The organism is Ammoniphilus sp. YIM 78166, assembly GCF_004522215.1.
In the GTDB taxonomy this organism is placed as follows: Bacteria; Bacillota; Bacilli; order Aneurinibacillales; family RAOX-1; genus YIM-78166.
Genome location: NZ_SDLR01000014.1, coordinates 1 through 53,976 on the forward strand (window position 1 = coordinate 1; position 53,976 = coordinate 53,976).

Below are 53,976 nucleotides of genomic sequence, written 5' to 3' on the forward strand. Positions count from 1 at the left end.
CATTAGCCCCTACTTATTTCCAACGCTTGCGATATTGGATCCGTCTCTCACTTTGGGGTTGCCTCAAGGACTTACAGCAGCGACAGGCATGGATGCCTTAACTCATGCCATTGAATCCTATACTTCCAAGATGGCTAGTCCTGTTAGTCAGGGATTTGCCCTACACGCGATTAAAATGATAGGGGAAAACCTAACGAAATCTTATTTTGTCGGAACGAACTTAGAAAATCGAGAAAATATGCTTGTAGCTTCCATGATGGCCGGGGTAGCCTTTGCCCAATCCCGCTTGGGCAATGTGCATGCGATTTCCCACACGTTCGGAGGGGTGTTTAATATTCCTCATGGCATTGCCAATGCCGCTCTGCTACCTTTTGTCATGAAATTCAATCTGCCGGCATGTCCGGAGAAGTACAGAGATATCGCTGTCGCATTAGGAAAAGATGTCAGCGGATTATCAGTGACGGAGGCGGCTGAAAAAGCCATTGACGCCGTTATCGAGATGAATCGGGCGATGCAAATTCCGCTTAATATCAAAGAATTGGGTGTTTCCCTAGAAGCCTTGCCGAAATTAGTAGAGGACTCGATGCGAAGCGGAAACGTGCTAGCCAACCCTAGACTGACTAGGGCTGCCGACATTCAGAGGATCATTGAGAAGGCTTATGAGGGGAGTTTAACAGAGTATTAAAGAATTGAATACCATTGCAGGTGCAAAGGATGGATCATCTCACATTCAGTTTTACATGGCTTTATATCTAAATCAAAATAAGACAATCTTTGAAATAGCATGTGAGTTCGAGTGTGATTTATAAAACGGGGGGATCGCATAGAGGGCATCGAGATGGGTTGTAATTATTAGTGGTAAAAGTCCATTTATCCGAAAAAAATAGAGGAAAAAAAGCAAAATAAGTGGAGAATCGACAACTAAAGCTTCAATATAGCTTGTAAATTTGTTTTTCAGAGCTAATAGCTGGATTTTTTCCACCTACAAGATGAAATCCTACTCTATGTTAATCAGTAGGTGGAGAATGTCCGTTTATTTATTCTTGCTTCCATTTTAGATGTTTACTATTAGTGGACTTTTGCTCATTTTGTCTTTAAAAATACCCTAGAGGGGGTATTATTAGCTTAGTCATGTTCACTAATGCAGATAAAATTAAAACTGGACTTTTTCCAATATAACAGTTGGAGAAAGTCCAGTTTTTATGATGTTAACTGCGAATTTTCATGTGCTTTGTAAACGGACTTGCGCCTTTAAACGAAAGCCGTCCTAATTGGACGGCTGCTTTCCTTCTATGTATGGTGGAGCATAGCGTAATCGAACCGCTCTACCAATTGAAATTGAGCTAAGCCGGCGTATGGTGCCCCCTACGGGGACTACAATCGAATTCCAACGAGATGCTAATCGGAGTAGTGGGAATTCAGTATATGGTGGACGATGACGGATTCGAACCGCCGACCTCTACGATGTCAACGTAGCGCTCTAGCCAACTGAGCTAATCGTCCGAAAATGGCGGAGGAAGTAGGATTCGAACCCACGTGAGCTTGCACTCTAACGGTTTTCAAGACCGCCCCGTTATGACCACTTCGGTATTCCTCCATATTGGCTCCTCAGGACGGACTCGAACCGCCAGCCTACCGGTTAACAGCCGGTTGCTCCACCATTGAGCTACTGAGGAATGTCTTATCAACAAGAATGATTATATTACAGTCTTAACATATGATCAAAGGTAATTTTCTGGCATGAAAACCAAAGAAAAGATTCTTCACAAGAAACGGTGTAATGATCGACAAAAGTAAAGTGCTCCGCACTTTACTTTGTGACGAGGGACAGTCCCCTACCTGAGGGGGTATCCCTGAAGTAAACATTTCTTTTGGTATAGGGCTCCGGCTTTACCGATAGAAAAGTGAACAGGCTCCTACCTAAGGGGTATCACCGGAGTGACAAAGGCTGTTATTATGATTCTCACAAAAAGATGCCTTATTGTTTATCATCACTACCAAAATGATCATTTTGGAACTGAATAAAGCAAATCATTCGGTATTACCATTATATGAATACAAAAACTCCTCATCCTTCTTTCGGAAATGAGGACTTTTTGTATTCTTCCATTAAATTTTAAATTAATGCTAGTAATCCATCTTCTGTATTAACCATATCTAAAAATTCCTTAAGGGTGTTTGGTAGTAAGGAATTCAATGGATGCCCCCTCCTTACAAATGCTGTCTTGATTATATTTTCCTTAACGCTTCTCTTCCTTTGGGTGTAATTTCATATTCATTCTTTCCAACTTCATTTATGTATCCACTTGATGTTAAAAATGTTAATCGCTCATCGATCCGTGTATCTTCGAGTGCATCGGCTAAGGTAATGGTATCCAAGATTTCATGCTGATTTAAAAGATGTAAGATCATTTTGGCTAAAATCATTCAATATTACTCCTATAAACATACTTGGAATTAGGTTTGAAATTGATTATACATTAAGGATTCATATATGAAAAGAGTAAAAAGATACAATCGAATTACAGTAAGTAAGTTTTGATCGCCACCAGTAAAGTGCTCCGCACTTTACATTGAGACGAGGGACAGTCCCCTACCTGAGGGGGTATTCCCCGAAGTGAGCATCGAATATTGTCGGGCAGGACAGTGAGCATTTAGAACAGTAGTCATCCGTTGGACGCCTAGGCTAGACGCCTGTCGTATCGTTGATCTCTTTCCTTGAAATTAGCTCGATAAAGCTATTGATTGTCTGGTTTTGATTCTTCCGTGTCAATAAATAGGTGTGTGCAGACGGGAGAGAGAAGTATGGAAAAGGAATTAAATCAATATTTCCCTTCTCGATCTGGTCTTTCACTGTTGTGAGCGGAAGAAAGGATATGCCCATCCCTTCCTTAATCCATTCAATGGAAACGTGTACCTTGTTTACCTTCATGGTTCTCACATTAGATACGTGTCGACGAAGCTGAAATAATAGGTCATCCCAGTATATCGGATGGTTATTGGTGAACAGTAAATTTTCTCTGAAGATGTCGTTCGTACTTACCTCTCTTTCATTTCGTACACCCACGCCGTGTGGACCAACGAGAACAATGGGGTCGTTATATAGCTCAATGCTTTCCAATTGTTCCTGTACGGCGGGAATTCGGCCAATGCCGATGTCACACTCCTGATTGATCACGCTCGCTACGACTGACCTCGAATCCGTCACTTCAATTGTAAACTCTGTTTCTGGACTCACTTTGCGAAACTCTCTAATCCACCTGGGAAGATAGGTTGTTGCAACGAGTGTAGAAACAGAGATTTTGATCGTTTCCTGGTAACCTTGAAGACGCCTTGCGACATATTCTACGCTCCCGTTGTAGGTCTCCATAATGGTTTTGGCGTACTCTAAGAATCCAAGTCCTGTTGGATTTAACTGAACTGACCTACCGACGCGGTCGAACAGCTGAGTTTCGAGCTCGTCTTCAAGATTTTGAATATGAAGCGTGACCGTTGACTGGGCAAGATGGAGTCTCTCCGCGGTTTTCCTGAAATTTCCCTCCTCTGCAGCCGTTATAAATGTATTTAGCCAACTAAGTTCCAAAGTGATTCCCCTCCTGATGACTACGATATTAACACTTTTGATCAGTAAAGTCGATCAATCTGTTCATATATAATCATTATACATGAATGATTGTTTATTCTATACTTAATTCAAGGGACGAACAAGGGATCTTATCGTAAACAAAAAAATAAAAGGATGGTTGAGAATGAGGAACATTTCTGTAGAACAAATTCGTGATGCTGTTGCTGTACTTTGCTGGGAGGCTTGTTACTACCTGCCAGAAGACATTGTGGAAGGATTCCATAAGGCTCTGGAAACCGAACAATCTCCACTGGGGAAGTCGATCCTTGAGCAGCTAATTGAAAACGCTCAATTAGCAGCCAAAGAAGACAGACCTTACTGCCACGATACAGGGCTTACCGTTGTTTATGCGGAGGTGGGCCAGGATGTACACATCATGGGAGGAGATTTTGAAGCCGCGATTCATGATGGTATTCGAAAAGGCTACAAAGAGGGATACCTTCGTAATTCAATCGTAGGGGACCCATTACTCCGAGTAAATACAAACGATAATACCCCAGGTGTGATACACACCAGAATCGTTCCTGGTGACAGCATTAAACTAACAGTGCTGCCTAAGGGAGGCGGAAGTGAGAATATGAGTGCCATGAAATTCTTGCTCCCTGGAGAAGGGGCGGCAGGCGTGAAGAAATTTGTATTGGACACGATTGAAGCGGCTGGAGGAAGAGCGTGTCCCCCTATCGTGGTGGGAGTGGGTATCGGCGGGAGCTTCGATAAAGTAACGGAGATTGCAAAAGAAGCCGTACTGCGTGAAGTAGGTGTTTATCATCATGAACCGCATATTGCTCAGCTAGAGAAAGAATTATTGGAAGAGATCAACAAGCTGGGTATTGGTCCGCAGGGACTGGGTGGTACGAATACGGCATTATGGGTAGCTGCTGAAACCTATGGATGCCATATAACAGCTCTTCCAGTTGCCGTAAATATCCAGTGCCATGCTGCACGTAAAAAATCATACGTACTTTAAATTTGCAAAAGGAAGGTGCTAAAAATGGCCAAGGTCTATTTACAAACGCCGCTTACGATGGAGGATGTTTTAAATTTACAGGCAGGAGATGAAGTTTTCCTCAATGGAATCATATATGTAGCGAGAGACGCAGCCCATAAGCGGTTTCTCGAGCTGTTGGACAAGGGTCACCCCCTTCCTTTGGACCTGAAAAACCATATCATCTTTTACGCTGGACCTACACCACCGAAACCCGGACAGGTGATTGGATCCATCGCTCCGACAACGGCTTCCCGGATGGACCCCTATACACCGGCCATGTTTGAATATGGGGTCAAGGGTGTGATCGGAAAAGGGCCACGGGGTCAAAAGGTAAAAGATGCGTGCATAGATCACCAAGCCCTTTGTTTTTCTGCCGTTGGCGGACTATCCGCCCTCCTAAGTGATAAAATCCAATCCGCAGAAGTAGTTGCATATGAAGATCTGGGCCCAGAAGCCATTCGTCAACTTATTGTTAAGGATTTCCCGGTTATGGTTGTCTATGATGTACACGGTAATGATCTTTATGAACTGGAGATCGCAAAGTATCGGACCATAGAAAGATAATAGAACCCCTTTCAAAAGAATTCAATTGGTGGTTTATCGCAATGTAAAAAGTGGGACTACAACTTTGGTATCCTCATTAGGGGTAGTTCCCATTATTTTTTATAACAAAATTTGGAGGGGACTTTTAGTGGAAAAATCAATGATAAAACAAGCGTGGGATAGGAGTTGGGGAGCTCACTGCAAGGTTAAACAGGTATTATCTTTTTCATCTGTTCCTAGAAAAACTGAACCCATTGTAGATATGATTAAAAATAAAAATGAGCACTTGCCAGAGAAGCAACCAGCCTATCAGCGTTCTCAGTTGATAGGGTTAGTACTCGGTCCACTTCTTTTTGCCTTGATCCAAATGTTCTTCTCTCCTGAGGGGCTGGAGAAAAGTGCCGTATCTGTCTTGGCCACTACTGCCTGGGTAGCCGTATGGTGGATAACAGAGGCCATTCCTATTCCGGTTACCTCTCTATTGCCTCTCATCCTGTTACCGATTACTCAAGCCGTTGGCGGAGCAGCAGTAGCTTCTGCCTATGGAGATCCGATTATCTTTCTTTTTTTGGGTGGATTCATGATAGCGCTCGCAATGGAAAAGTGGAATTTGCATAAACGCATTGCGATTTTCATAGTTTCTAAAGTCGGTGCTAATCCAAAAAGAATTGTGTTAGGCTTTATGATCGCAACCGGCTTCTTATCTATGTGGGTATCCAACACAGCAGCGGTCATGATGATGCTTCCTATTGGAACAGCGATTACATTCCAAGCGTTGTCGAATATAAGGGAGAGCAAGGATGATAGCCGTTTATTGAGAACGTTCGAGAAAGCGCTTATATTTGGGATTGGCTTCGCAGGAACGATCGGAGGTTTTGGGACGCTCATCGGAACTCCTCCGAACATCATCTTAGCAGCGACCATTCAAAAATTATATAATGTGGAAATTACTTTTGCAACTTGGCTATTTTTTGCAGCACCAATCGCTCTTGTCTTAATCGTTTTTACATGGTTCTACCTCGTGAATGTTGCCTTTCGCGTTAAACTTCAAGAACTTCCAGGCGGAAAGAGATTGATCGAGGAAGAACGAAGCAAGCTTGGCAAAATGAGTTATGAAGAGAAATGCGTATTTTCCCTGTTTCTGTTTGCTGCATTCATGTGGATTTCAAGAACCTATTTATGGACAGACTTGATTCCTGGCATCAGTGATACCATGATTGCTATCTTTGTCGGGATTCTATTGTTCTTGATTCCTTCAAAGACGAAAGGCGGTAAACTGTTGGATTGGGATGTTTCACGTGAACTGCCCTGGGGAGTGCTCTTGCTCTTTGGAGGGGGTTTAGCGATTGCAGGAGGATTTAAAGAAACAGGATTGGCTGACTGGATTGGACAGCAATTGACTGTGCTTGAGGGTATGAATCTCATACTTACTATACTCCTGACAACGGCTTTAATCCTATTTTTGACTGAAATTACGTCTAACATGGCTACTGCTACCATGATTCTGCCCATTTTGGCATCTCTTTCACTTGCTATTAATGTTCATCCATTTGCCTTGATGATACCTGCAGCAATGGCTTCCAATTGTGCCTTTATGTTACCCGTCGGGACCCCTCCAAATGCCATTATTTATGCCACTGAAAAAATAACCATTTCTGAAATGGTGAGGTCTGGATTCTGGATTAATATTTTGGCCATTATTCTTATTGTCGGTGCTGTATATCTGATTCTACCAGCCATCATGAACATCGACTTAACGGTTTTCCCTAGCGATTTCAGATAGATTGCATCAGTAGGTGAGAGGTGTATGTACATAAAAGCGCGATACACAGGATAAAGCTTAAGTCATACAAGGGTGATACTGTTTGGTCAAGCTAGAGGGGTCGCTGCATAAATTTGCGACCCTTATTTTGTGAATATTCTTAATTTGGAGATGATTTCTAATGCAGGTGCTACAAAAAACAACAACACAAAAAATAGTTCGCTATATGAACCAAAATGGCAACGTATATTTCGGTATGGTTGAGGGTGAGGACATCTTTCAACTTTCGAGCAATTTTGCAGAATTGGTCAACAAGGAAATTAAGTATGACGGTGTAAAGGTTAAATATAAGGATGTAAAGATTCTGGAGCCTGTCGAACCGTCTAAAGTGATTAATTTCGGTTGGACTTATGCAGGACACGCGAAGGAAACTGGCGGCAAGGCCAATCTAAAGGAACCCTTTTTGTTTTTAAAACCGCTATCTTCGCTCATTCCAGACCAGGGAAAAATCATTCTTCCTTCAAACGACTTAACCAATCAAGTGGAGCTGGAGGGTGAATTGGCACTCGTAATTGGGAAACGCTGTAAAAATATAAGAGAAGCAGATGCAATGGATTATGTATTTGGCTGCACTATATTTAATGATGTAACAGCAAGGGATCTTACAAAAAACGATCCTCAGTTTACAAGGGGCAAAGGGTTTGATACTTTTGGGCCAATCGGTCCGTGGATTGTTACCGGTATAGATCCTTCAAATCTAAGAATTGTTACAACCTTAAACGGGGAAGTCGTTCAGGATAGTAATACGAATCAAATGTCCCTTACCATTCCGTATCTTATCAGTTGGATCTCGCAGGTTATGACATTAGAGCCGGGTGATGTTTTGGCAACGGGTTCACCTTCAGGGAGTTGTTCCATGAAGTCGGGAGACCTTGTGGTTGTTGAAGTTGAACAAATCGGTAAGCTTTCTAACTATGTACAATAGAAGCTGACAACGAAGTGAATTGTTCTGGGACATTCGAAGGAGTGAAGGAGGCGTTCAGAAATTTCTAAAGGTTTGTCTTTCCACCGAGACATGGATGCAGGAAAGGTGCGGAACCAGGAGATGTTCTAGAGGTGAAAATCTTAGATGTTGCCTTGCGCCCAAGCGGTAATCCAAAATTTGCAGGAAAAACTTATGGAGTAAATGCAGCAGCTAATTGGGGCTTTCTCTACAACGACTTACTTGAGGACCCGAAAAAGCGAGAAGTAATCACCGTTTATGAACTTGATGCAACAGGTCAGCAAAACTGGGCTAAGCTACTTTATAACTATCGCTGGACGCCGCAAACCACTCCAGATGGAGTTGTTCATGAAACCATTGACTATCCCGGGATTGTAGTCAATCATGAGACCGTTTCGAAAAACCATGACATCCTGAACAACGTGCGAGTGCCTGCCCGCCTTCATTTCGGTACCATGGGTCTAGCACCAAAAGAAGCAGAGGTCGTCGATTCCGTTCCTCCTTCCTATACTGGAGGAAATGTTGATGACTGGCGTGTAGGTAAAGGATCCACGATGTATTATCCTGTTTCAGTCTCTGGAGGTTACTTTACTGTAGGGGATCCCCATGCTGGACAAGGAGATTCTGAGCTAAACGGAACAGCAATTGAAACTTCATTAAACGGTACCTTTCAATTCATCCTACACAAGAAAAATACATTAGATACTAAGCTAAAAGGCCTTAACTTCCCTCTATTAGAAACATCTGACCAGTGGGTAATCCACGGCTTCAGCTATCCGAACTACTTGGAATCCCTTGGTGAGAATGCCCAAAAACTCATTTATGAAAAGTCTTCCATTGATAAAGCCTACAAAGATGCAGCCATTAAGGTTCGTTGGTTCCTAATGAACCATATTGGCCTCACAGAAGATGAAGCCCATACCCTTATGTCAACAGCCGTAGATTTCGGCATTACACAGGTGGTCGATGGAAACTGGGGAGTACATGGCTCGATCAATAAAAGCATGTTTAAGTTTGAATAAATACACCAAAAGTAAAGTGCTCCACTTTACTTTGTGACGAGGGACAGTGTCCTGCCTGAGGGGGTATCCTCGAAATGAACAAGTTCTGGATGGCAATCGTTGGTGCTGGCCTTGTCATTGCTAACAAAGGACTCGGATTGAATCTGTCGGAAGAAGCTATCTATACGTTTGGCCGGTGTACTGATTACATTTATTCTCGGTCAGGCGTATGTAGTTGGGAAGAAAGTGAAATAATATGGATACACCTTCGACATTTACTCGAAAGCCCTTCGTTCATCATTGAGCGGAGGGTCTCGTATTTTATTTATATTTTATGTGTAATTAGTGTAAGATTAGATTAAATATTGGAGAATAATAATGTCGGAAACATTCAAACTTTATCATGGAACAACAGATCACTATGCGATATATATATTAAAGTAACGGCTTTACTTTTTCAGCCGAGAAAAACATTATCTAGGGACGGGCATTTATTTATATGAAGACCCGTATCATACACTAGTTTGGTCCAGAATGAAAGTGCGAGAGGTAGGTGGAAGACCGTTCGTACTTGAGGCTAATTTGTCTGTAATTTATTGATTTAGACTTGCGAAACGCCAAGATTTCTTCTTTAATGAGTTAAGAAGATTTAGAGAAAGTATTCGAAAAAGGGCATTATAGATTTAAATTTTATAACGATAGTTTATTTTGCAATTTTACTTGTGACCGAATCGGAGTTAAGTTGTTGTCAAAAACATTTGTTTATGTGCACCCTAAGGACAGAACTTTGCCTGTTCTGTATTCGAATGATAAGACAACGCATAGAAATATAACAAGGCACCACAGAACTGAAAGAAAATTTTGTTTAAAAACTGAGAATTGTATACAGACTGTTACTGAATGGAAAGAAGGTGAGGAAGATGAGTAAAGTTAACAAATGGACGAAAAAGATGGACGAATACTACGAAGGCGCATCCCGTGATCAACTTTTTCGAGATTCACGTAAAGCAGGCATTGTTCTTAGGCCAGTAGATCAAGGTGTTAAATATGTATTAGGCACCCATTCAAAGGTTGCTGTTGGAAAAGGACGCCGTATTGCAGGAAACGCAATAAGACAACCGAATCATGTAAGATAAAAGCCCTCTTGACGATTAATTTTGTTGAGAGGGATATTTTTTGATCCCAACAGTAAAGTGTAAAAGTTAAATTGAAACTGCAATAATTCATTCATTTTGACAACAGAAGGTGGGAATACTCTTTTTCATTGATTGAAGTGCTCACTCCGTTCGCGTAAACAGCGGAAGAAAAAGACGTTCGTCCTACTCAGTTTACTCGAAGATGTCTTCACGGACGATTGAACCCACTAGGGGTGGGTTAGGGGCGATTCCCAATTCGAAGAATCCAAGAAAATAAAAAAGCTGACCTATTGGTCAGCTTTTGTTTATGTATTTTGGCGGGAGAAGGTGGGAATCGAACCCACCTGAGACATCACGTGCCTCACACTCGGTTTTGAAGACCGGGAGGGCCACCAGGACCCCATCAACTCCCACAAGCTTGTTCTAAAGTTACTTTAATAAAGTATCAAATCTTGAGAGGGAAATCAAGGACAAAATATGGATAATGCTTTTTCCTCATTATAAGGGCATATTTAAGGATATCTATGGGTGACACGGGGCGATGATTTCATCGTCCTATTTGAATGCTTTGTTTTTTGCTTTTGGAGCCAATCCGGAGGATCTGGCGGGATATGGGACGATCCGGGATGACTTTTAAGGAGGTTTGAGGTGAGTGGGGCTGAGCCAAATTAATTTATATATGGTTGAAGTATCGTTCTTAATCGGAGAAGAAAGCTCATCTAGACAGCTTATCTTTATTTGTTACCGAGCGCTCGGGGATTATGCAGCCGAGAGCGATCCAGTTTGTGGTGGAAGGGTATAGTGACAAGCTGTTTGCGGTGACGTGTCAGATCCTGCGTCATACGTATTGTCGGAGACTGGTGGAGCAAGGGATTCCTTTGCAGCAAATTAAGCAGTGGGCGGGTCATAAATCCATTCAGAGCACATTTCGTTATAAGGGGTCTATAGATCAGAAGAGATATTGACTATGTGATCCAGCAGATTCGGTTGTTTCCTCATATGATTATCCGCGATGGCCCTGGTGCCGAAGCGAAAGAAGATGGATAAAAACTTGTACATGAAAAAGCCGACGAGTTGCTTGACCTAGTAGGGTTGGATCCGAATAAGTTTGGGGATCGCTATCCTGCGGAGTTGAGAAGACGATTGTCTTTGTATCGCATGATATGGATGAGGCGTTGAGAATTGCCGATCGGATTGTATTGATGAACTAAAGATCTCCATTACTTTAATAACGAGTAATTAAAACTTCTTTTCAAAGAAGGTTAAGGATAACTCTTCCCTTATTAAGACTTCTTTAGTTTTTTGAAAACCATTCTTTTTATAAAAGCGAATTGCTGGGGTATTTTTAGACCCTGTTCCTACTTTTATTGTTCCAACCTCGAACTCACTTTCAATGTAATTTAAAAGCATTTGTGCTATTCCTTTTTTAAAATGATTGGGGTGTACGATTAGCCTATGGATATCTATTTCATCATGATCTACTTTTATTGATATTGCCCCGCACAGTTCTTCCTCTAAATAATATCCAAAGAAAATTTCTCCGCATTGTTGCAAAGTATCAATTGTATCTTTTAATGGTGGTATTTCATAAGAACCAATGATTTCAGCCTCGACCATGTATGATGGTATTTGAATGTTAAATACTTTTATAGCATTTTCTCTCCTGCTTAGATCAATTTTTTTAATCAAGATAATCCCCTCATTCAATTGTTATTAAAAGGGATCGATAATATTTCTATGAAGCTCTCGATCCTCGATCGCCGAGCAAAACATGATGTTTATGGTCGTAACCGATTTTCTAAATCCGTTACTTCTTTAAGCCAGGAATGATATTCATCCGTTTCCTCCCACAAAAACTTTAACTCAGAGTTTTTTCTCACTGAACCAATGACACTTAATGCATCGTTTACTAAGCCTATAGTTAAATTCAGTCGATTCTTGCTTGCCCAATCAATCAACTCATCAGGTAATTCGGTGGCAGGCTTTCCAAGGAGTAAGGAAATGACTTCTCCTGCTGCAAGCACTGCGGCAGCTTCGGGTTCTTCAAGTTCAGGGCTTCTCCTAAATAACTTTCCGAAGAACCCATTTCCTCTTGTAGCCATTTTAAATGTCTTCTTTAGTATTGTCATCTTATCTTCAGATTCAAGGAAGTCGTGCATCCAATCCAAGGCTGAATCATTTTCAAAATTACCTACACCCCAGGCCCCCATAACATGCCTCCGTGTTTTTTAGTTCAATGTTGAGTAGTTTTCCAGGATTATTGGATAATTAGCCCCGAAGAGAATGGAATTCCACGTAATCAAGATGGTTTGGTCACGAAACCCATCAACTTGGTTTCAAACCGGGAATGATTTCAAATCTCGCTAAGTCCTTTTCGAGGGTATGCGTGATTTTTGGTCTACTTTTTCTAAAGGCAATCTAAAACTTCGGTTTAGGTCCTCAGATATTAAGCTGATTTTTTAAGTAATGACGCTTTTTTTAGCAACCTTGCCCGTTACGGACCCCGGTGCTGGCGCCCAGGTGCCGGATACTCACAAAATTTCAGATATGCTCACGGAAGAGTGGTCGATGCTCACACATAGGTAACGTTTGCTCACGTACCTGGCACAATTCTAAATAACAAAGCTATTTTGGTCACGAACTCCATCAACTTGGCTCCAAACCAGGAATGATTCCAATGTTCACATCTCCAGCTGTAGCTTAATAGCCCCAGCCCTCACCTCACCACCCCCCAACCCATCCCCTAAGTGAAAATTCATCCCATTTCGTCTATAATGAATACATGCGCTTACATATCCATTTATCTTTATATAGAAGGAAAGGAATCAATCATTCATGGAGAACCATTTTACCATAGGGATTGCCGGTCATATTGACCATGGGAAGACGACACTCACAAAAAAACTCACCAACGTAGATACAGACCGTCTAAAAGAAGAAAAGGAACGGGGCGTTTCCATCGAGCTCGGCTTTGCTCCACTGCAATTACCATCCGGGATGCAAGTCGGGGTGGTGGATGTACCTGGACATGAGCGCTTTATCCGTCAAATGATTGCAGGGGCTGCTGGGATCGATCTCGTAATTCTCGTTATCGCTGCAGATGAAGGAGTCATGCCTCAGACGAGAGAGCACTTTGATATCATCCGCTTTTTAGGAATCGAGCGAGGGATCGTAGCGTTAACCAAAAAGGATCTGGTGGAGACCGAGTGGTTGGAGATGGTCACAGAAGAAGTGCGCGAGTGGGTAGAGGGAAGCTTCCTGGAAGGTGCCCCCATCCTACCAGTCAGCTCCCATACAGGAGAGGGCATACCAGAACTCCTCCAGACGATAGAAGCCAACCTCTCCACCATCCCCGAGCGAGAGACAGCTGAACCTTTCCGCATGCCCATTGATCGGGTGTTCACGATTAAAGGAGCGGGAGCGGTGGTGACCGGTACGATTTATGAGGGACAAGTGTCGGAAGGGGATATCGTTGAAGTGTATCCGCTGGGTGAACGGGTCAAGATACGCCAGCTCAACGTTCACCATCACACAGTAACTACCGCCTATGCTGGCCAGCGTGCTGCCCTCAACCTAGGTGGGATTGACTTTAAGGTGATGGAGCGCGGATTCGCATTAACAGCACCGGATTACTTCCGTAAGACGGATCGTCTGGATATTCGTTTTCAGATGCTTGCTCACCATGACTTTAAGCTTAAGCAGAGAACCAGAGTAAGACTACATATTGGAACAAGCGAGCTCATGGCCAAAATCATCTTCTTTGACCGCAATGAATTAGACCCAGGGGATGAGGTGCTTTGCCAACTTCAATTAGAAGAAGAAATCATTGCGAAGCCAGGGGACCCCTTTATCGTCAGACGTCTGTCTCCCACAACCACCATCGGTGGCGGACAAGTTCTTTCCCCTTACGGAGTAAAGCGCAAATTCGGCGAAAAGACTGTCGAACTCCTGAACCTTCTCAAGGGCGGCGACGAATGGGAGATGCTCCAGTACGTGCTCTCCGAAAACGGATTTGCCACGATCGAAGAGATTGACTTCCAGTTGGCCTTTGGGATGGATCGACTAAAGGAGCTTCTCCAACGATACCAGGAAGCGAACCAACTCGAGCAATTCAATGAATATGTAATCCTGGCCGATACTTTAAAAGAGTGGACGGATAAGCTCAAAGTAACCTTAATGAAATATCACAAGGATCAACCGATGCGGGTAGGGATGAAGAAGTCCGAGATGAGAAGCAAGCTGTTCCCTCATCTGACAGATAAGCTGTGGCGCGAATACATCGGTTGGCTGAAAAGTAAGAATATAATAGAAGAAACAGATGAAACGATGAAGATGAGAAGCCACAAGCCAGAACTTCCAGCACCGCTCAAAGCCACCGTTGAGAAAATCATCGCTACCCTGAGAAAAGAAGGACTGGCCGTCAGCACCTATGCTGACCTCGCACAGAAAGCTGGCATCAAGCCCAACCAAACGAATGATGTGAAAGCCTACTTAATAGAACAGGAGAGCTTCGTATCCATGGGCCCGGACTTTATCGTAGATGCTCCGACCTACTGGGAGATGGTAAACAACTTGCAGCAAGAGCTGCCGCAAGGGACGCCATTCAGTACGCCGCAGGTCAAGGATATCCTGAACGTATCCCGTAAATATCTCATTCCGTTCCTAGAGTCTCTAGACGATCAGGGGCTGACGAAACGAGTAGAAAACGAACGGATTTGGATCAAAACGATTGCGCCCAAATAAAGCCTCCAAACGTGAAAACCTTCCAAGTGAAGGTTTTTTCTTGTTTAGGGGTTGCAATATCGCTCAGAATTAGTTACTATGTTAGAGGTTTTGTAAGAAGTTATTTCTGAACAAAACAACTGAAAACTCACCGACAAAAATACATTAAAAAAAAGCTTGCAATGAGCTGGGCTTTTTAATATAATGTTGAATGTTGGTCAATGGACGCGATGATGTGGGAGGTTGCTGACACACCCGGCGGCATTGTCATGGTAACAAGCCACCAAGCCACTCGCCATAGGGTTTGACGGGTGAGATCAGGTTAAATTTCCACGGAGAATTGTTCATTTATTAAAATGGGCGAAAAGGAGGGACTTCAATGGCAAAGCAAAAGATTCGTATTCGTTTAAAGGCTTATGATCACAGAGTGCTTGATCAGTCCGCAGAAAAGATTGTTGATACTGCTAAACGTTCCGGTGCAGAGGTGTCTGGACCGATTCCTCTTCCTACAGAGAAGCAAATCTACACAATCCTTCGTGCAGTACACAAGTACAAAGATTCTCGTGAGCAATTCGAGATGCGTACTCACAAGCGTTTGATCGATATCGTTAACCCAACTCCACAAACTGTGGATGCGTTAATGCGTTTGGATCTTCCATCTGGCGTAGATATCGAAATCAAACTTTAAGATGAACTTAAAGCAATTGTTAATATAACAAATAAGAAATGAATTCTTAGAATCAGGAGGTGGCAAACATGTCTAAAGGAATCTTAGGTAAGAAAGTTGGTATGACTCAAATTTTCGCTCCTACTGGGGAAGTTATTCCGGTAACTGTAGTAGAAGCTGGTCCTAACGTTGTTCTTCAAAAGAAGACAAACGACGTGGACGGATACGAGTCCATCCAGTTAGGTTTTGATGATAAGAAAGAAACACGTGCGAACAAACCTGAGCAAGGTCACGCGAAGAAGGCTAACACTACTCCTAAGCGTATCGTTCGTGAATTCCGTGGCATGGAAGGTTTTGAAGTCGGTCAAGAAGTTAAAGCTGACGTCTTTGCCGAAGGAGAAAAGGTTGATGTAACAGGAACTTCCAAAGGTAAAGGGTTTGCCGGTGCAATCAAGCGCCACGGACATTCTCGCGGACCTATGGCTCACGGTTCCAGATATCACCGCGGACCAGGTTCCCTAGGTTCCATCGCGGCGAACCGCGTATTTAAGGGAATGAAATTACCTGGACGTATGGGTACGGATAAAGTAACAGTTCAAAACCTTGAAGTTGTTAAGGTTGATACAGAACGCAACTTGCTTTTGATCAAGGGTGCGATTCCTGGACCAAACAACGGATATGTTGTAGTGAAGTCTACAGTAAAAAGCGGTAAGTAATTAGGAAAGGAGGATTCGCTATGCCTAAAGTAGCTCTATATAACCAAACAGGAGCGCAAGTTGGGGAAATTGAATTGGCAGATTCCGTATTCGGAATTGAACCAAACCGATCTGTGCTTCATGATGCAGTAGTTATGCAACAAGCTTCTCAACGCCAAGGTACTCACGACACAAAAGGTCGCTCTGAAGTACGTGGTGGCGGACGTAAGCCTTGGAAACAAAAAGGAACTGGACGCGCTCGTCAAGGTAGCATCCGTTCTCCGCAATGGGTAGGTGGAGGAATCGTTTTCGGACCAACTCCTCGCAGCTATGCATACAAGCTTCCTAAGAAAGTTCGCCGTCTTGCGATCAAGTCTGCTCTTTCTTCTAAGGTTCAAGCTAACGAGATCCTAGTTCTTGAAGGATTGGGATTCGATGCACCAAAGACAAAAGATATGATTCAAGTTCTTAAAGGCTTGAATGTAGACCGTAAGGCTCTAGTAGTAACAGGAGAATTTACCGATGCAGTAGCGAAATCTGCTCGTAACATCCCTGGAGTAAAATTCGTAACAGCTGATGGCATCAATGTTCTTGATGTACTAGGCTATGACAAACTAGTTATCACTAAAGATGCGGTAGCTAAAGTAGAGGAGGTGCTCGGATAATGAAAGACGTACGCGATGTTATCCTGCGCCCAATCATCACTGAACGCACAACTGATATGATGGCATTCAACACTTACGTGTTTGAAGTTGCTCCTAAAACAAACAAAACAGAAATCAAACTAGCGATCGAAAAGATTTTCGATGTGAAAGTTGAATCTGTGAATACAATAAATGTTAAAGGTAAGCCGAAACGCATGGGACGTTATGTCGGTAAGCGCAAGGACTGGAAGAAAGCGATCGTGAAGCTTTCCGAAGACAGCAAGGCTTTAGAATTCTTCGAAGGCGTATAAGCCTCACATTTTTAAAAGAAGGAGGGAAACGAAATGGGTATCAAAAAGTACAAACCGACCTCACCTGGTCGTCGTCAAATGACAGTTTCTACTTTTGAAGAGATCACAACCAATCAACCGGAAAAATCTCTTCTTGCTCCTCTTCATAAGAAAGCAGGACGCAATAACCAAGGTAAGTTGACTGTACGTCATCAAGGTGGCGGACACAAGCGTCAATACCGTATCATCGATTTCAAACGTACTAAGGATGGAATTCCTGGTAAAGTTGCTACAATCGAGTATGATCCGAACCGCACATCCAACATCGCGTTAATTAACTATGCGGACGGAGAAAAGCGTTATATCATCGCTCCTCAAGGGTTGAAGGTTGGAGATGTTATCGAATCTGGGTCTGAAGCAGACATCAAAGTAGGTAACGCACTTCCACTTGCAAACATCCCTGTGGGTACAACGATTCACAACATCGAGTTAAAGCCAGGAAAAGGCGGACAAATGGTTCGTTCTGCTGGAGCTTCTGCTCAGTTGCTTGGTCGTGATGGAGAATATGCGATCATCCGTTTAACATCGGGTGAAATCCGTAAGGTTCGTCAAGAGTGCCGCGCGACTGTAGGTCAAGTAGGTAACCAAGATCACGAATTGATCAATGTTGGTAAAGCAGGTCGCTCTCGTTGGTTAGGTAAGAGACCAACGGTTCGTGGATCTGTAATGAACCCAGTAGATCACCCACACGGTGGTGGTGAGGGTCGTGCGCCAATCGGACGCAAGTCTCCTATGTCTCCTTGGGGCAAGCCGACACTTGGAGCGAAGACTCGCAACAATAAGAAAGAATCTACAAAGTATATCGTTCGTAGACGTAAAAAATAATGTGATATGGGTACGGTTCGTGAGGGCCGTACGTATGTCGCGAAGGGAGGTTCTCTCATGGGACGCAGCTTAAAAAAAGGGCCTTTTGTTGACGATCATTTGATGAAGAAGGTTGAAGAGCAGAACGCTAAGGGAGATAAGAAAGTTATTAAGACTTGGTCTCGCCGTTCTACTATCTTCCCAGATTTCGTAGGTCACACTTTTGCAGTATACGATGGACGTAAACATGTGCCTGTATATGTATCTGAAGATATGGTAGGTCACAAGTTAGGTGAATTCGCACCAACTCGCACTTACAAGGGTCACGATTACGACGAGAAGAAAACGAAAAGACGCTAATATATTTTTGATTAGTTAGAGAGGAGGTTCAGTCATGGAAGCGAAAGCTATTGCAAGACAAGTGCGCATCGCTCCTCGTAAGGTCCGCCTAGTGGTAGATTTGATCAGAGGAAAACAAGTTGGAGAAGCTTTGGCGATTTTAGCTCACACTCCTAAGGCAGCTTCACCTGTAGTTGAGAAGGTTTTGAAGTCTGCTATCGCAAACGCTGAACACAATTATGAAATGGAACCAAACAACCTAGTGATTTCTAAGGTGTTCGTAGATGAAGGTGCTACCTTGAAGCGTTTCCGCCCTCGTGCAATGGGACGTGCAAGCCGCATCAACAAGCGTACCAGCCATATCACTGTGGTAGTATCTGAGAAATAAGGAGGGATAAAGGATGGGTCAAAAAGTCAGCCCAACGGGACTCCGTATTGGAGTAATTAAGGACTGGGAGTCCAAGTGGTATGCGAATGATAAAGAATACGCAACCCTTTTACATGAAGACATTAAAGTTCGTGACTACTTGAAGACCCGCTTGAAGGATGCTTCAGTTGCAAGCATCGAAATCGAGCGTGCAGCAAACCGTTTGAACGTGAACATCCACACTGCCAAGCCTGGTATGGTAATTGGTAAAGGTGGTTCCGAAGTAGAATCTCTACGCAAGAAGTTAGCCGAAATGACCGGAAAACGTGTCCACATCAACATCACTGAAATCAAGAGTGCAGATATGAACGCAACGCTTGTTGCTGAAAATATCGCTCGTCAATTAGAAAACCGTATCTCTTTCCGTCGTGCACAGAAGCAAGCTCTTCAAAGAACTATGCGTGCAGGTGCAAAGGGTATCAAGACTATGGTAAGCGGACGTCTTGGCGGAGCAGACATCGCGCGTTCTGAAGGCTATAGCGAAGGAACTGTTCCTCTTCACACGCTTCGTGCGGATATCGATTACGGAACTGCAGAAGCGCACACTACGTATGGTCGTATCGGAGTGAAGGTTTGGATCTACCGCGGTGAAGTTCTTCCTACTAAGGCGAAGAAAAACGCTGAGGAAGGAGCGCAATAATTATGTTAGTCCCTAAGCGAGTAAAACATCGTAAACAATTTAAAGGGAATTTTTCCGGGAAAGCTAAAGGTGGTACAACCGTAGTGTTCGGAGAATACGGCTTGCAAGCTCTTGAAACTTCCCGTATCACCAATCGTCAAATCGAAGCAGCGCGTATTGCGATGACTCGTTATATCAAGCGTGGTGGTAAGGTTTGGATCAAAATCTTCCCTGATAAGCCTGTGACGAAGAAGCCTTTAGAGGTTCGTATGGGTAGCGGTAAGGGTTCTCCAGAGCAATGGGTATCCATCGTGAAGCCAGGAAAAGTTCTTTTCGAATTGGCTGGAGTACCAGAAGAAACAGCACGTGAAGCTATGCGTTTGGCTATGCACAAACTTCCAGTTAAATGTAAGTTTGTAAAACGCGAAGAAGTGGGTGGTGAAGCAAATGAAAGCTAAAGAATATCGTAATCTTACCACTGCTGAAATCGAACAAAAGGTCGCTTCTTTAAAAGAAGAGCTTTTCAACCTCCGCTTCCAATTGGCTACTGGCCAATTAGAAAACCCATCTAGCATCCAAAAAGTACGCAAAGATATCGCGAAAGCGAAAACTATCCTGCGTGAACGCGAATTGGGAATCGGATAATCGATTAAAGAGAGGAGGTTTGCACAGTGGAACGTAATAACAGAAAGTCACTCGTAGGCAGAGTCGTTAGCGATAAGATGGATAAAACCATCGTAGTGTTGGTAGAAACCTACAAGAAGCATCCTCTATACGGGAAGCGTGTTAAGTACTCTAAGAAGTACAAGGCACATGATGAAACCAATTCTGCACAAATCGGCGATAAGGTCTTGATCATGGAAACTCGCCCGCTATCTAAGGATAAGCGATTCCGTTTGGTTGAGGTTGTTGAGAAAGCCGTTATTATTTAATCTTGTTCGGATGAACGAAAGATCCGAAAGGAGGGAATTCAAAGATGATTCAAACTCAAACTCGTTTGAAAGCTGCTGACAATTCTGGTGCTAAGGAATTAATGTGTATCAAGGTTCTTGGCGGAACTGGTCGCAAGACTGCAAACATTGGTGATATTATCGTATGCTCTGTAAAATCCGCAACACCCGGTGGCGTTGTCAAGAAGGGTGATGTTGTAAAGGCGGTTATCGTACGCTCTAAGACCGGTGCTCGTCGTGTAGATGGTTCTTACATCAAGTTCGATGAGAACGCAGTGGTTATCGTAAAAGATGACAAATCCCCACGTGGAACTCGTATCTTCGGACCAGTTGCTCGTGAACTTCGTGAAAAAGACTTCATGAAGATCGTTTCTTTGGCTCCAGAGGTTCTATAGATTTGAAATACCACATCTCGTATGACAAGGAGGTGCCCTATGTCTCAAAAAAAGCTACACGTTAAAAAAGGTGACACAGTTGTTGTGATCACAGGTAAAGATAAAGGTAAAAAAGGAACGGTATTAGCTGCGTTCCCTAAGGAAAATCGTGTATTGGTTGAAGGGATCAACATGGTGAAGAAACATACCAAGCCAAACCCTAACAATCCTCAAGGCGGAATCGTAACACAAGAAGCTTCTATCCACGCTTCCAACGTAATGGTAGCTGATCCTAAGACAGGAGAACCTACACGTATTGGTTCTAAGGTTTTAGAAAATGGTAATAAAGTACGTTACGCGAAAAAATCTGGCGAAGTTCTTGATAAGTAGTCAGGTGAGAAAGGAGGGCCAAGTATATGGCAGCTAGATTAAATGATTTGTACAGAGACAAAATCACTCCTGCGTTAGTATCTAAATTCGGATACTCTTCCATTATGCAGGTTCCTAAAGTAGAAAAAATCGTCATCAACATGGGTGTTGGTGAAGCTGTAGCAAACGCGAAAGCGTTGGACGGAGCTGTAGCTGACCTAACGGCGATCACTGGTCAAAAGCCGGTTATCACTCGTGCGAAGAAGTCTATCGCTGGTTTCCGACTTCGTGAAGGAATGCCAATCGGTACAAAAGTAACTCTTCGTGGTGAGCGTATGTACCACTTCATGGATAAGCTTTTCAACGTATCCCTTCCACGTGTTCGTGACTTCCGTGGGATCTCTGATAAAGCTTTCGATGGTCGTGGAAACTACACTCTTGGTCTTAAGGAACAGTTGATCTTCCCTGAGATCGAGTACGATAAAGTAGATAAAATCCGTGGTATGGACATCGTGTTTGTAACAACTGCAAACTCCGATGAAGAAGCACGTGAACTATTGACTCAATTAGGCATGCCTTTCAGAAAATAAAATCCCATTATCTCAAATGAGGAGGGAAAACAGTGGCAAAAAAAGCTATGGTAATCAAGCAACAGCGGGAACCGAAGTTCAAAGTGCGTGCATATACACGCTGCGAACGTTGCGGTCGTCCTCACTCTGTATTGCGTAAATTTCAACTTTGCCGTATCTGCTTCCGCGAATTGGCTTACAAAGGCCAACTTCCTGGAGTGAAAAAAGCTAGTTGGTAAACCCCGGGTATGGGAAGGAGGTTTTAAAACATGACGATGACAGATCCAATTGCAGATATGCTTACTCGCATTCGTAATGCGAATATGGCCCGTCACGAAAAAGTAGAGGTTCCTGCTTCAAACTTGAAGAAGGAAATCGCAAGAATCCTTAAAGAGGAAGGGTTCGTGCGTGATGTAGAATTTATCGATGATAGCAAACAAGGTATCATCCGAATTTTCCTAAAGTATGGTGCGGACAACGAGTTCGTAATCAGCGGATTAAAGAGAATCAGCAAACCAGGACTACGTGTTTATGCGAAGAAGGATGAAGTTCCTCGCGTATTAGGCGGACTTGGTATCGCGATCCTATCTACGTCCAGCGGAATTCTTACAGATAAGCAAGCTCGCGCTGCTCAAGCTGGCGGAGAAGTTCTAGCTTACGTTTGGTAGTACATCGAGAACAAGAATGGAGGTGTAACGATGTCTCGTGTTGGTAAGAAACCAGTAACGATCCCTGAAGGGGTGCAAGTTACTGTTGACAATAACTTTGTAACTGTAAAAGGTCCTAAAGGGCAGCTAGCACGCCAGTTCAATCAAGACCTTGCGATCACTATCGAAGGAAATGAATTGAACGTAACAAGACCTTCTGATAATAAAGTACACCGCGCATTACACGGAACGACTCGCAGTGTAATTGCTAACATGGTGGAAGGTGTAACAAACGGCTTTACGAAAAACCTTGAAATGGTTGGGGTTGGATACCGTGCTGCTAAAGCGGGTAACAAGCTTACACTAAGCGTAGGTAAGTCCCATCCAGTTGAAATCACTCCTGAAGAAGGAATTGAATTCGATCTAACGGCTCCAACGAAAATCGTTGTTAAAGGGATCGACAAGGAGCGCGTAGGTCAAGTAGCTGCGGAAATTCGTTCTGTACGTGAACCTGAGCCTTATAAAGGTAAAGGAATTCGTTATGAAGGCGAACGTGTACGCCGTAAAGAAGGTAAAACTGGTAAGAAGAAATAAGGCTAGTTAGCCGAAGAAAGGAGCGACCAAGATGATTGCGAAACCTGACAAGAACAAGGTCAGAAAGAAAAGACACTATCGTGTTCGCAATAAGCTTCAGGGTACAGCTGTCCGTCCTCGTTTGAACGTATTCCGTTCTGCGAAGCACATCTATGCACAAGTAATTGATGATGCAAGCGGGGCAACCTTGGCTGCTGCGTCTACTATGGATCCTGAATTGAAGGATGCTGTGAACCACGGCGGAAACGTAGATGCTGCACAGAAAGTTGGAGAGCTAGTTGCAAAGAGAGCAGCTGACAAAGGAGTTACTGAAGTGGTATTTGACCGCGGAGGATACCTTTATCATGGACGTGTAAAAGCTCTTGCTGAAGCAGCTCGCGAAGCAGGATTGAAGTTCTAATACACCTAGTCACGCTTGTGACTAGATCTCTTATAAAGAGGAGGGAAATATATGCGTATTGACGCTAGCGGTCTTGAGCTAGAAGAGAAAGTTGTAGCCATTAACCGCGTTGCTAAAGTAGTTAAAGGTGGACGTCGTTTCAGCTTTAGCGCACTTGTAGTTGTTGGCGATAAGAACGGACATGTAGGCGCTGGTATGGGTAAAGCCTCTGAGGTTCCGGACGCGATTCGCAAGGCTATTGATGATGCTAAGAAAAACTTAATTAAGGTTCCTTTAAGAGGAACAACACTTCCACACCAAATTTCTGGACGCTTCGGAGCGGGTAACGTATTAATGAAGCCTGCTGCACCTGGTACAGGAATTATCGCTGGAGGACCGGTTCGTGCGGTTCTTGAGTTGGCTGGTGTAGGTGACGTATTAAGTAAGTCTTTGGGAACAAACAATCCAATCAACATGGTTAACGCTACACTAGAAGGACTTAGCCGTCTGAAGACTGCAGAGCAAGTGGCTAAGCTTCGTGGAAAAACTGTAGCTGAATTGTTGAAATAGGAGGGATATCAGACATGGCTACATTGAAGATCACCCTCAAGAGAAGCTTGATCGGCCGTCCGCAAGATCAAAAAGCGACCGTTGAAGCATTGGGTCTTCGCAAGCTTCACCAAACTGTGGAGAAAGAAGATAATGCTTCGATCCGCGGAATGGTTGAAAAAGTGAAGCATTTAGTAGAAGTTCAAGAAGCGTAAAATATAGTTTAATGTAAGTAAGAGGAGGTGCGATCATGAAGCTACACGAATTGAAACCAGCTGAAGGATCTCGTAAAGAGCGTAAACGCGTGGGACGTGGAACTAGCTCCGGTTGGGGTAAGACAGCAGGACGCGGTCACAAAGGTCAAAAGGCTCGCTCCGGTGGTGGAGTACGTCCAGGATTTGAAGGTGGACAAAACCCACTATATCGTCGTTTGCCTAAGCGTGGATTTACGAATCCTAACCGCGTAGAATATGCGGAAGTGAACCTTGACAGATTAAATCGTTTCGAGGCTAACACAGAAGTTACTCCTGAGTTGCTATTAGAAACTGGTGTTGTAAGCAGCCTGAAAGATGGAGTAAAGATTCTTGGCAACGGAGAACTAACAGTCGCTTTAACAGTGAAGGCCAACAAATTCTCTCAATCTGCCGTTGAAAAGATCGAAGCTGCTGGCGGTAAAACTGAGGTGATCTAATGTTTGGCACCCTCTCCAACATATTCAAGATTGGCGACTTGCGTCGGAAGGTGATTTTCACCCTCTTGATGCTCGTCGTCTTTAGAATTGGAGCACACGTGCCGGTACCGAACATTAATGTGACATTGTTGGAAGCCTTTGGAGAGCAAAATAACATCTTCGGCTTCCTCAACACATTCTCCGGTGGTGCGTTACAGAATTTCTCTATCTTTGCGATGGGGATTATGCCTTACATTACGGCCTCAATTATCATGCAGTTACTATCAATGGATGTTGTGCCCAAGTTTACAGAATGGGCAAAAGAAGGAGAAGCAGGGCGCCGAAAAATCGCGCAACTGACTAGATATGGGACGATTATTCTAGGGTTTATCCAAGCGATTGGCTTATCTTTCGGATTTAATAATCTCTATCCGGGGCTAGTCGTTGATCCTAGTGTGACGACCTATCTACTCATCGCGATTACATTAACGGCAGGAACTGCTTTTCTCATGTGGGTAGGGGAACAAATTACGGAGTATGGAATCGGTAATGGGATTTCCATTATCATCACAGCCGGTATCATTGCCGGTATCCCGGATGGAGTTCGAGCCATCTATGCGGCTGAATTCTTTAATGCGGGAGATGCCATATTCCTTCACATTCTAAAACTGCTCGTTATTTTACTGGTTCTTATCGCGATCATTGTGGGAGTTATCTTCGTTCAGCAAGGGATCCGTAAGATTCCTGTTCAATACGCGAAGCGTGTTGTCGGACGCCAAATGTACGGTGGTCAATCCACCCACATTCCGTTAAAAGTTAATGCAGCAGGAGTAATGCCTGTCATCTTTGCGATTTCACTCATTGTGTTTCCACCTACCATTGCTAACTTCTGGGCTGGTAATGAGATTGCTCAATGGATCATCACGAATTTTGACTACCGAGCTCCCCTTGGAATGGTTCTCTATGTGTTGTTGATCATCGGCTTTACGTTCTTCTATACCTTCGTGCAGATTAACCCGATGCAGATGGCCGACAACATGAAGAAAAACGGAGGCTATATCCCAGGTATCCGTCCAGGTAAAACAACCGTTCAATTTATTACTCGTACGCTGAATCGCCTTACATTGGCGGGAGCCATTTTCTTAGCTGCGATATCGGTTCTTCCGGTATTCTTTACAGCGATGAGCAACCTTCCGCAGCAAGTTCAAATCGGGGGAACTTCCCTGTTGATCGTAATTGGTGTAGTATTAGATACGATGAAGCAAATTGAAAGTCAACTGATAAAGCGTCATTACCAAGGCTTTATTAAGTAGAGAGAGGTTTACCAAACGGAGCGGAGGAGAAGGAAGTCATGAACATTATCTTGATGGGACTACCAGGAGCAGGAAAAGGGACACAAGCGGAATATATTGTGAAGGAATTTAACGTTCCTCACATCTCCACAGGAGATATGTTTCGAGCGGCAGTGAAAGAGCAAACACCTATGGGTCTGGAAGCCAAGTCTTATATGGATCAGGGACTATTGGTTCCAGATCACGTGGTGATCGGTATTGTTAAGGAACGTTTGGGTAAAGATGATTGTAACGCGGGTTTTCTTTTGGATGGATTCCCAAGAACGGTGGCTCAAGCGGTAGCGCTTGATGAGACGCTTGGTGATTTGACAAAGAAAATTGACCATGTAATCAACATCGAAGTGGATCGCAGCGAATTGATGGCCCGTTTAACGGGACGCCGTATCTGCCGTGATTGCGGAGCTTCGTATCACGTCATATTCAACCCAACTCAAAAAGAAGGCGAATGTGATAAGTGTGGCGGAGAGCTTTACCAGCGTGAAGATGATAATGAGAAGACAGTGGCTACTCGTCTAGATGTTAACATTGAACAGTCTGCTCCATTACTTTCTTATTACAGCGAAAAAGGCTTATTAAGAAATATCGATGGCCAGCAGGATATCGGTAAGGTGTTCGAAGATATTGCAAACCTATTGCGAGGTCAAGCATAATGATCATTTGCAAGTCAAAGTCGGAGCTTGAGATTATGCGTGAAGCGGGACGAATCGTTGCGCTTACGCATCAAGAGCTCTCCAAATCGATTCGACCAGGGATTTCAACGCTAGAGTTGGATGAATTGGCTGATCAATTTATTCGGAGTTTAGGTGCCACTCCTTCTTTTAAAGGCTATGGCGGATTCTCAGGCAGCATATGTGCTTCCGTGAATCAAGAACTCGTTCATGGAATTCCGGGTCCTCGTGTCCTGCAAGATGGAGATATTATCTCGATCGATATTGGGGCGGAGTATAAAGGATTTCATGGAGACTCTGCATGGACTTATGCGATCGGTTCGATTACGGACGAAGCAAAGAAGCTAATGGATGTAACCGAACAATCGTTGTATAAGGGTCTAGAACAAGCTGTTCCAGGTGCCAGATTGTCAGATATCTCTCATGCCATTCAAGCGTATGTGGAAGCTCAAGGCTTATCCATCGTAAGAGAGTACGTGGGGCATGGTATTGGACGTAACCTTCATGAAGATCCCCAGATCCCGAACTATGGCCCCCCAGGTAGAGGTCCTAGATTAAAGCCGGGTATGGTGCTTGCCATAGAGCCTATGGTAAATGCAGGTGAACGATATGTTCGCACATTAGAAGATAATTGGACAGTCGTAACTGTTGATAACTCCTTGTGCGCTCACTATGAACATACCATTGCTATTACGGACGATGGCTATGAGATTTTGACAAAGCCCTAAGGGTGATCCATGGTGAAAGATGCCGAGACGCCGTCGTGTATCGGTCAAGTGGTGCAAATCTTAAAGGGGCGTGATGAGCAGAAATTTGCGTTCATCATTAAACAATTAGATGATCGGTTTGTCCTTGTTGCGGATGGGGACAAACGAAAGTTTGATCGACCCAAAAAGAAAAATGTCCTTCACTTGACATTCATGGATTACGTATCACAGGAAGTGCGTCAAAGCCTTCTCGATACAGGGAGAGTAACTAACAGCAAGTTGAGATATGCATTGAATAAGTTTCTTGATCAACATTTGGAAGTACAAAGCAAAGGAGAGTGACTGCTCTATGGCTAAAGAAGACGTAATCGAAGTGGAAGGTACGGTTATTGAACCGTTGCCTAACGCGATGTTTAGAGTGGAACTAGAAAACGGACATAAGATCCTAGCCCACGTATCCGGAAAGATCCGTATGCACTTCATCCGTATTCTACCAGGAGATAAGGTGACCGTAGAACTTTCTCCTTATGATTTAACCAGAGGTCGAATCACGTATCGTTACAAATAGGAGCGCCGTTTGCGGCACAACAATTGCTCCCGAACGAATAGCAGGGGCGATATAGGAGGTATTCAACGTGAAGGTAAGACCATCCGTTAAGCCTATTTGCGAAAAGTGCAAGATCATTCGTCGCAAAGGCAAAGTAATGGTTATTTGTGAAAACCCAAAGCATAAGCAAAGACAAGGATAATACTGAAGGAGGTGTCAACGTATGGCCCGTATCGCGGGAGTTGACTTACCACGTGAAAAGCGCGTGGAAATCGCATTAACATATATTTTCGGTATCGGACGCCCAACTGCAAAGCAAATCCGTGAAGCAGCTGGAATTAGCGAGAACACTCGTGTTCGTGACTTGACAGAAGATGAAGTGGCGAAGCTTCGTGAATTCATCGACAAGAACGTAAAAGTAGAAGGGGATCTTCGTCGTGAAATCTCTCTTAACATCAAGCGTTTGATCGAAATCGGTTCTTACCGTGGAATCCGCCACCGTCGTGGATTGCCTGTACGCGGACAACGTTCCAAAACAAATGCTAGAACTCGTAAAGGTCCTCGTCGTACCGTTGCGAATAAGAAGAAGTAAAGGAGGTACTCAATAGATGGCGAAAAGAAAAAATGTTGTTACTCGCACCAAGCGTCGTGACAGAAAGAATATTGAATCTGGCGTAGCTCATATCCGTTCTACGTTTAACAATACGATCGTGACTATTACTGATCCTCATGGTAACACGATTTCTTGGGCAAGCGCGGGTGGACTAGGTTTCAAAGGTTCCCGTAAGAGCACTCCTTTCGCTGCGCAAATGGCTGCTGAGCAAGCTGCAAGAGTAGCTATGGAGCATGGTATGAAGGCAGTTGAAGTTACGGTTAAAGGACCTGGCGCTGGTCGTGAAGCTGCTATCCGTTCTTTACAAGCGGCTGGATTAGAAGTTAACATGATCAAAGACGTTACTCCGATCCCACACAATGGTTGCCGCCCACCAAAACGTCGTCGTGTCTAATCTGGCGGATTTTTTCGCAAGTTAGAAGTTTAAAAGATACGTTCTCGGTTTATACTGGATTCAAGTAGTGCATTTTACCAAAATAAAATGCATGAGAACGGGTAACAAACTTAAGGTTGCGATACACTTTTGGTAACCGCCAAAGGGGAATTCCGGTTGTGAGGCAGTCTCTGGATCATGCCTTGTTGAGGTCCCCGGACTTCGCTTCCGGAATTTTCGACGTTTGAAGGAGGGTTTGGATATGATCGAAATAGAAAAGCCTAAGATAGAAGTTGTAGAAGTAAATGACAATGCGACCTATGGGAAGTTTGTCGTAGAACCGCTAGAGCGTGGTTATGGAACAACGTTAGGTAACTCCTTACGTCGGATTCTTCTTTCTTCTCTGCCAGGCGCCGCTGTTACAAGCGTGCAAATTGATGGAGTGTTGCATGAGTTCTCTACGATTGAGGGTGTAGTTGAAGATACCACTCAAATCATCCTTAATATCAAACAGCTTTCCTTGAAGATTCACTCTGATGAAATCAAGTACCTCGAGATCGATGCCGAAGGCATTGGCGAGGTGAAAGCTGGGGATATTCGTGCAGATAGTGACGTGGAAATCTTGAATCCAGATCTACACATCGCTACGTTAGAAGATGATGCTCGTTTGCACATTCGCTTGAAGGCCAATCGCGGCCGCGGCTATGTGTCCGCTGACCTGAATAAAGATTCAGATCAGCCAATCGGGGTCATCGCTATCGACTCGATCTATACGCCTATTTCTCGTGTAAACTATCAAGTGGAAAATACTCGTGTGGGTCAGGTGACCAACTACGATAAATTAACGCTTGAAGTTTGGACAGATGGCAGCACCCGCCCTGAAGAAGCGGTGAGTCTTGGAGCGAAAATCTTGAATGAACACTTAAACTTGTTCATCGGGTTGACAGACGAGGCAAAAGACGCTGAAATCATGGTGGAAAAAGAAGAGGATAAAAAGGAAAAAGTTCTCGAGATGACGATCGAAGAACTCGATCTTTCTGTTCGTTCTTATAACTGCTTGAAGCGGGCAGGTATTAACAGCGTTCAAGAGCTGACCATGAAAACGGAAGAAGACATGATGAAAGTCCGCAATCTTGGACGTAAGTCGTTGGAGGAAGTACAAGAAAAGCTTGCCGAACTTGGTCTTTCCCTACGACAAGATGATTAGTTCACAAGTAAAAGGGAGGGAATCTAAATGGCATACTCTAAGTTAGGCCGTAGGTCTTCCGCTCGTAAAGCATTATTCCGTGACCTCGTGACGGATTTGATCATAAATGAGCGTATTGAAACTACTGAAACCAAGGCGAAAGAAGTTCGTTCTATCGCTGAAAAATTAATCACATTGGCTCGTCGTGGAGATCTTCATGCTCGTCGTCAAGTGGCAGCATTCGTTCGTAATGAAGTAGCTAATGCTGAATCTGGACAAAATGCTGTCCAAAAATTATTCGATGACATCGCTCCTCGTTACAACGAGCGTAACGGTGGCTACACTCGCATCCTTAAGCTTGGTCCTCGTCGTGGAGACGGCGCACCAATGGTTTACTTGGAGCTTGTATAATCGATCGAACAAAAAGGGTGGGGCAGAACAAAGGGGTACCTTGGTTCTGATTCTATGCCCTTTTTTTTGTAGCATGAAAGAGGGGAATGATTTCCGATGATTCGCTTCGAGCAGGTGTATTTTTCTTTTCCTAATCAACCGGAAGTCAATATATTAAAGGGCATAGATCTGACCATTCACGAGGGTGAGTTTCTCACGATTATTGGCCACAATGGGTCCGGTAAATCCACGCTGGCTAAACATATGAATGGCTTGTATGAGCCCAGGCAAGGGACGGTATGGGTCGATGGACTCGATACCAAAGACCAGCAGGAGATCTGGAAGATTCGTCAGCGAGTAGGCATGGTGTTTCAAAACCCAGATAATCAGTTTGTTGCCCCAACGGTGCTGGATGACGTGGCGTTTGGGTTGGAGAATCTGGGCGTTCCTCGTGAGGAGATGATGGGCAGGATCGAACAGGCTCTTCGGCATGTGGGGATGTGGGAGTATCGGGATCGAGAGCCCCACCGCTTGTCGGGTGGTCAGAAACAGCGGGTAGGGATTGCGGGCGTTTTAGCTATGCGCCCTAAGCTGATCGTACTGGACGAAAGTACAGCCATGCTAGACCCTCAAGGTCGAAAAGAAGTGATCCAAACCGTAAGCCAGCTGCGAGAAGAAGGGATTACGGTGGTTAATATTACGCACTATTTGGAAGAGGCCCTGTCTTCTGATCGAGTGGTGGTCATGAATGCGGGAGAGGTTCTGATGCAGGGGACACCGCGTGAGATCTTTCAGCAGGTTGAGGTGTTGAAAAAAATCGGCCTGGATGTGCCTTTTTCCGTCGAGTTGGCCTCGCGTCTGCGTAAGCGCGGGTTCGCGATTGAGGATGAGGTTTGGCATTCCAGACAGTTAGTGGAGCGACTATGGACCTTATTGTAAAGAACTTAACCCATGTCTATGGCAAAGGAACCCCCTTTGAGCGTCAAGCCCTCCAGCCCATTAACCTGCATATTCCAACGCGTAGCTTCACCGCCATCATCGGCCAAACCGGTTCAGGGAAGTCCACCCTGGTTCAGCATTTTAATGGTTTACTGCGACCTACAACAGGTGAGGTTCATGTAGGGAAGACCGTCATTACGAATAACAGGAAACAAAATCTAAGGGAGCTGCGCCGCAAGGTTGGCCTTGTTTTCCAATATCCGGAATACCAGCTGTTCGAAGAAACCGTGGAGAAAGACATTCAATATGGACCGCTCAACTTTGACTTGCCTGAAGATTTGATTCGTGCCCGTGTAAAGGATGCGATGAAGCTTGTGGATTTGGATTATGAGGTCTTTAAGGATCTATCTCCCTTCGCGCTCAGTGGGGGTCAGAAGAGGCGTGTGGCTCTCGCAGGGGTATTGGTGCTCCAGCCGCAGGTGCTTGTTCTAGACGAGCCTACAGCGGGTCTAGACCCCCATGGGAAAAAGGAGATTCTGCAACGTTTGTATCGTATGCACCAGCAAGAGGATTGGACCACGATTCTCGTCACCCACAATATGGAGGATGCCGCACGTTATGCCGATCAGATTATTGTGATGAAGGACGGAGGCGTCTATCTTCAAGGGACTCCAGCGGAAGTGTTTCAGCAGGGGGCGGCGATTCAAGAAGTAGGTTTGGATCTTCCGGATATTACGCAGTTTATTCTCCAGTTGAATGAAAAGCTGGATCAGCCCCTGCCCACGAATATTTTCACCATGGAACAGCTAGAGCAGGAGCTGATGAAACGACGAAAGGTGGCGAAGCGATGAATTTTCTCACGCAAATCCCCATCGGTCAATTTATCCCTGGCTCGTCATTCGTTCACCGCTTGGATCCCCGAGCCAAGCTGCTCTTTGTTGTGTTTTTCGTAGGGATCGTGTTCTGGGCCAAGGAACCGGCCACCTATGGCCTGTTGATTGGCTTTGTGCTGCTTTCTATTGTGGTGTCTGGGATTTCTCCAGGATATCTATTGCGCAGTTTACGAGCCATTATCTGGATTATACTATTTACCGTTATTATTCATCTCTTTATGACCAAAGGAGGAGAGGTGTGGTACACGTGGAAGTGGATTGAAATCCATGAAGAGGGGGTAAAGCAGGCCATCTCCATTGCCTTGCGACTGATCCTGCTCATTTTGATGGCATCCCTTCTGACACTGACCACGTCTCCCATTGACTTAACGGATGGAATTGAAAGGCTGTTCTCGCCTCTCGCTAGGTTCGGTTTTCCTGCCCATGAGTTAGCCATGATGATGTCGATTGCTCTACGCTTCATTCCGACGTTGATTGAGGAAACGGATAAGATCATGAAGGCCCAGATCTCCCGCGGAGCCGATTTTGAAAGTGGAAATTTGTTGAAGCGGGTAAAGAACATGGTTCCCTTGCTGATCCCTTTGTTTATCAGTGCTTTTCGCCGAGCGGAGGAGCTTGCCTTGGCTATGGAATCCCGGGGGTATCGCGGAGCCATCGGCCGCACAAAATTAAGAGAGCTGACTTGGACGCGGTTAGATCTCGTTTTATTAGGGATTGCCATCTCACTTGTCTTAGCGTTCTTTATTTTGAAAAGTTGGGGGTAGTGCTCATGGGGGAGCTCCGTAAAGTCAAGTGCATCGTCAGCTATGACGGAGGGAACTACGGCGGCTATCAACTGCAGGCAAACTGCGTGACCATTCAGGAAGTGCTGGAGGAAGCGCTGAGTAAGATTACGAAGCAGTCCGTCAGGATCTATGCTTCTGGGCGGACCGACTCGGGCGTTCATGCAAAGGGACAAGTGTTTCATTTCCGCACGACCGTCAATATGCCAGAGGACCGCTGGCCCATGGCTTTTAACACCTTACTCCCGCCAGATATATCTGTACTGAAGGCGGAGTATGTCCCAGATACGTTTCATTCTCGTTTTGATGTGGTGGAAAAAACCTATCGCTATTGTTTGTTTAACCGGCGGATCCCTGACGTCTTTTTGCGACGCTACTCCTGGCATGTTCCTTATGGGCTGGACTTCGAGAAGATGAGAGAAGGAGCTCGCTATCTGGTAGGTGTTCATGACTTTACCTCGTTTTGTTCCATTCGCGCAGAGGTGGAGGATAAGGTGCGAGAGGTTTACGAGATTTCCATCGAGGAAACAGAGGATCATGTAGTCTGGTTGACGTTTCGCGGCAAGGGATTTCTGTATAACATGGTGCGAATTATGGTGGGAACACTGGTGAATGTTGGTTCAGGTAAGACTTCGCCTGAGCAGGTGAAGGCGATTCTCGAAGCCAAGAATCGTGACCGTGCTGGACGAACCGCGCCTGCGGAAGGATTATTCCTGTGGGAAGTTAAATATTAACACGCCGGGAAACGTTGTTTTTTCGCTTGACTCTTTGAGTCGAATGTTATAAGATATTCTTTGGTTATTTTAAATTCCCACCTCCCACGCCCGGGATTTAAAATAGATGTTACGACGAAGTTTCTTTGAACAATTTTCTTTGGTCTATTTTATTTAAGATTTATTGCACTTTTAGGAGGGAAATCGATGCGTACCACATATATGGCTAAGCCAAACCAAGTTGAACGCAAATGGTATGTTGTTGATGCAGAAGGTCAAACTCTTGGCCGTCTTGCAAGTCAAATAGCTACAGTTATCCGTGGAAAGAACAAGCCCGAATTTACACCACACGTTGACACTGGTGACTTTGTAGTTGTTATCAACGCTGACAAAATCAAGTTAACTGGAAACAAGTTAAACAATAAGATGTACTACTTCCACTCTTTGCACCCAGGCGGATTGAAGCAATTCACTGCTGCTCAAATGTTGCAAAGAAAGCCAACCAAATTGGTTGAGCTAGCGGTTAAGGGAATGCTTCCTAAGAACCGTCTTGGTCGTCAATTGTTCACTAAGTTGAAGGTATATGCAGGATCTGAGCATCCTCACCAAGCTCAACAACCAGAAGTAATGGAAATTCGCGGTTAAGGATTAAAGGAGGTTTCAATTCGTGGCAACTGTACAATATTACGGAACTGGACGTCGTAAGCACTCCGTAGCTCGTGTTCGCCTTGTACCAGGCGATGGTCGCGTTGTGATCAACAAGCGCAGCATGGATGAATATTTTGGTGGATTAGAAGTATTAAAGCTTATCGTTAACCAACCGCTTGTGTTAACTGAAGTAGCTGGCAAGTACGATGTACTTGTAAATGTAAAAGGTGGCGGAAACACAGGACAAGCAGGAGCAATCCGTCACGGGATCTCCCGTGCATTGCTTCAAGCTGATCCTGAGAGCCGTGGATCTTTGAAGAGAGCCGGATTCTTAACTCGTGACCCTCGTATGAAGGAACGTAAGAAATACGGTCTTAAAGCAGCTCGTCGTGCACCTCAGTTCTCCAAGCGTTAATTTTGGCTGTGCGAAAAGAAGAACCAGTCTGGGATATCCCAGACTGGTTTTTTTGTTTTAAAGATAAGGAGGAGGTGGCAGTTTGGCTCTTTTCCAGATGGTATAGCCTTTGTCTATGGGCAAGCCTCCATTATCCTTTTCGTTTTTTAATGCTTTTACGATGATCCGTCCAATTTGTCTGCCTAACCGTAAGCCTTCCCTACTGTCTACAGGAAAATGGATCCCTGCGTATAACCGGGAGAGAGCGGCTTCTTCGGCTAAGTTCCTCAGCCTTTTCGATTCAGCAGGGAAGAAATAGCTTAGTACCACTTGGGCTGTGCCCGAAATGACCGAATGCCCAGATGGATACCCCGGGAATTTAGGAGTAGGGATAATGGTCTTAAGGCTTCTGTCCAGTTGATCAGGTCGGGCTACATCCCATCGGTACTTTAGTGCCCAAGTAATTAAAAAGGCATCATTGATTCCGGCTTGCATCGCTGCTAAGATCCGAGCCGCCCTTGGAGGGGTAACGCCATAGGTATCTATGAGCCGCTCGATGATGGGGGTCCACTGTTTTGTTGGGGGCCCCAATCCCCAATACTTCGCAATTCTTTCCGTTCTTTCGGTTTTATGCTTTAGCATTCTTTGAACGGCTGGAAGTTCCTGGCCTCGAAATTTGATGGTAAATGGATTGCGGATCGCAAGCTTAATAGGTTTTCCTTGATGATCGGTTAATTGTCCATCTTTGTTTCTTCTGAAATAAAATAATCTCCATGATCCTGCGCTTGGCTCCAAGCCTGTTGCTTTTCTTCCGTAAATTTTTCTTTCGAGAACCGACCATCTTGGCAAGTTTCCCATGTTTCTTCTCCTTTTTATGAAAGAGTATCTATGCTTATTTATATCGAAATTCAGATCATTTGGAGAAAAAAATAGGCACAGGGCAGGCTGGCTTCATGGAATGGAATTATTTTAATGAGGCTTTTTATGTTGAGAGGTGGTAGGTTTTGGCTTTTCCTATTCCTTTCGTTGAGAGTTCCATAGCGTTGAGCAGTCTGGTCGTGGTATTTATCGAGTTGATCTGGAGAAGCTTGCGGCACTGTTTATTACTTAGACTTGCGGTAAGGTGCAGATGATCCCTAATCGTCTGCTGGTGGGCCTTCTGTTTCTGCTGGTGGCATCTAGGACAGTACCAATTGCCGTGTGTCCGGTGGATAGGGATATGGGCACAAGAAGGACATCTCACCCCTTGGAGGAGCTCTGTTGAGGGAATGTTATACTTTTCGAGGATGTCCGTGGTATCTGGCGGCTGCAACTGGGCGAGTATGCATTCGCTGATTCTTTGCAACATGTAAGGAGTTAAAATCTTGTCTTTAGATTCCTGTTCAAGCTGCTGGATGCGTTCAGGTATTTGCTCTGCTTGCAGGATCTTCTTGAAAATCTCATGTTGGCCTGGATTCGTCTGAAGGATGGTAGAAGGATCTCCAATCGATACGAGCGTTTCAATGGGAGCGGGACGGATTTTATTTTCTTGAAACCAGTGAAGAAGTTGGATTCTCTGTCGGTGAGTTTGAGTAATCGGATCGGGGAAAGCCTCGGTTTCCCCCTTGTAGGTTCGAAGCATTTGCTTCGTGTGCTGATCAAAAAACAGCGTGCCGAAGAAGTTCTTGGATTCGATGATGATAATCAAGTAGGGTGAGATGACGAGCGTATCAATCTGAAAAGCTCGATGATCAGCAATTAGGTTCAGATCACACAAAAATAAGTAATCTTTTTGGGGGAGGTACTCTAAGTATTTATCTAGATTCTGTTCTCCTTTGTAGCCTCTCTTTCTTTTTAAGAGATCTTGAAGTATTAGAGGCTGTTTTTTATGTGTGGGATCTAATCTACGGTGGAGGGCCTGAAGCTTCAGAATAATTTCTGGGGTCGTGCGTGGTTTGATGAACATTTTTCTCCTCCTTTCTAGGGATACTTGTTCGAGATGGAGGGAGACTTTCCTTCCTAAGGTGGGAAAGTGGAGCTTCGGAGCTGAAAGTGCTATTTTACGAATCCTTGCGAAGATTTTTCTAGGTATGGAGAGATCTTGGTCTACTTTTTCTAAGTGCAATCTAAACTTCGGTTTAGAGCCTTCAATTTTAAGCTGCATTTTAAAGTAATTCCACTTTTTTTATGATCTTGTCCGTTCCAGGATCCCCCTCACTGCCGTCTGGGTGCGGATGGTCACGAAATTTTTTATTTGCTCACGGAAAAGTGGCCGATGCTCACGAAAGGATGCCGTTTGCTCACATACCGGGTGCAATTCCATATAACCAGCCCAGTTTGATCACGAATCTCTTCAATTTGCTTCCAAACCGGTAACCATTACAAACAGCCGCCACTTGGACCAGCCGGCCCGTGACCGGCCACGGTCAACCCACCTCCACTTGGACCAGCCGGCCCGTGACCGGCCACGGTCAACCCACCTCCACCTGGACCAGCCGCCCACGCCCACCGCCCCCACCCAATGACCCCCATGTATGAACTTCCCCCCATCGAGAAACAATGGATAAAAAATAACACACTTAGGTGATACAACATGGAAAACAACATTGTTTCGTTTGAGAAGCTAGCGGCGTCCCGTCAGGAAGCACTGCAGAAAAAGGCGCTGTATGGGATAGACAACCAAGAGTTGAACAAGTACTACCAGACCATTGTGAAGGAAAGCATTCAGCATTTCTCTNAGACCATTGTGAAGGAAAGCATTCAGCATTTCTCTTTTCTGCAAAAGTATATTGCGGAAGAATATCTGGGAGATACGGTGATTGATTCTTTTACGATGGGGATTCGTGCAAGCAAGCTTCGGTTGAATGGCAAGAGTGTGGAGGAGATTGAGAAGGTGTATACAAATGATTTACAGGAATCCCTAGCTGATTTGGCTGGTAGGCATCAGTTATATCAGTTTCTGCGCGATTGGGATGTGTATTCCCTCTCGATTATGGCGGAGGATTTAAGTGGGAAGTGGTTCCGCAAAGGAATTCTTTACGGAGAGAAACAACGCAAAATGCGGCTGATGTAAAGGCATATATGAGCTCCTCGTCCCATAGGATGTTAAGAGAAAAAAGGGACGAGGTGGTGTATGAATGGCAAAGCAAAAAAAGGTACTACTTTGGGTTGCCTGCTTTTTGCTGCTCTTATCCATAATTACTTATGAATATCCGATGAGTGAGTCGTGGACCGCTTGGTCGTTGCCTTTGTCTGGTGCTATCATTGCCATTGATCCGGGGCATGGCGGGTTTGACGGAGGGGCAGTCAGCAAATCGGGATTGATAGAAAAAGATGTCGCGTTAAATATTTCTTTGTATCTTCGTGATTTTCTACAGGAAGCAGGGGCCCTTGTTATTATGACTCGGGAGATAGACGATGATCTAGCCGACGGAGCCCAGGGGAGAAAGAAACGAGCAGATATTCATCAAAGGGTACGGCTCATCAACAGCAGTCATGCGGATCTGGCTGTTAGTATTCACCTGAATGCCATCCCATCCCCGAAATGGTATGGGGCTCAAACCTTTTATTATCCGGCTAAGTTAGAAAATCAAACCTTGGCATTTCTTATCCAAGACGAGATAAGAGTTAAGCTAGAAAATACAACCCGCTTTGCCAAACCCAAAAGCGACATGTATCTTCTGAAGAATGTGGAGATGGCATCGGTGCTGGTTGAGGTGGGCTTTCTCTCCAATCCAGGAGAAGCAGCTAAGCTAGCTTCGGAGAAATACCAAAAAAGTATGGCGAATGCGATTTACCAAGGGATCCTGAGATACTACGGCGGGGAAAGCATCCCAAAAACCGAGTATGTGGAATAGCCTATTAGTGGGTATCCTAACTATGATATAATGGTATCCGATTAGGATAAACATGGAATCGGGAAGGGAGTGCCTCGTGTGATAAGAGAAGAACAAGTATTGGAAGCACTAAGAGGAGTAGAAGACCCAGAACTACATAAAAGTGTTGTTGAACTGAACATGGTTCGAAATATAAAAATTGAGGGAACCAAGGTTAGCCTTGACGTGATCCTCACGATCCAAGGCTGTCCTTTGAAGGTTAAAATTCAAGAAGATGTCGAAAACGCCATCAAAGCACTAGGTGCAACCGAGGTGCGAGTGACATTTGGGTCTATGACAGAGCAAGAGCGTGCGGAATTGTCCGCTAAGTTGCGAGGGGGAGCAACGCCTACCACTCAAGGGGGAATTTCTCCTCTATTAAGTCCAGATTCTCCTGTTACCTTCATCGCGGTAACCAGTGGGAAGGGCGGGGTAGGGAAATCTACCGTAACGGTTAACCTTGCTACTGCCCTTGCTCGCTTAGGGAAGAGGGTAGGGGTTGTAGACGCTGATATTTACGGCTTCAGCGTTCCTGAAATGATGGGGATCACCCAACGTCCTACTGTCATCGACAACGTGGTCTTGCCTGTACAGGCTCACGGTGTAAAAGTCATCTCTATGGGCTTCTTCGTAGAAGATAACTCCCCGGTCATCTGGCGTGGTCCGATGCTTGGGAAGATGCTTCGCAATTTCTTCTCCGAGATTCACTGGGGTGAGCTAGACTATATCTTATTGGACTTGCCGCCTGGTACGGGAGACGTTGCCTTAGATGTTCACCAGATGATCCCGCAGAGCAAAGAAATCATCGTGACAACGCCTCATGCTACAGCTGCTTTTGTAGCGGCGCGTGCCGGCTCGATGGCTATTAAGACAGGTCATGAAATTATCGGTGTTGTGGAAAATATGTCCTACTTTGAGTGTGGCCAGTGTGGAAGTCAGGAAGCCATCTTTGGTAAAGGTGGAGGCGAAAAGCTAGCGCAAGAATTAAAGACCGAGCTTCTCGCTCAGATTCCACTGGGACAACCAAATTACAATCCAGAAGTACCCGGAGCTGCTCCGTCCATCTACGAGGAAGACTCCAAAATTGGTTCCATTTATATGGATATGGCACGTAAAATTAGCAACACCTAAAGAAAAAAGGAGCTGGTTATCCAGCTCCTTTACTTTTTAGCTACCGCCACCTCCACCTCCACCGCCGCCGGAACCACCACCGCCACCGCCGGAGCCGCCGCCTTCACCACCGCCGCCTTTGCCGCCACCTTCTTTGTTTTCAGGCTTCATCATTTCCTTTTGCGCCTGCATCATCAGATTGATCATTTCTAAGCGAAGAAGAGGGCTTTGGATAGCGTCTTTCATTACAGTCATTGTCTGTTGCTGATACGTAGGCGTATTCATGACTTGAAGAAGGCTTTCTTCGAATTTTGGATCATTCATGACCTTCATTAGCATCATTTGATACTCTGGATCTTTCATGAGATCTTTGATTAACTTTTTATGCTCGTCTTGGATGGCTGTGGCAAACGCTTTGGCTACCTTGGGATCTTGGAGGAGCGTTTTAAAGTTATCCTTACTTTTAGGATCGAGAAGGGTCTTTTCCACCGTTGCTGAAATTTCTGCGGTCTGCATCATGACTTCCGGGTCTTTGGTAGCTTCTTGGATCGCTTTTTTACCTTCCTCCGTTTGGAGAATATCTAGCACCATCGTCTTGGTTTCTTTATAATCAGGTGCTGCTTTTTCTTGTCCGCCGCCTTGGTTACAAGCAACGACAAAGCTTAGCAAAGAAAGAGGGATCAGCCACTTAAACAGGGTATACATATTTATGCCAGCTCCTTTCTAAGGTTCATTTTCCTTAGTTTTCCGCAGATTTCCCTGTTTATCCAAAGGGATGCACCGCAAAAAGGAGTATGGTACAATCATATAGTTATAGTTTGCAAAAGGAGGGCGCACAGGGGTGAACTTCAAGAAGTGGCTTTATCTTTTTTCTACCACGTTACTCATCGGGGGCGTTAGTTCCGTTATCTTAGGCATGATCCTGGAGAGAGGAACCTTATTTGGCGCAGGATTTAATAATATCCTTGTCGGGCTGGCATGGAACTTTGGTTTAGGATTGCTCTTTAGCGCCGTTGCTCAGATGGGCTTTTTCGCTTATTTAACCGTTCATAACGTGGGGCTTGGTGTATTTAAGAGCTTGTGGCCCTATGTTCAAGTGGTTTTGATTGCGTTTGCCTTCTTTGATCTTATTTATTTCCGTTTTACGACCTTCTCCGTTGAAGGGGAGAGCTTTATTGGTTATGTATGGATTCCCTTGGGAATTCTCCTTTATGCTTTGATTGTCGCTTACTTTAAGGTAAAGGAAACCAATCGCAGTGCGGCTATTCCAACCGTATTCGTGATTTTTGTGGTAACCGTGATTGAGTGGATTCCCGCGCTCAAGCAAAATAATCTTACAGGTATGTTTTATATGCTGATTCCTCTGCTTATTTGCAATACATGGCAGATCATGCTGCTTCACCGCTTAACGAAGACGAGCCCGGTCGGAGAAGCTGCTCCAACGAAGGCTAAGGCAGCAACTAGACAGAGGAAGGCAAAATGAAAAAAAGGGGGACGTTCTGTTTAGAATCGTCCCTTAGTCAATTTCTTTTGCTTTTACCTTCGCATCGGTAATCAATTCCGATACGCTAGTGAATTCGTACCCTTTTTTCTTGAGCTGATCAATAATCGTAGGCAGGGCAAGGTGAGTTTGCTTGGAGGAGTCACTGGCATGCAGCAGAATAATGTCTCCTGGGTGGGCGTGACTGACCACGTTATCTACGATTTGCTCAACTCCTGGATTCAACCAATCCTTTGAATCTGTATCCCATTGGATAACGGTATATTTTAATTCATCAGCAATGCGCAAGACGCGTTTGTCGATATCCCCATTGGGGGTACGGATGAGGGCCGGCTTTTTGCCTGTAAGCTCTTGGAGAACCACTTCAGCTTTACGAATTTGCGTACGAATTTCTTCATCGGTCAGACGGCTGTAGTTAATATGCTTATAGCCGTGTGATCCAATCTCGTAGCCTTGTTTCTGGATGCGTTTGACGATATCTGGATGCTCCTTACTCCATTCTGCTGAAAGGAAAAAGGTGGCTTTCTTTACGCCTTTCTGCTCCAGGACGTCAAGGATCGGAATGGCGCGTTGCTCTCCCCAACTAATATCAAAGGTTAGAGCGAGTTTTTTCTGGTCTGTTTCTACTTTGTAAATGGCTGCGGGTGCTTTATGAACTTGTGAAAAAACCGCAATGTTGTTTTGCTCCACGTAGGCAATACCAACAGCAAAAATAGCGGCCATAAGAATGACAAAATACTGTTTTATCTTTGCTCCATTGAAGACCCAGATAAATTTCACCCTGTTTCACCTCCCCTAAGTTTGTCCAATACAAATGTATTGTGAAAAGGACGAGGTTATGCTTAGAAACAGCAAAAAAATTTGTGGAGGTAATCATGAACTTGATCGGAAAGTTTTTTCACATCGTGAAAGCCAATTCACGATTCTTGTGGCTCGGTACCCTTATTTTCGTCGGGAGCGCTCTGCTAGGGTATTTGAATGCCGAAGGCATCCAAGCCATTGCGGAACAATTCATGAAGGAGTTAGAGCGAATCGCGGAAAAGATTCAAAAGAACGGCTCGGTTTTCTATACCTTCTGGGTGATTTTTCAAAATAACGTATTGGCTTCCCTGACGATGCTCGGATTAGGCGTGTTTTTTGGAATCTATCCTTTTATGGCGTTAGTCACCAATGGCGTGCTGTTAGGATTTTTACTCAAAGTGTTTGCGATGAAGGGAGTTAATCCCATAGGTATTCTTGTGTTTGGCATCCTTCCCCATGGGATCATTGAAATCTTTGCGGTTATTATGGCAGCGGCTATCGGGATTAAATATGGAAGCCTGGTTTTCCGCTTGCTCGGTAATCTAGGGAGCCAGGATCGAAGATCCGGAATCTTGGAGGAGTTCAAGGCTAATCTGCGAGATCTTCCTGTCACGGTTGGGGCAGTTGTCGTGCTTTTGTTCATTGCAGCCATTGTGGAAAGTGCCATTACACCCGTCTTGATTCAAATGTTTATCGGGGATGTTGCTAATCTGAGTGCATAATTAATCAAAAGGTTAGGCATGATAAGCTCACATTGACATTTTTCCAGGAGTTGGTATGTTGATGATGGGCTTTATGTTTAACCAGAAGGAATGTCAGGAATTGGAGTATATGCTTCGCCGCGAGCTGGAAGAGCTCCTACTGGATCTCGGAGATAAGCGAATTGATGGCGTGGTTCGAGTCGCCATGGAGGAACGGTACATCACCGTATTTAAGATGTATGGAAGACTCGTATCTCCTAAGGAGTTATCCAAATATGTCCGGAATCGCACGAAGACCAGTCATTGAGAAAGAAAAAAGAAGTTGTCTTGGCTACTCGAGGTGGCTGGAGACAACTTCTTTTCTTTCGTTAAACAATTTTCTTTATAGATTTAATGCGAACATCGCGAACGGTTTCAATATGTCCGTCTTCCGTAGTAATCTCGGCCATACATCGATCAGGACTTAGCCAGCTTAATGTTCCATTAATTTTGGTTTCGGATCTTAGCAAAATTTCAACTGCTTCACCACGACATTGCAGCAGCTGTCTACGAATTTCTTCACCCACGTTTGGGCCTCCCATTTAGCCAGGATTGTTCTCTATAGAATGATATTTTACTCCGCTGACCATAACAAGTAAATGTGCTTAGATATGCAATTATCATCTGTTTTCGGTTAAAAACAGGGGTGAAAGGGGATACATAGAATCCGGACTCATCCAGAATTCAATTTTCATTGGTTTTTCTCCAGTTTTTAAAATCAGCATATATATACATGAATCTGTCGAGTTGAGTCATTTTTCATTCTAGAGTTACAATATAGGTAGAAAGCGAATGACATCAAAGGGGATATGAACTTGAATAAGAATATATCAATCATTGGCGTCCCGATGGACTTAGGTGCCGACCGTCGTGGAGTAGACATGGGGTCGAGTGCGATCCGTTATGCGGGAGTTAAAAAAAGATTGGAATCCATTGGCTATGACATTGTAGATAAGGGCGACCTTCGCGTACCGACTCCTGAATCCTATCCGATTATTAATAATAACCTGAAATATCTTGCTGAGATCACGAAGGTAAATCAAGAGCTAGCAATAGCCGTGGACCAAGAAATGCAAAAGGGGAGATTCCCTCTTGTCATCGGAGGAGATCACTCCATCGCGATTGGGACGATTGCAGGCGTGGCCAAGCACCAAAAGAACACGGGGGTCATCTGGTTTGACGCCCATGGTGATCTTAACACGGGAGAGACCTCGCCATCTGGAAATATTCATGGAATGTCACTAGCTGTGTCTCTTGGCATTGGGCATCCCGATCTCACCAACATCGGCGGCTTTGCTCCGAAAATCAAACCAGAAAATACGGTTATCATTGGAGCGCGCGACCTGGATGAAGGGGAACGCGAATTAATCAAGCGCATCGGTTTAAAAGTGTTCACCATGCATGAGATCGACCGCTTAGGTATGCCACGGGTGATGGAGGAAGCGCTCTCCATTGTTTCGAAGGGAACGGATGGCGTTCACTTGAGTCTAGACCTCGATGGCTTGGATCCGCATGATTGTCCAGGGGTAGGAACTCCGGTTATCGGAGGAATCTCCTACCGAGAAAGTCATCTCGCTATGGAGATGTTAGCAGAAGCTGACGTCCTGACCTCGGCCGAGTTTGTGGAAGTCAATCCGATTCTGGATGTACAGAATAAAACAGCGAGAGTTGCAGTTGCGCTTATGAGTTCCGCATTTGGGGATAAACTGTTATAATGGAATAATGTCAAAGCAAGCATGAAGAATAGATCTCCTTATTCGCAGAATAAGGGGAGATATTCTTCTTCTTCATAGAATGATAAATTTACCAAGTTTTTTACTGTCAATTATTGAAACTTTTGAAGCATGCCTCCGTATATTACATTGAACCTAAAGGGTAAGGGATAGCCATGGGCTCGATCGAAGAAAAATTAATAAAGAAAATGGCAAAGGGAGACCGGGATGCTTTTGCAGAGCTTGTAGAGCTTTATAAGGATAAGGTTTATCAAGTGTCCTATCGGATGCTTGGCAATGCCCAGGAAGCGGAAGACGTAGCTCAGGAAACCTTCCTGCGCGTTTACGCCAACATTGGGAACTATGATCCGAGCTATAAGTTCTCTACATGGATTTACCGCATCGCAACGAATCTCTGTATTGATCATCTTCGCAAGAGGAAACAGGTGTATTCTCTAGATAAGCAGGTGGAGGGAACGGACGGATTGGATTGGCATGACCGATTAGCAGACCAAGGCCCGAATCCGGAAGAAACCTTGTTAACTGGAGAGCTGCAGGGACAGGTGCAACAAGCTATCGAAAGCTTGACCCCCAAGTATCGATCCATTATTACCTTGCGATACATTGAAGACCTTTCCCTAAACGAAATTAGTGAAGTACTTAAGCTTCCGGTGTCGACGATCAAGACCAGAATTCACCGAGGCAGGGAAGCGCTCCGGAAAAAGCTAAATCTCTAGTCCCAGGTTCCAGAAGGAGGGTGCAACAAATGGACTGTGAACAGACTACTCGGCTGATTCACGAATATCTGGATGATGATATCCATCGAGATGATGAACTAGAACTAAAAAAGCATCTCCTCCAGTGTGCGGACTGCAAGGAGAGATTTCATGCACTGCAGCAGACGATTGCCCTTGTCCAAAGCACATCCCATATCTATGCTCCGATTGGATTTACTGATCGCGTCTTAGCTGCCCTTCCGAAGGAAACGTTTGCCCAGCTTATGAAAAAAAGGCTTCAGCAACATCCTTTTCTCGTAGCTGCATCCCTATTTATTGTGATGATGGCTGGTAGTATGACGGCATATTGGCATGAAGATAGGCAGGTTCAGTTATCGGCGGATCAGCTTCAGCAGTTGGAGATCGATCATTTAAATAACAAAGTCATTGTACCGGCCAACAGCGTCGTTAATGGAGATATCGTGGTGCGGAATACCGATATCGCCGTAGAAGGAGCGGTAAAGGGCAATGTGGTGGCCATTGATGGACGAATTTACTTGGCTTCCACGGGGTCCATCTCAGGAAATAAAGAAGAAATCAATCAAGCTGTCGAGTGGGTTTGGTATAATCTCAAGCGAGTTGCATATCAAATCATTCCTTAAGGCACGGGAAATTCCGTGTCTTTTGCTTGTATAGACGGGTACATGGTGTATACTAATTTTTAAAGACAAATAAAATGGGGGATTATCCACATGGGGCCACTACCTAACATGATAGATTACCTAAGTGATGCCATCGATATTCTCCTTGTCACCTATTTAATTTATAAATTGATTATAGTCCTAAGAGGCACTCGAGCCATTCAATTATTTAAGGGTATTATCGTTATCGTTTTAACCTGGCTTGTTAGTACCTACTTTGGGCTGCGAACCTTGCAATGGCTCATGTCCCAAGCGCTAAATATTGGGCTCTTGGCCATCTTGATCATCTTCCAGCCGGAACTGCGCCGAGCGCTTGAGCAGCTTGGGCGAGGACGGCTTTTCTCCCGCTCCCACCAGCCGGATGATCAAATTGCATTAAGGGTCGTCGGAGAAACCATTAAGGCTCTGCAGTATATGGCCAAAAGGAGAATTGGAGCCCTGATCGTCATCGAGAAAGAAACGGGATTAACCGACTATATTGAAACGGGAATCGAAATCGGGGGGAAAGTCAGTTCCGAGCTTCTCATCAATATTTTCATTCCCAATACACCGCTTCATGACGGGGCTGTTATCTTTCGCAAGGATATGGTGATGGCAGCAGGCTGTTATCTGCCCTTATCTGAGAATCCGATGATCAATAAAGAATTAGGGACAAGGCATCGAGCGGCCATTGGAATGAGTGAAGTATCCGATGCGATCGCCTTGATTGTGTCAGAAGAAACCGGACAAATCTCGATCGCGCGCAATAGCGAACTCAGTCGAGATCTGACAGAAGATCAATTAAGGGAATACCTCATGCTGGAGCTTCAGCCTCCAGTGAAGGCGAATGTCCCACTTTGGCAACGAAGGGGGAAAAAATCAGATGGATAGACTGTTGCGAAACAACAACGTAGTCAAGATGGTTGCGTTATTTTTAGCCATCTCCCTATGGTTTGTCGTCAATGGGGGAGAGACGAGTCCCTCTACTCCTCAGTATAAGCGTGCTGTAGAAACTTACCGGATTAGCGAGGTCAGCTTAACGGCGCAGATGGACGAGAATCGCCTGGCCATCGTGAAAATGCCCAAGACGGTAACGGTGGAGCTAAAGGGAACGCCGGCTTCCTTGAACCAGAATATTAATCCCGCCGACTATGAGGTCTTCGTGGATCTTCGCAACTACAATAAAGGAACCTGGATGGTTCCTGTGATCTCCACGGGCTTCCCCAGAGACTTAGCTGTACGAGTGATACCGGAAAAGGTGGAGGTTGTCCTCGAAGAAAAACAGATGGTGGAAAAAGAGGTAACCCCTCAGTTTATTGGAACGATTGCACCTGGCTATTCGATAGGAGAGGCGATCGTAAAGCCAAAGAAGGTCCATGTAACCCTGCCGGAAAGTAAAATTAAAGACATTGGTCAAGTCCAAGTCACGGTGAACGTGGAAGGGGCAAAGGACTTAATCGAACAAACCGTTCCCCTGCGGTTGCTCGATCGCCACGGTAATCCCATGGAAGCTGAAATCAATCCAGCCGTCGTAGAGATTCGTGTGCCGGTAACAAGTCCATACAAGCAGCTTCCAATTAAGCTAAGCTTCATCAATTCGCCGCCGCCTGGGGTGAGTATAGACAGTATACGACTAGTAACCGATAAGATTACGGTATATGGCCCTGTAGAGGTGATCGATAAAATGAACTTCTATCCTGGTCCGCAGATTGATTTATCCGCATTCACTGAAAATCGCTTCTTGCAGATGAAGGTGCCCCTCTTGCCGAATGTCGTGAAAACCGAGCCTGACTTTATCGAGCTAGAGATAAAGGTTTCTACATCGGAAGAACAAATCTTTGAAAATGTGCCGATTAGTATTACAGGAGTGGGAGAGGGCTTGCGAGCTTCGATTACACGACCTGAAGATGGCAGGATGAATCTTACCTTGCAAGGAACGGCGAAGAAGATAGCAGAACTCAGCCCAGAAGATGTTGAGCTGTATGTGGATGTGAGCAATCTTCCGCCAGGAAATCATGAGGTTCCGGTGCATATGAATCTGCCGACCTTTGTTACGAGTAAGGAAGGAACGGATGCCTTGCGCGCCATTGTGCGCATTGAAAGAGCCGAATAGGAAAGAACAACATAACTTATTAGAACACTCAGAGAAAGGGAGAGTGCAATGGGTAAATATTTTGGAACCGATGGAGTGAGAGGAGTCGCCAATAAGGAGCTCACTCCTGAGCTTGCATTTAAGCTAGGACGTTGTGGGGGTTACGTCCTAACGAAAGATAAAAAAGAGAAAAGGCCCAAAGTCATCATTGGCCGCGATACCCGCATTTCCGGTCATATGCTGGAAGGGGCACTAGTAGCTGGCTTGCTTTCCATTGGTGTAGAGGTCATGCGTTTAGGTGTCATCTCGACCCCTGGCGTCGCGTTTTTGACTCGGGCATTAGGCTCTGATGCAGGCGTAATGATTTCGGCATCGCATAACCCTGTGGCCGACAACGGCATCAAGTTCTTCGGCGGAGATGGCTTTAAGCTCTCAGATGAGATGGAGCTTGAGATTGAAGCTTTGCTGGATGCTGAGAAAGATGAGCTGCCGCGTCCTGTGGGAGCGGAGATCGGTGCGGTGATGGATTATCGTGAAGGCGGACAGAAGTATATCTCTTATCTGAAGACGACGGTACGAAACAATTTTGAAGGGTTAAAGGTAGTGATCGACTGTGCCAATGGAGCCGTCTCATCCATTGCCCCGCAATTGTTCTGTGATCTAGAAGCAGATACGATTCTCATCGCCAACAATCCAGATGGTCTCAACATCAACGAAGGCTGTGGCTCAACCCATCCTGAGAAGCTGCAGCAAGCCGTGTTGGAGCATAAAGCCGATATCGGTCTCTCCTTTGACGGCGATGCCGACCGCTTAATCGCGGTCGATGAGAAAGGTGAGCTCGTGGATGGGGATCATATCATGTATATCTTAGCGGAAGGACTATCTAAGTCCCTTCGTCTCAAGCACAACACCGTGGTTTCAACCGTTATGAGCAATATCGGATTCTATAAGGCAATCGAAGCAGCTGGTTTAGAAACCAAGCAAACCAAGGTAGGCGATCGCTACGTGATGGAGGAAATGCTCAAGGGTGGCTACAACCTCGGAGGAGAACAATCCGGACATATCATTATGCTCGACTACAACACGACTGGGGATGGCATGTTAACCGCCATCCAGCTGCTTGATGTGATGGTCACGGAAAGAAAGCCGCTATCCGAGCTTGCTTCCCGCATGAGAAAATATCCGCAAATCCTTATCAACGTCCGTGTAGAGGATAAGTCCAAACTGGCCGGAAACGAGCGCATTGAACAGGCTATTCGTGACGTGGAAGCAAAACTAGGGGACAGCGGTCGCGTCCTCGTTCGTCCTTCAGGAACGGAATCCCTAGTTCGCGTAATGGCGGAAGGTCCGGATGAAGAGCTGCTTCAGCAGTATGTGGATAGCATTGTAGAAGTGGTAAAAACGGAATTGTCTTAGGTAATGTACCGGAAGTTTCCTGCTGTTGGCAGTGGGAGGCTTCCGGTTTTTTGTTGATGAGGTGGTGGCAAGGTGGGGAGGGGCTTGGTCGAATAAGTGGAGAAACGTCATCTATTTGGTTATATTGATCAAAATCAGATGAGTGTAAATGGACTTTCTCCATCTATTTTGAATTATGAGCCTGCTTTTATGGAGTTTAGGTCCTTTAAGTGTCTTTTTTCCATCTATTCATACTTCGGTCATAAGCATTATTGTAAATAGGTGTCTTTTTTCCATCTACTAGTCCTCGCTAGGATCGTGGACCGGTTATTATCTCCCCTCGAACCTTTCCCCAGACCAAAACATAGTATAAACTACTATCACAACATAACCAAATATTGTATTTATTTTTTAAAAATGGGAATTGTATAAGATTGTTATGATGTGATATGATAATCTCTATTGAAAGGAGGGTAGAAGGTAAGAACTACTTTTTCTCTTTGATTAACTTAAAAGCGCCAGGACTATTCTCCTATGAATCGGATCACTTAGGAGATAGTTGACGAGGAGGAGGTTTATCGATGTTTTCGGCGGATGCCTCCCGGTTCCGGTCAATACCGAAAGTGGACCAACAAAACAAAGGGGTGACTCTTTGAACAAAAGGTTCACATGACCAATCAAAATATAAGCTCGACGGGGATATCTCCCGTCGTTTCAGTAACGGCAGAGTATCCCCGTCTGGATGGAAAAGGGGATTATTAGACTATGTGCGGAATCGTTGGATATATCGGAAATCAAGATACTAAGGAAATTCTTCTTCGAGGACTAGAAAAATTAGAATATAGAGGGTATGACTCTGCGGGGATTGCCGTCATGAACGATGCTGGAGTCCATGTTTTTAAAGAAAAAGGACGTATAGCTGCACTTCGTGAGATTGTTGACCTTAACACGAATGCAACAATAGGAATAGGACATACACGTTGGGCAACTCATGGGGTACCTAGTCAGTACAATGCACACCCTCACCAAAGTGGCTCTGGACGCTTCACTCTTGTGCACAATGGTGTTATTGAGAACTATGAGCTGCTGAAGCGTGACTACCTGTCTGATTATGACTTTAAGAGTGATACGGATACAGAGGTCATTGTTCAGTTAGTAGAGCATTTCGTTCAGAATATGGGCTTAGATGTTGAGGCAGCATTCACTAAAACATTAAGCTTGTTAATTGGATCTTATGCGATAGCCATGCTCGATCTAGAGAACAGTGGGACCATCTTTGTTGCAAAAAATAAGAGCCCACTCTTGGTAGGTCTTGGAGAAGAATTTAATGTAGTAGCAAGTGATGCTATGGCCATGCTGCAGGTGACAAGTGAATTTGTTGAATTGATGGATAAAGAAGTCGTAGTCGTGACTGAAGATACCATCTCTATCAAGGACCTTAACGGGAACCTAATCCAACGTAATTCCTTCATGGCGGAAATCGATGCTAGTGATATTGAGAAAGGCACCTATCCGCACTTTATGCTAAAGGAAATTGACGAACAACCATTCGTAATGCGTAACATCATCCAAAAGTATCAGGATGAGAACGGCAACTTAGCATTAGATAAGAACATTCGTCAAGCCATGTTGGATGCAGATCGTTTGTATATCATCGCAGCGGGAACCAGCTACCATGCAGGACTTATTGGCAAGCAATACATTGAAAAAATTGCTAAAGTTCCAGTTGAAGTCCATATTGCAAGTGAATTCGGGTACAATATGCCAATGCTAAGTGAGAAACCATTGTTCATTTTTATTTCACAAAGTGGAGAAACCGCCGACAGCCGTCACGTGCTGGTCGAAGTGAAAAAGCTTGGCTATAAAGCATTAACCATTACCAATGTACCAGGATCCACGCTTTCCCGCGAAGCGGACTATACCTTGCATTTATACGCTGGACCTGAGATTGCTGTAGCATCAACAAAAGCTTATACCGCACAATTAGCAGTGCTTTTGCTTTTAGCCTTTGCAACAGCAGAAGCTAAACATATCGAGCTTGATTTTGATCCGTTTAAAGAAATGGCGATCGCGGCAAATGCCATGGAAGTGGTCGGAAATAACAAAGAAGAAATGGAAAAGATTGCTCGTGAATTCCTGAGCACGACACGCAACGCTTTCTTCATCGGAAGAACATTAGACTATTACGTTTGTCTTGAGGGAGCCCTTAAGCTTAAGGAGATTTCCTATATTCAAGCGGAAGGCTTTGCTGGCGGAGAATTGAAACATGGACCGATCGCTTTGATTGAAGAAGGGACACCGGTAGTCTGCGTTTCAACTACTGAGTTTGTAAACCTAAGCATTCGAGGCAATGTAAAAGAGGTTGTTGCGCGTGGTGCAAATCCTTGTATCATTACGATGGAGGGCTTACAGCACGACGGAGATCGTCTTGTGATTCCTGCTGTTCACGAGTACATGACTCCATTAGTATCTGTTCTACCATTACAATTGATTTCATACTATGCGGCCTTACACCGTGGTTGCGATGTTGATAAACCAAGGAATCTAGCGAAGTCCGTTACGGTGGAGTAGACTGTTCAATATGTAGTGAGGCGATAGCAATTTGCTATCGCCTTTTTCTAGTTCCTTCTTGAAGTTTATATTATATCCTCTAAAAATGAATGGTAAAAATAATCAACCAATCTGTCAAACCTTCTTGAAAATTTATGTTTCTTATTTATTGGGATATTAAACTTTCGAATAAAATAAATGATGGAAAAGGATGTGAGTACGGAAGTTAATAATGGCCTTTTAATAATTAAAAAACTATATAAATACATTTTCACATAGATAATGCTTGACCAAAAAATGTTCCAGCCATGCTTGTATTGAATAAATTTTTTTTGGTTCAAAAAGTATTCACCGATACTCGACATCAAAACATAGGTAGCAAGATGTTTGATTTGTTTGATTAATCCTTTTGGAAAGTCTGATAAAAATAAAAGGACTAATAAAGGAGTTACTATAATTACATGAAACACTCTTAGGATATTCCAGTTTATACCTATAGGTATAAACTCCCAAAGAAGATGCCTTCTACATAAATAATAATAAATGGTATTAACCAAACTAGCGTAAGCTAGGCTTTTTGAATATTTAGGCAGTTCGCGCCACGTTCCTTTACAGATATTTAATAATACAATGCATAGAATCAACAATATTTGTTTTTGTTTCATACTTTACACGTACCTTTCATGTCTTAGCGGGTTAGGAAGATTCAAGACAACAATAGTTTTTGTTGTGATCCTAAATTTACACCTATAGAATTTCAGCAACATTCGACATGAAACTTTAGTTTGTAAAAAGAGCTGGATGTAGCAGTCCAGTGATATCCTCTAATAGATTAGGGATAATAATAACACTAAAATGATTTTTTATTGTAAAGGAGAAGAAATTCTTGTATAAGCGCCATAGTAACAAATTTTACTATATAGGACTAAGTGTTATTCAGAGCTTACTTTTGTTCTATGTTTTTTATAAAAAGAAAAATAGAAAAACGATCCTTGTTACATTTTTATCGCTTGCTGGGTTTGCGTTCCACTTTGAATATCCCGTCTATATATTAAGAGGTTATAAATATAAAACGAAAATACTTAAAAACGAAGAACAAAGTAACTCCTTAGGGTCTGTTTTATCTCAAGCACTTTTTGTCCCTCCGGCTGCCATTTTCATTGCAGCCTTTCGGTTGGGGTGGAAAATCAAATTATTGTTTACCATGTACTTTGTGTTAATTGAGAAGTACTTTTTAAGGATAAATATTTATAAAAATAGATGGTGGCGTACACCCTATACTGCATTTACCATATTTTCTTTCTTTTTTATAAGTGATACTTGGTATAACTATATTAAGAAAGGAAATAAGGTGAGTTTGAAGTTGGCTTTATACAGTATCATTCATCTGACTTATATGTGTTTTTTGTTTATAGCTTCGGTATTCAAACGTTTTAGATACCTACCTGAGGCTTCGTGGTATCACCATTATTCGTTTATTAAAATGTATCTAGTGGTTGAGACTGCTATAGCCGCTTATTTATTAGAACAGAAGCAAAAGTGGTTGGGGATAATTCCACTATTTATAACGGTAACCATCGACTCTTTGCTTTTAAAAATCAATTTGTTAAAAGTAAAAGGGAACTATTGGACCAGTGTATTTTCTATAAGATTCGCCACGTATATATTGTCAATATTTTATAAAAATTGGATAAAGCAATAAGAGATTGAGGAGCACTGTACCCAGCTGCTGCTCTTTTTGCGTTGTTCAGGTATTGAGATCAAAACATATGGCTCTTTCCGTTTTTTGTATACCAACCCCTGTACATCACAGGACTTTTGAATTATGATAATTGATATTAATCCAACTATTGTCATAACAGGAGGAGCTTAAAGGTTATGAAGTCAATACAAACCAAATTAATTACAATCTATGGTCTTATTTTTATTCTTATTGCTTCTGTTAACTTAATATTTGCTCAATCCATGCTAAAGGAGAATGCGGAATACACGTCTCAGCTATTGCAAGAGCAGCTCAATGAGAAGGTTCTAATGCTAGAGGCAAGCGTGGAAAGTCAGCTCGATCATATTACTCGTACTTCCATCCTGTTAGCTGAGCAGATGGCCTCGGATGAACAGGTGATACAAGGGCTTAGGGAGCGTAATCCTGAACAGATTCACAATGCCCTTCGGAAATCATCAGAGCTTGCTAAAG

Annotated in this window: 71 protein-coding genes, 4 tRNA genes and 3 pseudogenes (1 of these 78 only partly in view); 64 read left to right on the forward strand and 14 right to left on the reverse strand. The window is 44.2% G+C overall.

Annotated features, from left to right (window positions below; translation table 11 throughout):
* Together EIZ58_RS30420 and EIZ58_RS34995 are read left to right on the forward strand one after the other, a co-directional pair.
* A partial coding sequence (locus EIZ58_RS30420) for an iron-containing alcohol dehydrogenase (RefSeq protein WP_134704753.1) occupies positions 1–685 on the forward strand: 685 nt, incomplete at its 5' end.
* A gap of 539 nt (positions 686–1,224) precedes the next feature.
* A complete protein-coding gene (locus EIZ58_RS34995; protein WP_255438475.1) occupies positions 1,225–1,347 on the forward strand; it encodes a hypothetical protein in 123 nt (40 codons plus the stop codon).
* 79 nt (positions 1,348–1,426) lie between these two features.
* On the opposite strand, the gene EIZ58_RS30425 is transcribed toward EIZ58_RS34995, so the two are convergent.
* The 5 genes from EIZ58_RS30425 to EIZ58_RS30445 all read right to left on the reverse strand — a co-directional run bounded on the left by EIZ58_RS30425 (position 1,427) and on the right by EIZ58_RS30445 (position 3,583).
* Positions 1,427–1,503 (reverse strand) — tRNA-Val (locus EIZ58_RS30425).
* A gap of 5 nt (positions 1,504–1,508) precedes the next feature.
* Positions 1,509–1,597 (reverse strand) — tRNA-Ser (locus EIZ58_RS30430).
* 4 nt (positions 1,598–1,601) lie between these two features.
* Positions 1,602–1,676: transfer RNA gene (locus EIZ58_RS30435), tRNA-Asn, on the reverse strand.
* A 553-nt stretch (positions 1,677–2,229) separates the two neighbouring features.
* Positions 2,230–2,427, reverse strand: coding sequence for a hypothetical protein (locus EIZ58_RS30440; RefSeq protein WP_134704754.1), 198 nt, complete (start codon positions 2,425–2,427; stop codon positions 2,230–2,232).
* A 259-nt stretch (positions 2,428–2,686) separates the two neighbouring features.
* Positions 2,687–3,583 carry a LysR family transcriptional regulator gene (locus EIZ58_RS30445; protein ID WP_134704755.1) on the reverse strand — a complete coding sequence of 299 codons (897 nt, stop codon included), beginning with the start codon at positions 3,581–3,583 and terminating at the stop codon, positions 2,687–2,689.
* A gap of 166 nt (positions 3,584–3,749) precedes the next feature.
* Between EIZ58_RS30445 and EIZ58_RS30450 the strand changes: the two genes are divergently transcribed.
* The 7 genes and pseudogenes from EIZ58_RS30450 (at position 3,750) to EIZ58_RS30480 (ending at position 10,058) form a co-directional block, all read left to right on the forward strand.
* Entirely contained in the window at positions 3,750–4,592 is an 843-nt protein-coding gene (locus EIZ58_RS30450) for a fumarate hydratase (protein ID WP_134704756.1), read from the forward strand.
* Between the two features lie 24 nt (positions 4,593–4,616).
* The gene (locus tag EIZ58_RS30455) at positions 4,617–5,177 is read left to right on the forward strand and encodes a Fe-S-containing hydro-lyase (RefSeq protein ID WP_134704757.1); all 561 of its coding nucleotides are present in this window, start codon (positions 4,617–4,619) and stop codon (positions 5,175–5,177) included.
* Between the two features lie 139 nt (positions 5,178–5,316).
* A complete protein-coding gene (locus EIZ58_RS30460) occupies positions 5,317–6,939 on the forward strand; it encodes an SLC13 family permease (protein ID WP_134704841.1) in 1,623 nt (540 codons plus the stop codon).
* A 160-nt stretch (positions 6,940–7,099) separates the two neighbouring features.
* Positions 7,100–7,903, forward strand: a complete 804-nt coding sequence (locus tag EIZ58_RS30465; RefSeq protein WP_134704758.1) for a fumarylacetoacetate hydrolase family protein — start codon at positions 7,100–7,102, stop codon at positions 7,901–7,903.
* Positions 7,904–8,016: 113 nt separating this feature from the next.
* A pseudogene (locus tag EIZ58_RS30470) lies at positions 8,017–8,943 on the forward strand (acetamidase/formamidase family protein); the annotation flags it as partial.
* Between the two features lie 74 nt (positions 8,944–9,017).
* Positions 9,018–9,284 carry a hypothetical protein gene (locus EIZ58_RS30475; RefSeq protein ID WP_134704760.1) on the forward strand — a complete coding sequence of 89 codons (267 nt, stop codon included), beginning with the start codon at positions 9,018–9,020 and terminating at the stop codon, positions 9,282–9,284.
* Positions 9,285–9,842: 558 nt separating this feature from the next.
* Positions 9,843–10,058 (forward strand): hypothetical protein, encoded by a 216-nt coding sequence (locus tag EIZ58_RS30480; RefSeq protein ID WP_134704761.1) that lies wholly within the window; start codon positions 9,843–9,845, stop codon positions 10,056–10,058.
* A gap of 315 nt (positions 10,059–10,373) precedes the next feature.
* Here EIZ58_RS30480 and EIZ58_RS33970 read toward each other — a convergent pair.
* Positions 10,374–10,470: transfer RNA gene (locus EIZ58_RS33970), tRNA-Sec, on the reverse strand.
* A gap of 334 nt (positions 10,471–10,804) precedes the next feature.
* Between EIZ58_RS33970 and EIZ58_RS30485 the strand changes: the two are divergent.
* Both EIZ58_RS30485 and EIZ58_RS35265 read left to right on the forward strand, forming a co-directional pair.
* Positions 10,805–11,023: pseudogene (locus EIZ58_RS30485) on the forward strand (tyrosine-type recombinase/integrase); the annotation flags it as partial.
* A pseudogene (locus EIZ58_RS35265) lies at positions 11,007–11,263 on the forward strand (P-loop NTPase family protein); the annotation flags it as partial. The pseudogenes EIZ58_RS30485 and EIZ58_RS35265, both read left to right, overlap by 17 nt.
* Positions 11,264–11,297: 34 nt before the next feature.
* On the opposite strand, the gene EIZ58_RS30490 reads toward EIZ58_RS35265, so the two are convergent.
* Positions 11,298–11,747 (reverse strand): GNAT family N-acetyltransferase, encoded by a 450-nt coding sequence (locus EIZ58_RS30490; RefSeq protein WP_134704763.1) that lies wholly within the window; start codon positions 11,745–11,747, stop codon positions 11,298–11,300.
* An 89-nt stretch (positions 11,748–11,836) separates the two neighbouring features.
* The gene (locus EIZ58_RS30495; protein ID WP_134704764.1) at positions 11,837–12,268 is read right to left on the reverse strand and encodes a DUF4259 domain-containing protein; all 432 of its coding nucleotides are present in this window, start codon (positions 12,266–12,268) and stop codon (positions 11,837–11,839) included.
* 625 nt (positions 12,269–12,893) lie between these two features.
* Between EIZ58_RS30495 and selB the strand changes: the two genes are divergently transcribed.
* The 38 genes from selB (at position 12,894) to rpsI (ending at position 34,652) form a co-directional block, all read left to right on the forward strand.
* Complete coding sequence (gene selB, locus EIZ58_RS30500) at positions 12,894–14,801, forward strand: selenocysteine-specific translation elongation factor (protein ID WP_134704765.1); 1,908 nt, start codon at positions 12,894–12,896, stop codon at positions 14,799–14,801.
* Positions 14,802–15,159: 358 nt separating this feature from the next.
* Positions 15,160–15,468 carry a 30S ribosomal protein S10 gene (gene rpsJ / locus EIZ58_RS30510; protein WP_134704766.1) on the forward strand — a complete coding sequence of 103 codons (309 nt, stop codon included), beginning with the start codon at positions 15,160–15,162 and terminating at the stop codon, positions 15,466–15,468.
* Between the two features lie 68 nt (positions 15,469–15,536).
* A complete protein-coding gene (gene rplC / locus EIZ58_RS30515) occupies positions 15,537–16,163 on the forward strand; it encodes a 50S ribosomal protein L3 (protein ID WP_134704767.1) in 627 nt (208 codons plus the stop codon).
* A gap of 20 nt (positions 16,164–16,183) precedes the next feature.
* A complete protein-coding gene (gene rplD, locus EIZ58_RS30520) occupies positions 16,184–16,807 on the forward strand; it encodes a 50S ribosomal protein L4 (protein ID WP_134704768.1) in 624 nt (207 codons plus the stop codon).
* Positions 16,807–17,097 (forward strand): 50S ribosomal protein L23, encoded by a 291-nt coding sequence (gene rplW, locus EIZ58_RS30525; protein ID WP_134704769.1) that lies wholly within the window; start codon positions 16,807–16,809, stop codon positions 17,095–17,097. The genes rplD and rplW overlap by 1 nt, the downstream gene beginning before the upstream one ends.
* Before the next feature lie 33 nt (positions 17,098–17,130).
* A complete protein-coding gene (rplB, locus tag EIZ58_RS30530; RefSeq protein WP_134704770.1) occupies positions 17,131–17,961 on the forward strand; it encodes a 50S ribosomal protein L2 in 831 nt (276 codons plus the stop codon).
* A 57-nt stretch (positions 17,962–18,018) separates the two neighbouring features.
* Positions 18,019–18,300 carry a 30S ribosomal protein S19 gene (gene rpsS / locus EIZ58_RS30535; protein ID WP_134704771.1) on the forward strand — a complete coding sequence of 94 codons (282 nt, stop codon included), beginning with the start codon at positions 18,019–18,021 and terminating at the stop codon, positions 18,298–18,300.
* Between the two features lie 34 nt (positions 18,301–18,334).
* Positions 18,335–18,667, forward strand: coding sequence for a 50S ribosomal protein L22 (gene rplV / locus EIZ58_RS30540; RefSeq protein WP_134704772.1), 333 nt, complete (start codon positions 18,335–18,337; stop codon positions 18,665–18,667).
* A gap of 13 nt (positions 18,668–18,680) precedes the next feature.
* Positions 18,681–19,346 (forward strand): 30S ribosomal protein S3, encoded by a 666-nt coding sequence (gene rpsC / locus EIZ58_RS30545; protein WP_134704773.1) that lies wholly within the window; start codon positions 18,681–18,683, stop codon positions 19,344–19,346.
* Between the two features lie 2 nt (positions 19,347–19,348).
* Positions 19,349–19,783 (forward strand): 50S ribosomal protein L16, encoded by a 435-nt coding sequence (rplP, locus tag EIZ58_RS30550; protein WP_134704774.1) that lies wholly within the window; start codon positions 19,349–19,351, stop codon positions 19,781–19,783.
* Positions 19,773–19,970, forward strand: a complete 198-nt coding sequence (rpmC, locus tag EIZ58_RS30555; protein WP_134704775.1) for a 50S ribosomal protein L29 — start codon at positions 19,773–19,775, stop codon at positions 19,968–19,970. The genes rplP and rpmC overlap by 11 nt, the downstream gene beginning before the upstream one ends.
* Positions 19,971–19,996: 26 nt before the next feature.
* The gene (gene rpsQ / locus EIZ58_RS30560; RefSeq protein ID WP_134704776.1) at positions 19,997–20,257 is read left to right on the forward strand and encodes a 30S ribosomal protein S17; all 261 of its coding nucleotides are present in this window, start codon (positions 19,997–19,999) and stop codon (positions 20,255–20,257) included.
* A 44-nt stretch (positions 20,258–20,301) separates the two neighbouring features.
* Complete coding sequence (gene rplN, locus EIZ58_RS30565) at positions 20,302–20,670, forward strand: 50S ribosomal protein L14 (protein WP_134704777.1); 369 nt, start codon at positions 20,302–20,304, stop codon at positions 20,668–20,670.
* A gap of 39 nt (positions 20,671–20,709) precedes the next feature.
* Positions 20,710–21,039 carry a 50S ribosomal protein L24 gene (gene rplX / locus EIZ58_RS30570; RefSeq protein ID WP_134704778.1) on the forward strand — a complete coding sequence of 110 codons (330 nt, stop codon included), beginning with the start codon at positions 20,710–20,712 and terminating at the stop codon, positions 21,037–21,039.
* Between the two features lie 26 nt (positions 21,040–21,065).
* Positions 21,066–21,608 (forward strand): 50S ribosomal protein L5, encoded by a 543-nt coding sequence (gene rplE, locus EIZ58_RS30575; protein ID WP_134704779.1) that lies wholly within the window; start codon positions 21,066–21,068, stop codon positions 21,606–21,608.
* Positions 21,609–21,640: 32 nt separating this feature from the next.
* Positions 21,641–21,826: a type Z 30S ribosomal protein S14 gene (locus EIZ58_RS30580; protein WP_134704780.1), complete on the forward strand. Its 186-nt coding sequence runs from the start codon at positions 21,641–21,643 to the stop codon at positions 21,824–21,826.
* A gap of 30 nt (positions 21,827–21,856) precedes the next feature.
* On the forward strand, positions 21,857–22,255 hold the full coding sequence (gene rpsH, locus EIZ58_RS30585) for a 30S ribosomal protein S8 (protein ID WP_134704781.1): 399 nt from the start codon (positions 21,857–21,859) through the stop codon (positions 22,253–22,255).
* Between the two features lie 30 nt (positions 22,256–22,285).
* Complete coding sequence (rplF, locus tag EIZ58_RS30590; RefSeq protein ID WP_134704782.1) at positions 22,286–22,828, forward strand: 50S ribosomal protein L6; 543 nt, start codon at positions 22,286–22,288, stop codon at positions 22,826–22,828.
* A 31-nt stretch (positions 22,829–22,859) separates the two neighbouring features.
* The gene (rplR, locus tag EIZ58_RS30595; protein WP_134704783.1) at positions 22,860–23,228 is read left to right on the forward strand and encodes a 50S ribosomal protein L18; all 369 of its coding nucleotides are present in this window, start codon (positions 22,860–22,862) and stop codon (positions 23,226–23,228) included.
* A 51-nt stretch (positions 23,229–23,279) separates the two neighbouring features.
* Complete coding sequence (gene rpsE, locus EIZ58_RS30600; RefSeq protein WP_134704784.1) at positions 23,280–23,777, forward strand: 30S ribosomal protein S5; 498 nt, start codon at positions 23,280–23,282, stop codon at positions 23,775–23,777.
* 14 nt (positions 23,778–23,791) lie between these two features.
* Positions 23,792–23,971 carry a 50S ribosomal protein L30 gene (gene rpmD / locus EIZ58_RS30605; protein WP_134704785.1) on the forward strand — a complete coding sequence of 60 codons (180 nt, stop codon included), beginning with the start codon at positions 23,792–23,794 and terminating at the stop codon, positions 23,969–23,971.
* A 35-nt stretch (positions 23,972–24,006) separates the two neighbouring features.
* On the forward strand, positions 24,007–24,447 hold the full coding sequence (rplO, locus tag EIZ58_RS30610) for a 50S ribosomal protein L15 (RefSeq protein WP_134704786.1): 441 nt from the start codon (positions 24,007–24,009) through the stop codon (positions 24,445–24,447).
* Entirely contained in the window at positions 24,447–25,739 is a 1,293-nt protein-coding gene (gene secY, locus EIZ58_RS30615; RefSeq protein WP_134704787.1) for a preprotein translocase subunit SecY, read from the forward strand. Before rplO ends, secY begins: the two co-directional genes overlap by 1 nt.
* 38 nt (positions 25,740–25,777) lie before the next feature.
* On the forward strand, positions 25,778–26,428 hold the full coding sequence (locus EIZ58_RS30620; protein ID WP_134704788.1) for an adenylate kinase: 651 nt from the start codon (positions 25,778–25,780) through the stop codon (positions 26,426–26,428).
* Positions 26,428–27,174, forward strand: a complete 747-nt coding sequence (gene map, locus EIZ58_RS30625; protein ID WP_134704789.1) for a type I methionyl aminopeptidase — start codon at positions 26,428–26,430, stop codon at positions 27,172–27,174. Before EIZ58_RS30620 ends, map begins: the two co-directional genes overlap by 1 nt.
* Before the next feature lie 9 nt (positions 27,175–27,183).
* On the forward strand, positions 27,184–27,495 hold the full coding sequence (locus EIZ58_RS30630) for a KOW domain-containing RNA-binding protein (RefSeq protein WP_134704790.1): 312 nt from the start codon (positions 27,184–27,186) through the stop codon (positions 27,493–27,495).
* A 7-nt stretch (positions 27,496–27,502) separates the two neighbouring features.
* Complete coding sequence (gene infA, locus EIZ58_RS30635) at positions 27,503–27,721, forward strand: translation initiation factor IF-1 (protein WP_010896341.1); 219 nt, start codon at positions 27,503–27,505, stop codon at positions 27,719–27,721.
* A gap of 67 nt (positions 27,722–27,788) precedes the next feature.
* Complete coding sequence (gene rpmJ, locus EIZ58_RS30640; RefSeq protein WP_057900126.1) at positions 27,789–27,902, forward strand: 50S ribosomal protein L36; 114 nt, start codon at positions 27,789–27,791, stop codon at positions 27,900–27,902.
* 21 nt (positions 27,903–27,923) lie between these two features.
* The gene (rpsM, locus tag EIZ58_RS30645) at positions 27,924–28,292 is read left to right on the forward strand and encodes a 30S ribosomal protein S13 (RefSeq protein ID WP_134704791.1); all 369 of its coding nucleotides are present in this window, start codon (positions 27,924–27,926) and stop codon (positions 28,290–28,292) included.
* Positions 28,293–28,308: 16 nt separating this feature from the next.
* Positions 28,309–28,707 (forward strand): 30S ribosomal protein S11, encoded by a 399-nt coding sequence (rpsK, locus tag EIZ58_RS30650; RefSeq protein WP_134704792.1) that lies wholly within the window; start codon positions 28,309–28,311, stop codon positions 28,705–28,707.
* Between the two features lie 241 nt (positions 28,708–28,948).
* On the forward strand, positions 28,949–29,893 hold the full coding sequence (locus EIZ58_RS30655) for a DNA-directed RNA polymerase subunit alpha (protein WP_134704793.1): 945 nt from the start codon (positions 28,949–28,951) through the stop codon (positions 29,891–29,893).
* Between the two features lie 27 nt (positions 29,894–29,920).
* The gene (gene rplQ / locus EIZ58_RS30660; protein ID WP_134704795.1) at positions 29,921–30,283 is read left to right on the forward strand and encodes a 50S ribosomal protein L17; all 363 of its coding nucleotides are present in this window, start codon (positions 29,921–29,923) and stop codon (positions 30,281–30,283) included.
* 96 nt (positions 30,284–30,379) lie between these two features.
* A complete protein-coding gene (locus EIZ58_RS30665; protein WP_134704796.1) occupies positions 30,380–31,201 on the forward strand; it encodes an energy-coupling factor transporter ATPase in 822 nt (273 codons plus the stop codon).
* Positions 31,186–32,052: an energy-coupling factor transporter ATPase gene (locus tag EIZ58_RS30670; protein ID WP_134704797.1), complete on the forward strand. Its 867-nt coding sequence runs from the start codon at positions 31,186–31,188 to the stop codon at positions 32,050–32,052. Before EIZ58_RS30665 ends, EIZ58_RS30670 begins: the two co-directional genes overlap by 16 nt.
* Complete coding sequence (locus EIZ58_RS30675; protein WP_134704798.1) at positions 32,049–32,858, forward strand: energy-coupling factor transporter transmembrane component T family protein; 810 nt, start codon at positions 32,049–32,051, stop codon at positions 32,856–32,858. The genes EIZ58_RS30670 and EIZ58_RS30675 overlap by 4 nt, the downstream gene beginning before the upstream one ends.
* A 5-nt stretch (positions 32,859–32,863) precedes the next feature.
* Positions 32,864–33,610 (forward strand): tRNA pseudouridine(38-40) synthase TruA, encoded by a 747-nt coding sequence (gene truA, locus EIZ58_RS30680; protein WP_134704800.1) that lies wholly within the window; start codon positions 32,864–32,866, stop codon positions 33,608–33,610.
* 186 nt (positions 33,611–33,796) lie between these two features.
* Positions 33,797–34,234 carry a 50S ribosomal protein L13 gene (rplM, locus tag EIZ58_RS30685; RefSeq protein ID WP_129201542.1) on the forward strand — a complete coding sequence of 146 codons (438 nt, stop codon included), beginning with the start codon at positions 33,797–33,799 and terminating at the stop codon, positions 34,232–34,234.
* 22 nt (positions 34,235–34,256) lie between these two features.
* Positions 34,257–34,652 (forward strand): 30S ribosomal protein S9, encoded by a 396-nt coding sequence (gene rpsI / locus EIZ58_RS30690; protein WP_134704801.1) that lies wholly within the window; start codon positions 34,257–34,259, stop codon positions 34,650–34,652.
* Between the two features lie 57 nt (positions 34,653–34,709).
* On the opposite strand, the gene EIZ58_RS30695 is transcribed toward rpsI, so the two are convergent.
* The 3 genes from EIZ58_RS30695 to EIZ58_RS33975 form a co-directional block, all read right to left on the reverse strand.
* Positions 34,710–35,489 carry a vanadium-dependent haloperoxidase gene (locus EIZ58_RS30695; protein WP_134704802.1) on the reverse strand — a complete coding sequence of 260 codons (780 nt, stop codon included), beginning with the start codon at positions 35,487–35,489 and terminating at the stop codon, positions 34,710–34,712.
* A 124-nt stretch (positions 35,490–35,613) separates the two neighbouring features.
* Positions 35,614–36,576 (reverse strand): nuclease-related domain-containing protein, encoded by a 963-nt coding sequence (locus EIZ58_RS30700; RefSeq protein ID WP_167578061.1) that lies wholly within the window; start codon positions 36,574–36,576, stop codon positions 35,614–35,616.
* A 413-nt stretch (positions 36,577–36,989) separates the two neighbouring features.
* Positions 36,990–37,142, reverse strand: a complete 153-nt coding sequence (locus tag EIZ58_RS33975) for a hypothetical protein (protein WP_167578062.1) — start codon at positions 37,140–37,142, stop codon at positions 36,990–36,992.
* A gap of 61 nt (positions 37,143–37,203) precedes the next feature.
* Here EIZ58_RS33975 and EIZ58_RS30705 point away from each other — a divergent pair, with 61 nt between their 5' ends.
* The 3 genes from EIZ58_RS30705 (at position 37,204) to EIZ58_RS30715 (ending at position 39,616) form a co-directional block, all read left to right on the forward strand.
* Positions 37,204–37,683 (forward strand): DUF2521 family protein, encoded by a 480-nt coding sequence (locus tag EIZ58_RS30705; protein ID WP_134704805.1) that lies wholly within the window; start codon positions 37,204–37,206, stop codon positions 37,681–37,683.
* A 64-nt stretch (positions 37,684–37,747) separates the two neighbouring features.
* Positions 37,748–38,467 (forward strand): N-acetylmuramoyl-L-alanine amidase CwlD, encoded by a 720-nt coding sequence (cwlD, locus tag EIZ58_RS30710; RefSeq protein WP_134704807.1) that lies wholly within the window; start codon positions 37,748–37,750, stop codon positions 38,465–38,467.
* Positions 38,468–38,545: 78 nt separating this feature from the next.
* Positions 38,546–39,616 carry an Mrp/NBP35 family ATP-binding protein gene (locus EIZ58_RS30715; RefSeq protein WP_134704809.1) on the forward strand — a complete coding sequence of 357 codons (1,071 nt, stop codon included), beginning with the start codon at positions 38,546–38,548 and terminating at the stop codon, positions 39,614–39,616.
* A 36-nt stretch (positions 39,617–39,652) separates the two neighbouring features.
* On the opposite strand, the gene gerD is transcribed toward EIZ58_RS30715, so the two are convergent.
* Positions 39,653–40,300: a spore germination lipoprotein GerD gene (gerD, locus tag EIZ58_RS34245; RefSeq protein WP_205672426.1), complete on the reverse strand. Its 648-nt coding sequence runs from the start codon at positions 40,298–40,300 to the stop codon at positions 39,653–39,655.
* Between the two features lie 136 nt (positions 40,301–40,436).
* Between gerD and EIZ58_RS30725 the strand changes: the two genes are divergently transcribed.
* On the forward strand, positions 40,437–41,078 hold the full coding sequence (locus tag EIZ58_RS30725) for a KinB-signaling pathway activation protein (RefSeq protein ID WP_134704811.1): 642 nt from the start codon (positions 40,437–40,439) through the stop codon (positions 41,076–41,078).
* Between the two features lie 33 nt (positions 41,079–41,111).
* On the opposite strand, the gene pdaB is transcribed toward EIZ58_RS30725, so the two are convergent.
* Positions 41,112–41,876: a polysaccharide deacetylase family sporulation protein PdaB gene (gene pdaB / locus EIZ58_RS30730; RefSeq protein WP_134704813.1), complete on the reverse strand. Its 765-nt coding sequence runs from the start codon at positions 41,874–41,876 to the stop codon at positions 41,112–41,114.
* 95 nt (positions 41,877–41,971) lie between these two features.
* Here pdaB and EIZ58_RS30735 point away from each other — a divergent pair, with 95 nt between their 5' ends.
* Both EIZ58_RS30735 and EIZ58_RS30740 read left to right on the forward strand, forming a co-directional pair.
* On the forward strand, positions 41,972–42,619 hold the full coding sequence (locus EIZ58_RS30735; protein WP_134704814.1) for a stage II sporulation protein M: 648 nt from the start codon (positions 41,972–41,974) through the stop codon (positions 42,617–42,619).
* A gap of 61 nt (positions 42,620–42,680) precedes the next feature.
* Positions 42,681–42,905 carry a hypothetical protein gene (locus EIZ58_RS30740; protein ID WP_134704816.1) on the forward strand — a complete coding sequence of 75 codons (225 nt, stop codon included), beginning with the start codon at positions 42,681–42,683 and terminating at the stop codon, positions 42,903–42,905.
* Between the two features lie 61 nt (positions 42,906–42,966).
* On the opposite strand, the gene EIZ58_RS30745 is transcribed toward EIZ58_RS30740, so the two are convergent.
* Complete coding sequence (locus EIZ58_RS30745) at positions 42,967–43,164, reverse strand: hypothetical protein (RefSeq protein WP_134704817.1); 198 nt, start codon at positions 43,162–43,164, stop codon at positions 42,967–42,969.
* Between the two features lie 288 nt (positions 43,165–43,452).
* On the opposite strand from EIZ58_RS30745, the gene rocF reads away from it, so the two are divergent.
* The 9 genes from rocF to EIZ58_RS30790 form a co-directional block, all read left to right on the forward strand.
* Positions 43,453–44,352, forward strand: coding sequence for an arginase (rocF, locus tag EIZ58_RS30750; RefSeq protein ID WP_134704819.1), 900 nt, complete (start codon positions 43,453–43,455; stop codon positions 44,350–44,352).
* Positions 44,353–44,525: 173 nt separating this feature from the next.
* Complete coding sequence (gene sigW, locus EIZ58_RS30755; protein ID WP_134704821.1) at positions 44,526–45,086, forward strand: RNA polymerase sigma factor SigW; 561 nt, start codon at positions 44,526–44,528, stop codon at positions 45,084–45,086.
* A gap of 29 nt (positions 45,087–45,115) precedes the next feature.
* The gene (locus EIZ58_RS30760) at positions 45,116–45,727 is read left to right on the forward strand and encodes a zf-HC2 domain-containing protein (RefSeq protein ID WP_134704823.1); all 612 of its coding nucleotides are present in this window, start codon (positions 45,116–45,118) and stop codon (positions 45,725–45,727) included.
* 108 nt (positions 45,728–45,835) lie between these two features.
* Positions 45,836–46,636, forward strand: coding sequence for a diadenylate cyclase CdaA (gene cdaA / locus EIZ58_RS30765; RefSeq protein ID WP_370297854.1), 801 nt, complete (start codon positions 45,836–45,838; stop codon positions 46,634–46,636).
* Positions 46,629–47,858 carry a CdaR family protein gene (locus tag EIZ58_RS30770; RefSeq protein WP_167578063.1) on the forward strand — a complete coding sequence of 410 codons (1,230 nt, stop codon included), beginning with the start codon at positions 46,629–46,631 and terminating at the stop codon, positions 47,856–47,858. The genes cdaA and EIZ58_RS30770 overlap by 8 nt, the downstream gene beginning before the upstream one ends.
* Before the next feature lie 48 nt (positions 47,859–47,906).
* Positions 47,907–49,253 (forward strand): phosphoglucosamine mutase, encoded by a 1,347-nt coding sequence (gene glmM, locus EIZ58_RS30775; protein WP_134704829.1) that lies wholly within the window; start codon positions 47,907–47,909, stop codon positions 49,251–49,253.
* A gap of 744 nt (positions 49,254–49,997) precedes the next feature.
* Positions 49,998–51,803, forward strand: coding sequence for a glutamine--fructose-6-phosphate transaminase (isomerizing) (glmS, locus tag EIZ58_RS30780; RefSeq protein ID WP_134704831.1), 1,806 nt, complete (start codon positions 49,998–50,000; stop codon positions 51,801–51,803).
* A gap of 865 nt (positions 51,804–52,668) precedes the next feature.
* On the forward strand, positions 52,669–53,484 hold the full coding sequence (locus EIZ58_RS30785) for a hypothetical protein (protein WP_134704833.1): 816 nt from the start codon (positions 52,669–52,671) through the stop codon (positions 53,482–53,484).
* Between the two features lie 176 nt (positions 53,485–53,660).
* A protein-coding gene (locus EIZ58_RS30790; protein WP_134704835.1) for a methyl-accepting chemotaxis protein crosses the window boundary here: on the forward strand, positions 53,661–53,976 show its 5' portion. Its footprint extends 1,808 nt past the window's final position; 316 of the gene's 2,124 nt are visible here — the first part of the coding sequence; it begins with the start codon at positions 53,661–53,663; its stop codon lies off the right edge, out of view.

Excerpts from the sequence above, each read along its gene's own strand:
- EIZ58_RS34995 (WP_255438475.1), top strand. The coding sequence starts at position 1,225 with ATGTGCTTTGTAAACGGACTTGCGCCTTTAAACGAAAGCCGTCCTAAT.
- EIZ58_RS30440 (WP_134704754.1), bottom strand. The coding sequence starts at position 2,427 with ATGATTTTAGCCAAAATGATCTTACATCTTTTAAATCAGCATGAAATC.
- EIZ58_RS30450 (WP_134704756.1), top strand. The coding sequence starts at position 3,750 with ATGAGGAACATTTCTGTAGAACAAATTCGTGATGCTGTTGCTGTACTT.
- EIZ58_RS30455 (WP_134704757.1), top strand. The coding sequence starts at position 4,617 with ATGGCCAAGGTCTATTTACAAACGCCGCTTACGATGGAGGATGTTTTA.
- EIZ58_RS30460 (WP_134704841.1), top strand. The coding sequence starts at position 5,317 with ATGATAAAACAAGCGTGGGATAGGAGTTGGGGAGCTCACTGCAAGGTT.
- EIZ58_RS30465 (WP_134704758.1), top strand. The coding sequence starts at position 7,100 with ATGCAGGTGCTACAAAAAACAACAACACAAAAAATAGTTCGCTATATG.
- EIZ58_RS30475 (WP_134704760.1), top strand. The coding sequence starts at position 9,018 with ATGAACAAGTTCTGGATGGCAATCGTTGGTGCTGGCCTTGTCATTGCT.
- EIZ58_RS30480 (WP_134704761.1), top strand. The coding sequence starts at position 9,843 with ATGAGTAAAGTTAACAAATGGACGAAAAAGATGGACGAATACTACGAA.
- EIZ58_RS30495 (WP_134704764.1), bottom strand. The coding sequence starts at position 12,268 with ATGGGGGCCTGGGGTGTAGGTAATTTTGAAAATGATTCAGCCTTGGAT.
- selB (WP_134704765.1), top strand. The coding sequence starts at position 12,894 with ATGGAGAACCATTTTACCATAGGGATTGCCGGTCATATTGACCATGGG.
- rpsJ (WP_134704766.1), top strand. The coding sequence starts at position 15,160 with ATGGCAAAGCAAAAGATTCGTATTCGTTTAAAGGCTTATGATCACAGA.
- rplC (WP_134704767.1), top strand. The coding sequence starts at position 15,537 with ATGTCTAAAGGAATCTTAGGTAAGAAAGTTGGTATGACTCAAATTTTC.
- rplD (WP_134704768.1), top strand. The coding sequence starts at position 16,184 with ATGCCTAAAGTAGCTCTATATAACCAAACAGGAGCGCAAGTTGGGGAA.
- rplW (WP_134704769.1), top strand. The coding sequence starts at position 16,807 with ATGAAAGACGTACGCGATGTTATCCTGCGCCCAATCATCACTGAACGC.
- rplB (WP_134704770.1), top strand. The coding sequence starts at position 17,131 with ATGGGTATCAAAAAGTACAAACCGACCTCACCTGGTCGTCGTCAAATG.
- rpsS (WP_134704771.1), top strand. The coding sequence starts at position 18,019 with ATGGGACGCAGCTTAAAAAAAGGGCCTTTTGTTGACGATCATTTGATG.
- rplV (WP_134704772.1), top strand. The coding sequence starts at position 18,335 with ATGGAAGCGAAAGCTATTGCAAGACAAGTGCGCATCGCTCCTCGTAAG.
- rpsC (WP_134704773.1), top strand. The coding sequence starts at position 18,681 with ATGGGTCAAAAAGTCAGCCCAACGGGACTCCGTATTGGAGTAATTAAG.
- rplP (WP_134704774.1), top strand. The coding sequence starts at position 19,349 with ATGTTAGTCCCTAAGCGAGTAAAACATCGTAAACAATTTAAAGGGAAT.
- rpmC (WP_134704775.1), top strand. The coding sequence starts at position 19,773 with ATGAAAGCTAAAGAATATCGTAATCTTACCACTGCTGAAATCGAACAA.
- rplN (WP_134704777.1), top strand. The coding sequence starts at position 20,302 with ATGATTCAAACTCAAACTCGTTTGAAAGCTGCTGACAATTCTGGTGCT.
- rplX (WP_134704778.1), top strand. The coding sequence starts at position 20,710 with ATGTCTCAAAAAAAGCTACACGTTAAAAAAGGTGACACAGTTGTTGTG.
- rplE (WP_134704779.1), top strand. The coding sequence starts at position 21,066 with ATGGCAGCTAGATTAAATGATTTGTACAGAGACAAAATCACTCCTGCG.
- rpsH (WP_134704781.1), top strand. The coding sequence starts at position 21,857 with ATGACGATGACAGATCCAATTGCAGATATGCTTACTCGCATTCGTAAT.
- rplF (WP_134704782.1), top strand. The coding sequence starts at position 22,286 with ATGTCTCGTGTTGGTAAGAAACCAGTAACGATCCCTGAAGGGGTGCAA.
- rplR (WP_134704783.1), top strand. The coding sequence starts at position 22,860 with ATGATTGCGAAACCTGACAAGAACAAGGTCAGAAAGAAAAGACACTAT.
- rpsE (WP_134704784.1), top strand. The coding sequence starts at position 23,280 with ATGCGTATTGACGCTAGCGGTCTTGAGCTAGAAGAGAAAGTTGTAGCC.
- rpmD (WP_134704785.1), top strand. The coding sequence starts at position 23,792 with ATGGCTACATTGAAGATCACCCTCAAGAGAAGCTTGATCGGCCGTCCG.
- rplO (WP_134704786.1), top strand. The coding sequence starts at position 24,007 with ATGAAGCTACACGAATTGAAACCAGCTGAAGGATCTCGTAAAGAGCGT.
- secY (WP_134704787.1), top strand. The coding sequence starts at position 24,447 with ATGTTTGGCACCCTCTCCAACATATTCAAGATTGGCGACTTGCGTCGG.
- EIZ58_RS30620 (WP_134704788.1), top strand. The coding sequence starts at position 25,778 with ATGAACATTATCTTGATGGGACTACCAGGAGCAGGAAAAGGGACACAA.
- map (WP_134704789.1), top strand. The coding sequence starts at position 26,428 with ATGATCATTTGCAAGTCAAAGTCGGAGCTTGAGATTATGCGTGAAGCG.
- EIZ58_RS30630 (WP_134704790.1), top strand. The coding sequence starts at position 27,184 with ATGGTGAAAGATGCCGAGACGCCGTCGTGTATCGGTCAAGTGGTGCAA.
- infA (WP_010896341.1), top strand. The coding sequence starts at position 27,503 with ATGGCTAAAGAAGACGTAATCGAAGTGGAAGGTACGGTTATTGAACCG.
- rpsM (WP_134704791.1), top strand. The coding sequence starts at position 27,924 with ATGGCCCGTATCGCGGGAGTTGACTTACCACGTGAAAAGCGCGTGGAA.
- rpsK (WP_134704792.1), top strand. The coding sequence starts at position 28,309 with ATGGCGAAAAGAAAAAATGTTGTTACTCGCACCAAGCGTCGTGACAGA.
- EIZ58_RS30655 (WP_134704793.1), top strand. The coding sequence starts at position 28,949 with ATGATCGAAATAGAAAAGCCTAAGATAGAAGTTGTAGAAGTAAATGAC.
- rplQ (WP_134704795.1), top strand. The coding sequence starts at position 29,921 with ATGGCATACTCTAAGTTAGGCCGTAGGTCTTCCGCTCGTAAAGCATTA.
- EIZ58_RS30665 (WP_134704796.1), top strand. The coding sequence starts at position 30,380 with ATGATTCGCTTCGAGCAGGTGTATTTTTCTTTTCCTAATCAACCGGAA.
- EIZ58_RS30670 (WP_134704797.1), top strand. The coding sequence starts at position 31,186 with ATGGACCTTATTGTAAAGAACTTAACCCATGTCTATGGCAAAGGAACC.
- EIZ58_RS30675 (WP_134704798.1), top strand. The coding sequence starts at position 32,049 with ATGAATTTTCTCACGCAAATCCCCATCGGTCAATTTATCCCTGGCTCG.
- truA (WP_134704800.1), top strand. The coding sequence starts at position 32,864 with ATGGGGGAGCTCCGTAAAGTCAAGTGCATCGTCAGCTATGACGGAGGG.
- rplM (WP_129201542.1), top strand. The coding sequence starts at position 33,797 with ATGCGTACCACATATATGGCTAAGCCAAACCAAGTTGAACGCAAATGG.
- EIZ58_RS30695 (WP_134704802.1), bottom strand. The coding sequence starts at position 35,489 with ATGGGAAACTTGCCAAGATGGTCGGTTCTCGAAAGAAAAATTTACGGA.
- EIZ58_RS30700 (WP_167578061.1), bottom strand. The coding sequence starts at position 36,576 with ATGTTCATCAAACCACGCACGACCCCAGAAATTATTCTGAAGCTTCAG.
- EIZ58_RS33975 (WP_167578062.1), bottom strand. The coding sequence starts at position 37,142 with ATGGGGGTCATTGGGTGGGGGCGGTGGGCGTGGGCGGCTGGTCCAGGT.
- cwlD (WP_134704807.1), top strand. The coding sequence starts at position 37,748 with ATGGCAAAGCAAAAAAAGGTACTACTTTGGGTTGCCTGCTTTTTGCTG.
- gerD (WP_205672426.1), bottom strand. The coding sequence starts at position 40,300 with ATGTATACCCTGTTTAAGTGGCTGATCCCTCTTTCTTTGCTAAGCTTT.
- EIZ58_RS30735 (WP_134704814.1), top strand. The coding sequence starts at position 41,972 with ATGAACTTGATCGGAAAGTTTTTTCACATCGTGAAAGCCAATTCACGA.
- EIZ58_RS30740 (WP_134704816.1), top strand. The coding sequence starts at position 42,681 with ATGATGGGCTTTATGTTTAACCAGAAGGAATGTCAGGAATTGGAGTAT.
- sigW (WP_134704821.1), top strand. The coding sequence starts at position 44,526 with ATGGGCTCGATCGAAGAAAAATTAATAAAGAAAATGGCAAAGGGAGAC.
- EIZ58_RS30760 (WP_134704823.1), top strand. The coding sequence starts at position 45,116 with ATGGACTGTGAACAGACTACTCGGCTGATTCACGAATATCTGGATGAT.
- cdaA (WP_370297854.1), top strand. The coding sequence starts at position 45,836 with ATGATAGATTACCTAAGTGATGCCATCGATATTCTCCTTGTCACCTAT.
- EIZ58_RS30770 (WP_167578063.1), top strand. The coding sequence starts at position 46,629 with ATGGATAGACTGTTGCGAAACAACAACGTAGTCAAGATGGTTGCGTTA.
- glmM (WP_134704829.1), top strand. The coding sequence starts at position 47,907 with ATGGGTAAATATTTTGGAACCGATGGAGTGAGAGGAGTCGCCAATAAG.
- glmS (WP_134704831.1), top strand. The coding sequence starts at position 49,998 with ATGTGCGGAATCGTTGGATATATCGGAAATCAAGATACTAAGGAAATT.